At 71.1% G+C, this 52,796-nt stretch carries 60 protein-coding genes (2 of these 60 only partly in view); 27 read left to right on the top strand and 33 right to left on the bottom strand.

All coding sequences use genetic code 11. The features are described from left to right. Positions 1-713 carry the 3' portion of an AbrB family transcriptional regulator gene (locus ACFQS7_RS16370; protein ID WP_380068175.1) on the top strand. The gene continues 322 nt to the left of window position 1, outside the view, so the window shows 713 of its 1,035 coding nt (coding positions 323-1,035); its start codon lies off the left edge, out of view; the stop codon is at positions 711-713. Positions 714-775: 62 nt separating this feature from the next. Here ACFQS7_RS16370 and ACFQS7_RS16375 read toward each other — a convergent pair whose 3' ends face one another. Next, on the bottom strand, positions 776-1,447 hold the full coding sequence (locus ACFQS7_RS16375; RefSeq protein ID WP_380068176.1) for a tyrosine-protein phosphatase: 672 nt from the start codon (positions 1,445-1,447) through the stop codon (positions 776-778). Between the two features lie 111 nt (positions 1,448-1,558). On the opposite strand from ACFQS7_RS16375, the gene ACFQS7_RS16380 reads away from it, so the two are divergent. Together ACFQS7_RS16380 and ACFQS7_RS16385 are read left to right on the top strand one after the other, a co-directional pair. Next, positions 1,559-1,738 (top strand): hypothetical protein, encoded by a 180-nt coding sequence (locus ACFQS7_RS16380; RefSeq protein ID WP_380068177.1) that lies wholly within the window; start codon positions 1,559-1,561, stop codon positions 1,736-1,738. A gap of 270 nt (positions 1,739-2,008) precedes the next feature. Further along, on the top strand, positions 2,009-2,380 hold the full coding sequence (locus tag ACFQS7_RS16385) for a nuclear transport factor 2 family protein (protein ID WP_380068178.1): 372 nt from the start codon (positions 2,009-2,011) through the stop codon (positions 2,378-2,380). A 117-nt stretch (positions 2,381-2,497) separates the two neighbouring features. Here the strand turns inward: ACFQS7_RS16385 and ACFQS7_RS16390 are convergent, their stop codons facing one another. After that, the gene (locus ACFQS7_RS16390) at positions 2,498-3,292 is read right to left on the bottom strand and encodes an enoyl-CoA hydratase (RefSeq protein WP_380068179.1); all 795 of its coding nucleotides are present in this window, start codon (positions 3,290-3,292) and stop codon (positions 2,498-2,500) included. Between the two features lie 110 nt (positions 3,293-3,402). Between ACFQS7_RS16390 and ACFQS7_RS16395 the strand changes: the two genes are divergently transcribed. After that, positions 3,403-4,485 carry a Zn-dependent alcohol dehydrogenase gene (locus ACFQS7_RS16395; protein ID WP_380068180.1) on the top strand — a complete coding sequence of 361 codons (1,083 nt, stop codon included), beginning with the start codon at positions 3,403-3,405 and terminating at the stop codon, positions 4,483-4,485. A gap of 128 nt (positions 4,486-4,613) precedes the next feature. Here the strand turns inward: ACFQS7_RS16395 and ACFQS7_RS16400 are convergent, their stop codons facing one another. The 8 genes from ACFQS7_RS16400 to ACFQS7_RS16435 form a co-directional block, all read right to left on the bottom strand. Next, positions 4,614-5,171 carry a hypothetical protein gene (locus ACFQS7_RS16400; protein WP_380068181.1) on the bottom strand — a complete coding sequence of 186 codons (558 nt, stop codon included), beginning with the start codon at positions 5,169-5,171 and terminating at the stop codon, positions 4,614-4,616. A gap of 327 nt (positions 5,172-5,498) precedes the next feature. Then, a complete protein-coding gene (locus ACFQS7_RS16405) occupies positions 5,499-6,674 on the bottom strand; it encodes an OmpA family protein (protein WP_380068182.1) in 1,176 nt (391 codons plus the stop codon). Positions 6,675-7,175: 501 nt separating this feature from the next. Beyond that, a complete protein-coding gene (locus ACFQS7_RS16410; RefSeq protein ID WP_380068183.1) occupies positions 7,176-8,324 on the bottom strand; it encodes an OmpA family protein in 1,149 nt (382 codons plus the stop codon). Between the two features lie 229 nt (positions 8,325-8,553). Continuing rightward, a complete protein-coding gene (locus ACFQS7_RS16415; protein WP_380068184.1) occupies positions 8,554-9,645 on the bottom strand; it encodes an OmpA family protein in 1,092 nt (363 codons plus the stop codon). A gap of 330 nt (positions 9,646-9,975) precedes the next feature. Beyond that, positions 9,976-11,046: an OmpA family protein gene (locus tag ACFQS7_RS16420; RefSeq protein ID WP_380068185.1), complete on the bottom strand. Its 1,071-nt coding sequence runs from the start codon at positions 11,044-11,046 to the stop codon at positions 9,976-9,978. 175 nt (positions 11,047-11,221) lie between these two features. Continuing rightward, on the bottom strand, positions 11,222-12,361 hold the full coding sequence (locus tag ACFQS7_RS16425) for a 5-(carboxyamino)imidazole ribonucleotide synthase (protein ID WP_380068186.1): 1,140 nt from the start codon (positions 12,359-12,361) through the stop codon (positions 11,222-11,224). Further along, entirely contained in the window at positions 12,358-12,867 is a 510-nt protein-coding gene (gene purE / locus ACFQS7_RS16430; RefSeq protein ID WP_380068187.1) for a 5-(carboxyamino)imidazole ribonucleotide mutase, read from the bottom strand. The genes ACFQS7_RS16425 and purE overlap by 4 nt, the downstream gene beginning before the upstream one ends. 8 nt (positions 12,868-12,875) lie before the next feature. Continuing rightward, a complete protein-coding gene (locus tag ACFQS7_RS16435; RefSeq protein ID WP_380068188.1) occupies positions 12,876-13,076 on the bottom strand; it encodes a YdcH family protein in 201 nt (66 codons plus the stop codon). A 176-nt stretch (positions 13,077-13,252) separates the two neighbouring features. Here ACFQS7_RS16435 and ACFQS7_RS16440 point away from each other — a divergent pair, with 176 nt between their 5' ends. After that, positions 13,253-13,423, top strand: coding sequence for a YdcH family protein (locus ACFQS7_RS16440; protein WP_380068189.1), 171 nt, complete (start codon positions 13,253-13,255; stop codon positions 13,421-13,423). A 48-nt stretch (positions 13,424-13,471) separates the two neighbouring features. Here the strand turns inward: ACFQS7_RS16440 and ACFQS7_RS16445 are convergent, their stop codons facing one another. Then, the gene (locus ACFQS7_RS16445) at positions 13,472-14,041 is read right to left on the bottom strand and encodes a DUF1013 domain-containing protein (protein WP_380068190.1); all 570 of its coding nucleotides are present in this window, start codon (positions 14,039-14,041) and stop codon (positions 13,472-13,474) included. 117 nt (positions 14,042-14,158) lie between these two features. Between ACFQS7_RS16445 and ACFQS7_RS16450 the strand changes: the two genes are divergently transcribed. Continuing rightward, on the top strand, positions 14,159-14,350 hold the full coding sequence (locus ACFQS7_RS16450; protein WP_380068191.1) for a DUF1192 domain-containing protein: 192 nt from the start codon (positions 14,159-14,161) through the stop codon (positions 14,348-14,350). On the opposite strand, the gene ACFQS7_RS16455 is transcribed toward ACFQS7_RS16450, so the two are convergent. The 3 genes from ACFQS7_RS16455 to rpmE all read right to left on the bottom strand — a co-directional run bounded on the left by ACFQS7_RS16455 (position 14,351) and on the right by rpmE (position 16,182). Beyond that, positions 14,351-15,154 (bottom strand): helix-turn-helix domain-containing protein, encoded by an 804-nt coding sequence (locus ACFQS7_RS16455; protein ID WP_380068192.1) that lies wholly within the window; start codon positions 15,152-15,154, stop codon positions 14,351-14,353. It lies immediately after the preceding gene. Between the two features lie 113 nt (positions 15,155-15,267). Next, positions 15,268-15,750, bottom strand: a complete 483-nt coding sequence (locus tag ACFQS7_RS16460; RefSeq protein WP_380068193.1) for an Hsp20 family protein — start codon at positions 15,748-15,750, stop codon at positions 15,268-15,270. 204 nt (positions 15,751-15,954) lie between these two features. After that, the gene (rpmE, locus tag ACFQS7_RS16465; protein WP_380068194.1) at positions 15,955-16,182 is read right to left on the bottom strand and encodes a 50S ribosomal protein L31; all 228 of its coding nucleotides are present in this window, start codon (positions 16,180-16,182) and stop codon (positions 15,955-15,957) included. Between the two features lie 391 nt (positions 16,183-16,573). Here rpmE and ACFQS7_RS16470 point away from each other — a divergent pair, with 391 nt between their 5' ends. Continuing rightward, positions 16,574-18,166 carry a 2-isopropylmalate synthase gene (locus ACFQS7_RS16470; protein WP_380068195.1) on the top strand — a complete coding sequence of 531 codons (1,593 nt, stop codon included), beginning with the start codon at positions 16,574-16,576 and terminating at the stop codon, positions 18,164-18,166. Positions 18,167-18,209: 43 nt separating this feature from the next. On the opposite strand, the gene ACFQS7_RS16475 is transcribed toward ACFQS7_RS16470, so the two are convergent. The 3 genes from ACFQS7_RS16475 to ACFQS7_RS16485 all read right to left on the bottom strand — a co-directional run bounded on the left by ACFQS7_RS16475 (position 18,210) and on the right by ACFQS7_RS16485 (position 19,696). After that, entirely contained in the window at positions 18,210-18,407 is a 198-nt protein-coding gene (locus ACFQS7_RS16475) for a hypothetical protein (protein WP_380068386.1), read from the bottom strand. 72 nt (positions 18,408-18,479) lie between these two features. Then, positions 18,480-19,124, bottom strand: coding sequence for a sigma-70 family RNA polymerase sigma factor (locus ACFQS7_RS16480; protein WP_380068196.1), 645 nt, complete (start codon positions 19,122-19,124; stop codon positions 18,480-18,482). A gap of 68 nt (positions 19,125-19,192) precedes the next feature. Next, positions 19,193-19,696 (bottom strand): sigma-70 family RNA polymerase sigma factor, encoded by a 504-nt coding sequence (locus tag ACFQS7_RS16485; protein WP_380068197.1) that lies wholly within the window; start codon positions 19,694-19,696, stop codon positions 19,193-19,195. 93 nt (positions 19,697-19,789) lie between these two features. Here ACFQS7_RS16485 and ACFQS7_RS16490 point away from each other — a divergent pair, with 93 nt between their 5' ends. Both ACFQS7_RS16490 and ACFQS7_RS16495 read left to right on the top strand, forming a co-directional pair. Next, complete coding sequence (locus tag ACFQS7_RS16490) at positions 19,790-20,545, top strand: PhyR family response regulator anti-anti-sigma factor (RefSeq protein ID WP_380068198.1); 756 nt, start codon at positions 19,790-19,792, stop codon at positions 20,543-20,545. 105 nt (positions 20,546-20,650) lie between these two features. Continuing rightward, positions 20,651-20,815, top strand: a complete 165-nt coding sequence (locus tag ACFQS7_RS16495) for a DUF1328 domain-containing protein (RefSeq protein WP_380068199.1) — start codon at positions 20,651-20,653, stop codon at positions 20,813-20,815. 446 nt (positions 20,816-21,261) lie between these two features. Here the strand turns inward: ACFQS7_RS16495 and ACFQS7_RS16500 are convergent, their stop codons facing one another. Next, positions 21,262-21,504, bottom strand: a complete 243-nt coding sequence (locus ACFQS7_RS16500; RefSeq protein WP_380068200.1) for a YMGG-like glycine zipper-containing protein — start codon at positions 21,502-21,504, stop codon at positions 21,262-21,264. A 269-nt stretch (positions 21,505-21,773) separates the two neighbouring features. Between ACFQS7_RS16500 and ACFQS7_RS16505 the strand changes: the two genes are divergently transcribed. The 5 genes from ACFQS7_RS16505 to rodA are packed head-to-tail and all read left to right on the top strand — an operon-like array spanning position 21,774 to position 27,329. Beyond that, positions 21,774-22,817, top strand: coding sequence for a rod shape-determining protein (locus tag ACFQS7_RS16505; protein ID WP_380068201.1), 1,044 nt, complete (start codon positions 21,774-21,776; stop codon positions 22,815-22,817). Positions 22,818-22,861: 44 nt separating this feature from the next. Further along, positions 22,862-23,725 (top strand): rod shape-determining protein MreC, encoded by an 864-nt coding sequence (gene mreC / locus ACFQS7_RS16510; protein WP_380068202.1) that lies wholly within the window; start codon positions 22,862-22,864, stop codon positions 23,723-23,725. Positions 23,726-23,732: 7 nt separating this feature from the next. After that, on the top strand, positions 23,733-24,269 hold the full coding sequence (locus ACFQS7_RS16515) for a rod shape-determining protein MreD (protein WP_380068203.1): 537 nt from the start codon (positions 23,733-23,735) through the stop codon (positions 24,267-24,269). Between the two features lie 22 nt (positions 24,270-24,291). Further along, positions 24,292-26,178 carry a penicillin-binding protein 2 gene (gene mrdA / locus ACFQS7_RS16520; RefSeq protein ID WP_380068204.1) on the top strand — a complete coding sequence of 629 codons (1,887 nt, stop codon included), beginning with the start codon at positions 24,292-24,294 and terminating at the stop codon, positions 26,176-26,178. After that, positions 26,175-27,329 carry a rod shape-determining protein RodA gene (rodA, locus tag ACFQS7_RS16525; protein WP_380068205.1) on the top strand — a complete coding sequence of 385 codons (1,155 nt, stop codon included), beginning with the start codon at positions 26,175-26,177 and terminating at the stop codon, positions 27,327-27,329. The genes mrdA and rodA overlap by 4 nt, the downstream gene beginning before the upstream one ends. A 148-nt stretch (positions 27,330-27,477) precedes the next feature. On the opposite strand, the gene ACFQS7_RS16530 is transcribed toward rodA, so the two are convergent. From ACFQS7_RS16530 to ACFQS7_RS16545, 4 genes are read right to left on the bottom strand one after another with little or no spacing between them, the layout of a single operon-like run. After that, positions 27,478-28,578 (bottom strand): patatin-like phospholipase family protein, encoded by a 1,101-nt coding sequence (locus ACFQS7_RS16530; RefSeq protein ID WP_380068206.1) that lies wholly within the window; start codon positions 28,576-28,578, stop codon positions 27,478-27,480. Beyond that, positions 28,578-29,372, bottom strand: coding sequence for a 3-hydroxybutyrate dehydrogenase (locus ACFQS7_RS16535; protein WP_380068207.1), 795 nt, complete (start codon positions 29,370-29,372; stop codon positions 28,578-28,580). The genes ACFQS7_RS16530 and ACFQS7_RS16535 overlap by 1 nt, the downstream gene beginning before the upstream one ends. A 36-nt stretch (positions 29,373-29,408) precedes the next feature. Continuing rightward, positions 29,409-30,863 carry a dihydrolipoyl dehydrogenase family protein gene (locus ACFQS7_RS16540; protein ID WP_380068208.1) on the bottom strand — a complete coding sequence of 485 codons (1,455 nt, stop codon included), beginning with the start codon at positions 30,861-30,863 and terminating at the stop codon, positions 29,409-29,411. Continuing rightward, positions 30,856-31,593, bottom strand: a complete 738-nt coding sequence (locus ACFQS7_RS16545) for a TVP38/TMEM64 family protein (protein WP_380068209.1) — start codon at positions 31,591-31,593, stop codon at positions 30,856-30,858. The genes ACFQS7_RS16540 and ACFQS7_RS16545 overlap by 8 nt, the downstream gene beginning before the upstream one ends. Positions 31,594-31,826: 233 nt before the next feature. On the opposite strand from ACFQS7_RS16545, the gene rpmH reads away from it, so the two are divergent. From rpmH to argB, 7 genes are all read left to right on the top strand, one after another. Then, a complete protein-coding gene (gene rpmH, locus ACFQS7_RS16550; protein ID WP_380068210.1) occupies positions 31,827-31,961 on the top strand; it encodes a 50S ribosomal protein L34 in 135 nt (44 codons plus the stop codon). 22 nt (positions 31,962-31,983) lie between these two features. Continuing rightward, complete coding sequence (gene rnpA, locus ACFQS7_RS16555; RefSeq protein WP_380068211.1) at positions 31,984-32,355, top strand: ribonuclease P protein component; 372 nt, start codon at positions 31,984-31,986, stop codon at positions 32,353-32,355. Continuing rightward, positions 32,352-32,609, top strand: coding sequence for a membrane protein insertion efficiency factor YidD (gene yidD / locus ACFQS7_RS16560; RefSeq protein ID WP_380068212.1), 258 nt, complete (start codon positions 32,352-32,354; stop codon positions 32,607-32,609). Before rnpA ends, yidD begins: the two co-directional genes overlap by 4 nt. Positions 32,610-32,618: 9 nt before the next feature. Beyond that, positions 32,619-34,415 carry a membrane protein insertase YidC gene (gene yidC, locus ACFQS7_RS16565; protein ID WP_380068213.1) on the top strand — a complete coding sequence of 599 codons (1,797 nt, stop codon included), beginning with the start codon at positions 32,619-32,621 and terminating at the stop codon, positions 34,413-34,415. A gap of 41 nt (positions 34,416-34,456) precedes the next feature. Further along, positions 34,457-35,104 (top strand): ribosome biogenesis GTP-binding protein YihA/YsxC, encoded by a 648-nt coding sequence (gene yihA / locus ACFQS7_RS16570; RefSeq protein ID WP_380068387.1) that lies wholly within the window; start codon positions 34,457-34,459, stop codon positions 35,102-35,104. A 122-nt stretch (positions 35,105-35,226) separates the two neighbouring features. Beyond that, entirely contained in the window at positions 35,227-35,655 is a 429-nt protein-coding gene (locus tag ACFQS7_RS16575; RefSeq protein WP_380068214.1) for a hypothetical protein, read from the top strand. A 76-nt stretch (positions 35,656-35,731) separates the two neighbouring features. After that, the gene (gene argB, locus ACFQS7_RS16580; protein WP_380068215.1) at positions 35,732-36,616 is read left to right on the top strand and encodes an acetylglutamate kinase; all 885 of its coding nucleotides are present in this window, start codon (positions 35,732-35,734) and stop codon (positions 36,614-36,616) included. A gap of 393 nt (positions 36,617-37,009) precedes the next feature. Here the strand turns inward: argB and ACFQS7_RS16585 are convergent, their stop codons facing one another. Next, complete coding sequence (locus ACFQS7_RS16585; protein WP_380068216.1) at positions 37,010-38,188, bottom strand: DUF2336 domain-containing protein; 1,179 nt, start codon at positions 38,186-38,188, stop codon at positions 37,010-37,012. Continuing rightward, positions 38,185-39,621 carry a diguanylate cyclase domain-containing protein gene (locus ACFQS7_RS16590; protein ID WP_380068217.1) on the bottom strand — a complete coding sequence of 479 codons (1,437 nt, stop codon included), beginning with the start codon at positions 39,619-39,621 and terminating at the stop codon, positions 38,185-38,187. Before ACFQS7_RS16590 ends, ACFQS7_RS16585 begins: the two co-directional genes overlap by 4 nt. Positions 39,622-39,763: 142 nt before the next feature. Between ACFQS7_RS16590 and dapD the strand changes: the two genes are divergently transcribed. The 4 genes from dapD (at position 39,764) to ACFQS7_RS16610 (ending at position 43,734) form a co-directional block, all read left to right on the top strand. Continuing rightward, complete coding sequence (gene dapD / locus ACFQS7_RS16595; protein WP_380068218.1) at positions 39,764-40,603, top strand: 2,3,4,5-tetrahydropyridine-2,6-dicarboxylate N-succinyltransferase; 840 nt, start codon at positions 39,764-39,766, stop codon at positions 40,601-40,603. A 127-nt stretch (positions 40,604-40,730) separates the two neighbouring features. Further along, the gene (gene dapE, locus ACFQS7_RS16600; RefSeq protein WP_380068219.1) at positions 40,731-41,867 is read left to right on the top strand and encodes a succinyl-diaminopimelate desuccinylase; all 1,137 of its coding nucleotides are present in this window, start codon (positions 40,731-40,733) and stop codon (positions 41,865-41,867) included. A 221-nt stretch (positions 41,868-42,088) separates the two neighbouring features. Further along, a complete protein-coding gene (locus tag ACFQS7_RS16605) occupies positions 42,089-42,451 on the top strand; it encodes a hypothetical protein (RefSeq protein WP_380068220.1) in 363 nt (120 codons plus the stop codon). Beyond that, entirely contained in the window at positions 42,448-43,734 is a 1,287-nt protein-coding gene (locus ACFQS7_RS16610) for a leucine-rich repeat-containing protein kinase family protein (protein WP_380068221.1), read from the top strand. The genes ACFQS7_RS16605 and ACFQS7_RS16610 overlap by 4 nt, the downstream gene beginning before the upstream one ends. 209 nt (positions 43,735-43,943) lie before the next feature. Here ACFQS7_RS16610 and truA read toward each other — a convergent pair whose 3' ends face one another. The 3 genes from truA to def are packed head-to-tail and all read right to left on the bottom strand — an operon-like array spanning position 43,944 to position 46,214. Beyond that, on the bottom strand, positions 43,944-44,705 hold the full coding sequence (truA, locus tag ACFQS7_RS16615; protein WP_380068222.1) for a tRNA pseudouridine(38-40) synthase TruA: 762 nt from the start codon (positions 44,703-44,705) through the stop codon (positions 43,944-43,946). A gap of 58 nt (positions 44,706-44,763) precedes the next feature. Continuing rightward, on the bottom strand, positions 44,764-45,669 hold the full coding sequence (gene fmt, locus ACFQS7_RS16620; RefSeq protein WP_380068223.1) for a methionyl-tRNA formyltransferase: 906 nt from the start codon (positions 45,667-45,669) through the stop codon (positions 44,764-44,766). A 5-nt stretch (positions 45,670-45,674) separates the two neighbouring features. Continuing rightward, the gene (gene def / locus ACFQS7_RS16625; RefSeq protein ID WP_380068224.1) at positions 45,675-46,214 is read right to left on the bottom strand and encodes a peptide deformylase; all 540 of its coding nucleotides are present in this window, start codon (positions 46,212-46,214) and stop codon (positions 45,675-45,677) included. 122 nt (positions 46,215-46,336) lie between these two features. Here def and ACFQS7_RS16630 point away from each other — a divergent pair, with 122 nt between their 5' ends. After that, the gene (locus ACFQS7_RS16630; RefSeq protein ID WP_380068225.1) at positions 46,337-46,831 is read left to right on the top strand and encodes an Hsp20 family protein; all 495 of its coding nucleotides are present in this window, start codon (positions 46,337-46,339) and stop codon (positions 46,829-46,831) included. 104 nt (positions 46,832-46,935) lie between these two features. Continuing rightward, positions 46,936-47,190 carry a DUF1150 family protein gene (locus ACFQS7_RS16635; RefSeq protein WP_380068226.1) on the top strand — a complete coding sequence of 85 codons (255 nt, stop codon included), beginning with the start codon at positions 46,936-46,938 and terminating at the stop codon, positions 47,188-47,190. A gap of 92 nt (positions 47,191-47,282) precedes the next feature. On the opposite strand, the gene hpf is transcribed toward ACFQS7_RS16635, so the two are convergent. The 6 genes from hpf to ACFQS7_RS16665 all read right to left on the bottom strand — a co-directional run. Next, a complete protein-coding gene (gene hpf / locus ACFQS7_RS16640) occupies positions 47,283-47,915 on the bottom strand; it encodes a ribosome hibernation-promoting factor, HPF/YfiA family (protein ID WP_380068227.1) in 633 nt (210 codons plus the stop codon). Positions 47,916-48,037: 122 nt separating this feature from the next. Next, a complete protein-coding gene (gene rpoN / locus ACFQS7_RS16645) occupies positions 48,038-49,522 on the bottom strand; it encodes an RNA polymerase factor sigma-54 (RefSeq protein WP_380068228.1) in 1,485 nt (494 codons plus the stop codon). A 55-nt stretch (positions 49,523-49,577) separates the two neighbouring features. Then, positions 49,578-50,321 carry an LPS export ABC transporter ATP-binding protein gene (lptB, locus tag ACFQS7_RS16650; RefSeq protein WP_380068388.1) on the bottom strand — a complete coding sequence of 248 codons (744 nt, stop codon included), beginning with the start codon at positions 50,319-50,321 and terminating at the stop codon, positions 49,578-49,580. 20 nt (positions 50,322-50,341) lie between these two features. Beyond that, the gene (locus ACFQS7_RS16655; RefSeq protein WP_380068229.1) at positions 50,342-51,313 is read right to left on the bottom strand and encodes an LptA/OstA family protein; all 972 of its coding nucleotides are present in this window, start codon (positions 51,311-51,313) and stop codon (positions 50,342-50,344) included. Continuing rightward, entirely contained in the window at positions 51,313-52,002 is a 690-nt protein-coding gene (gene lptC, locus ACFQS7_RS16660; RefSeq protein WP_380068230.1) for an LPS export ABC transporter periplasmic protein LptC, read from the bottom strand. Before lptC ends, ACFQS7_RS16655 begins: the two co-directional genes overlap by 1 nt. 191 nt (positions 52,003-52,193) lie before the next feature. Next, a protein-coding gene (locus tag ACFQS7_RS16665) for a ribonuclease D (RefSeq protein ID WP_380068231.1) crosses the window boundary here: on the bottom strand, positions 52,194-52,796 show its 3' portion. 69 nt of this gene lie beyond the right edge of the window; 603 of the gene's 672 nt are visible here — the last part of the coding sequence; its start codon lies beyond the right edge, outside the window — the gene reads right to left on this strand; the stop codon is at positions 52,194-52,196.

Here is a 52,796-nt window from a genome sequence, read left to right on the forward strand (position 1 = left end):
CGGATTCGCAGACCGGCTTCTTCTGCGCCGTGCCCGGCGGGGTGATCGTCATGGCGATGCTGGCGCAGGACGCCAAGGCCTCCGTCGCCACGGTGACCCTGGCGCAGACCATGCGGGTGCTGGTCGTGGTGCTGACCTTTCCGCCGCTGCTCGGCTGGCTGGCGCCGCATGGCGCCTTCGGCGAATTCATGGCACCGCGGCAGCCCTTCTGGTGGCCGGGGCTGCTGGCTATGGCGGCCGGCGGGCTTGCCCTGGCCTGGCCGCTGCGCCGCGCGGGGCTGGCCAATCCCTGGATGCTGGGGCCATGCGGCATGGCGATCGGGCTGGCGGCGACCGGGCACCTGCCGTCGGGTGTGCCCATCGTCCTGCTCAACGCGGCGCAGGTGGCGATGGGCGCCTCCCTGGGGACGCGGCTGACCAAGAGCTTCCTGCTGTCCTCGCGCCGGCTGGCGGTGGCCGCGGTGATCTCCTCGGTGGTGCTGTCGCTGCTGCTGACGGTGATCGCCTGGGGCATGGCGGTTGCGGCCGGGCTGCCGGTGCCGGCGCTGATCCTCGGGATGGCGCCGGGTGGGATGCCGGAGATGGCGCTGACCGCCAAGGCGCTGGAACTGGCGGTGCCGCTGGTGCTCGGCTTCCATTTGACCCGCACGGTGCTGTGCAACCTGCTGGTTGGGCCGCTCCACCGCCTGGGGCTGAAATTCGGCCTGCTGTAGGGCAGGCCTGCCGCGGCCGAGGCAGCCTCCGGGCGCTGCTGCCCTGCGGCGATCCGCCGCCGCTATTCCCGCCGCAGGATCCCGTCCAGCAGCCGGTCGGCCCAAGGCTGCGAGGTGAAGTCGCGCTTCAGCGCCGCCTCGTCGTAATCCTCCCGCAGCCAGTCCAGGAAGGGCTTCGGCGCCTCCCGCGTCGCCGAAGCGTAGCGCGCGAAGAAGGCATCAAGGATGCCGGTCTTGCCCTGGCGGATATGGCCATGCCGCAAAGTGAGCTGCGCCATCGCCTGGTCGACCGGCCGGCCTTGCAGCAGCAGCCACAGGCCGGCCGCCAGGCCGGTGCGGTCGGCGCCGGATTTGCAATGGATCAGCACCGGCTCCGGGACAGTCGCGAAGATCTCGGCAAGGCGGAGGATGCGGTCCTTGTGCGGCGCGCCGCGGCTCTCGAAGGGCGCATCCACATGCACCAGGCCGGCGGCGGCGGCGGCGGCGCGGCCGAGCCGGTCGGAGCCGCAATCGACCCGCTCGCCGCGCAGGTTGATCACGGTCCGCAGCCCCAACCGGTGCTGCGCGTCGCGCAGTTGCCAGGGCAGCGGGTGATTGGACCGGTAGAGCCGGCCAGGCTCGACCACGCCCCAATTGCGCCAGGACACCCGCAGCAGGGCGTGATCGACGAACAGGCTGTTCAGCCAGGCGCGGCCGCCGGGCATCGGGGCGCCCATGGTGGGGGTGGCGGACATGCCGCCGGTATGGGGTGCGGGACGGTGGAAAGCCAGGGGACAAATACCTTGGGAACAGCCCGCGGTAGGGGGGCGTTCGGGCCAGGTCAGACGCCAGCACGGAGAACGTCCATGTCGAAGGCCCCATTGCCGCCGGTCTCGCCCGCCGGCATCAGCCCGAAAGGGCCCGGTCCGCACCAGGACCATGCGGGCGACCACCAGGCGGCCACGGCAGAGGCCGGCAAGGCGGCGCAGGACCGCATCCTCGCCGAGCAGGACGCCACCCGTCAGGGCCAAAAGCCGGACCGCTGAGACGAAGCAGCGGCGCGGTCGGAGCGAAGCGCGACGCGGGCGGACCCGGTACAGCCGCCAGGGCGGCGGGCACGGCCACGTCCTTCGTGCCCAGACGGCGCTGCACCACGCGGCCGGGCCCGATCGATGCCGGGTGCGGGGCGACGGCGGGACGCGCATCTGGGCGAACAGGTCTCGGCGCCGCCGGGGCGGCCAAGCCTCGTCGCGGAGCCTTGAACATGCCTCCGCAGGAGCCGGTGCAAGCTGCGCCGGCATGCAAGGGAGGCAGCCATGGCCCATGAGGCATTCCGCGACACCAACCGCATCTTCGAGGAGGATGCGATGGGCAAGGGTGACTTCGCCGCCCTGGCCCGGGTCTATACCGCGGGCGCGCGGCTGTTCTCGCCCGGCGTGCCCGCCATCACCGGCATCCCCGGGATCATCGACTACTGGAAGGGTGCCGCGGGCGCACTCGGCGTCACCGGCGCGAAACTCACCAGCCTGGAGCTGACCGTCGCCGGCGATCGCGCGACCGAGCTCGGCCGCGGCGAGATCTTCACCAAGCCCGGGGCACCGCCGGTCACGGTCAAGTACGTGGTGCTGTGGAAGCAGGAAGGCGGTGCGTGGAAGTGGGATGTCGATTGCTGGAACCTCGACGCCTAGCGAGGCGGGGGAGGCGCTGACTCCCCGTTGGACGCATGCGTCCAGCCTTCCTCTGCCTTCCCGCGTCGGCACGCGCCGCGCGGCGGTCGGGGAGGGAATGCTCTCCCTCCCCAGGCCTCAGCGCCCGCTGAACACCGGCGGGCGCTTCTCGGCGAAGGCCTTCAGTGCCTCGCGGTGGTCTTCGGTGTCGCGGCAGCGGGTCATGCCGAAGGCCTCGACATCCAGCGCGTCCGACAGCGTGCCCTGCTCGGCGACCTGCATGTTGCGCTTCATGTGGTGCCAGGCGACGCGCGGGCCGGCGGCGAGCTGCTTCGCCAGGGCCATGGTCGTCGTCGCCAGCTCGGCATCGGCGACCAGCCTGTTCAGCAGGCCGAGCCGATGCATCTCGGCGGCGTCGATCACCTCGGCGGTGAAGTAGAGCTCGCGCGCCTTGGCCGGCCCGACCAGGCGGTTGAGGAACCAGTGGCCGCCGAAGTCGCCGGAAAAGCCCATCTTGCCGAAGGCGGTGCCCATTCGCGCGCTGGCGCCGCCGATGCGCATGTCGCAGGCCAGCATCAGGGACATCCCGGCGCCGGCCGCCACGCCGTTCACCATGGCGATGGTGGGCTTCGGCATCTCGTGCAGGATGCGCGACGCCTCCATGCGGACGCGCAGGCGCATCTGCGCTTCCTCCCGCGTGCCGTCCAGGATCGGCACGGCGCCGGTCGCGCGCGACTTCATGTCGCCGCCGGCCGAGAAGCCGCGGCCGGCACCGGTCAGCACCACGCAGCCGACCGACATGTCGCCGGCGATCCGCGTCAGCGCCTCCAGCATCTCGGTCAGCATGTCGCCGCCGAGCGCGTTCAGGCTGTCCGGCCGGTTCATGGTGAGGGTGGCGACACCGGCTTCCTCGGTCACCAGAAGATCGGGCATTGGTTTCCTCCTGCATCTGCCTTCTGGCGCAGCCTATACCGCCGGCGCAGAATGGCGCGCTACCCGTCGCGCGAAGGCAATGACGCGGCCGGAGGAGGAGAGGGCATCCCATGAAGGCAGCGGTCCTGCACGCGGCGAACGAGCCGCTGACGATCGAGGAGGTCACCCTGCAGAAGCCCCGGGCACGGGAGGTGCTGGTGCGCACCGCCTTCGCCGGGCTCTGCCATTCCGACCTGCATTTCATCGAGGGCCTCTACCCCCACCCGATGCCGACCGTGCCGGGGCATGAGGTCGCCGGCGTGGTCGAGGCCGTGGGGTCCGACGTCACCTACCTCTCGCCCGGCGACCACGTGATCGGCTGCCTGTCGGTCTTCTGCGGCGCCTGCCAGCAATGCACCTCGGGCCGCACCGTGCTGTGCGAGGACACCACGGTGAAGATGGTCCCGGGCCAGTCGCGCCGGCTGTCCTGGAAGGGCGGGGAGGTGATGCACCAGTTCCTCAACCTCTCGGCCTTCGCCGAGCAGATGGTGGTGCACGAGAATGCCCTGGTGAAGATCGACCGCGACATCCCGCTCGACCGCGCGACGCTGGTCGGCTGCGGCGTCATCACCGGGGTCGGCGCGGTGATCAACACCGCCCGCGTCCCGGCCGGCTCGACGGTCGCCGTGATCGGCTGCGGCGGCGTCGGGCTCTCGGCGGTGAACGGCGCGGCGCTGGCAGGCGCCTCCCGCATCATCGCGCTCGACACCCTGCCGGAGAAGCTGGAACTGGCGAAGGTCATGGGCGCCACCGACACCGTGCTGGTGGGGAACGACGACCCGGTGCAGGCGGTGAAGGACCTGACAGGCGGCGGCGTCGAGTACAGCTTCGAGGCGCTGGGCCTGAAGAAGACCGCCGAGCAGGCCTTCGCCATGCTGCGGCCGGGCGGCACGGCCACCATCGTCGGCATGGTCCCCTTCGGCCAGAAGATCGAGCTGCATGGCTTCGACTTCCTGCGCGAGCGGAAGATTCAGGGCTCCTCCATGGGGTCCAACCACTTCCGCACCGACATGCCGCGGCTGCTGACCATGTGGCAGCAGGGTCGGCTGAAGCTGGACCACCTGATCAGCAGCACGCTGAAGCTCGACGAGATCAACGACGGCTTCGCGCGGTTGAAGGGCGGCCATGTGGTGCGGCAGCTGATCGCCTTCTGAGGCGAAGGGCGGGCTGCCGCCCGCGCCTAGGGCGCGATGGCTTTGGGCGGAATCGCCGCGGAGCCTCAATCGCGCGGCCTAGCAGGCGGTAAGGCATGCTGCGTGAGCGAAGCCGAACGCCTCATGCACTACCGCCGCCGGTCGAGCCGGTCGAAGTCCGAGGCCACCATCCCGGCCGCCGCCACCGTCTGCGGCAGCCGCGGCATGGCGCCCAGCTTCGCCAGCACCGCCTGCGGCCCGGCCGGGAAGGCCGGGCCGCTCAACGCCGCCTCCGCCCCGGCCTGGTTGCCGGCGCGCAGCGCGGCGCCGGCCCGGCGCATCGCCTCGATCACCGCCTGCGGGTCGGCGCTGGCCGGGATGCCCAGATAGTCGCGCATCTCGGCGCGACCCTGCTGCAGGGTCTGCAGCACCGCCGGGTTGAGCACCGGCGCGTAGCGCGGATCGGTTGCCAACTCGCTGGCAAGGAACTCCTGCTGCTCCACCGCCACCGTAGCGTTGGCCGGATTGTCGGCCCAGCGGCTTGGCTCGCCGAAATTGCGCGGCGCCCGCAGCGCCGCGCCGCGCACCGGGTCGCCGATGCCCCACAGGTAAGGCGCGTTCGGATCGGTCTCGCAGCCTGCCAGGGCCAGGGCCAAGGCGGGGCCAACCCCGCCGAAAAGGGCGAGGGCCCCACGTCTCGTCCGCATCCGCGCCTCCATCCTATGGGACAGGCATATTCACGAAGCATGGAGCCGGCAAGCCGGGAAGCGCCGGCCCGGGAGCGTCGGGGCGGGGACCGCGTTGGTGCCGCATCGGAACGCAACGGAAGGTCACCATGCGCGGCATTCTCCTCTGGCTCCTCGGCATCCCGATCCCGATCCTGATCCTGCTCTATCTGTTCAACGTGCTTTGAGGCGGGTTCGCATCCGGACATGAAAAAGGGGCGCCTCGCGGCGCCCCTTCCCAATTCCGCCCCCCGATGTCCCGTCCAAGCCAAGGGCGTCCCGGGTATCCCGACCCGGGACGCCTGCGGCTTAGCGCAGGACGATTTCGACGCGGCGGTTCTGCGGCTCGCGCACGCCGTCGGCGGTCGGCACCAGCGGCCGGCTCTCGCCATAGGCGCTGACGCTGATGTCGCTGCGCGAGATGCCCCTCGCCACCAGCTCGGCCGCGACCGCATCGGCGCGGCGCTGCGACAGGCGCTGGTTGTAGGCGGGCGAGCCCGAGCGGTCGGCGTGGCCGGCCACTTCGATCCGCGTCGCCTGCACCCGGCCGGCATTGGAGGCCGCCTCGGCGATGATCTCGCGGGCGCGGGCGGTCAGGTCGGCGCGATCCCAGTCGAAGAAGACCAGGTAGGTGCGCGCCGGGGCCGGCGCCACGGCCGGGGCCGCGACGGCAACCGGCGGCGGCGGCGGCGGCGGCTGGAACAGCGCGTAGCGCAGGCCGAGCATGACCGAGTGGTTGTAGTTGTCGGCTTCCACCTTGCCGGCCGCACCGATCTGGTTGTTGGTCGGGCTGCGGATGGTGGTGAACATCTCGGGCTGCAGGGTGCCCATGAAGCGGTATTCCGCCGTCAGGGTCAGGCCGGTGACGCCCAGCCAGGTCAGCGGGGTGCCGACGCCGACGATGCCCTGATAGGCGAACTGCGCATCGGTGTCGTTGGCGTAGAGCACGGCGCCGCCCTGGCCCGGAGCACCGCTCTGGCCGCGGATGTTGCGCCAATCGGTCCAGGCATAGCCGGCGCCGACACCGACATAGGGCTGGAAGATCGACTGGCCGAGGCCGAAGTTGGCGAAGTCGAAGTCATAGAGGACATTCGCCATCACGCCGTAGGTGCGCTGGAAGCCACCGGTCCGGGCGATCGGGGCCAGGTTGAAGCCGCGGATGCTGTCGACTTCGTTCTCGCGGAAGTTGCCTTCCACTTCGGCCCGGAAGCCGTTGCCGAAGCCCCAGCCGATGCTGGCGACGCCGCCATAGCCGGCCTTGAAGTTCGCCTTGCCCGCGTTGTTGATGGTGGTGTTGCTGGGCAGGCCGAAATTGCCCGGCGTGCTGTCGCCGCTCAGGTCGAACTTGGACGGGTTGTTGATCCAGTTGGCACCGGCGCCGAGGCCGATATACAGGCCGGTCACCGGCTGGGCGCTGGCCGCGAGCGGCGCGACCAGGGGAGCCGCCAGGATGGTCGCTGTCAGCAGCGCCCTTTTCAGAGTCATTGTCAGCATCTCCGTGTTCGTGGCGCCTGTCGCGGGGACCGGGGGGTCGGTTCGCGGGCGACATGCGCTCATTCGCCTAAAGAAATCCGGGACCAGAGGTTCATCGAGCCCGTTGCAAGCCCTGGCGCTGTTGCATCTGAGCCACAGGCCCGGTGGGGGCTGGGCCGGCGATGCGGGGCGCGTCAGTTCGCCGGGGAGGTAGAGCAGATTAGCCGAGGCAGGTGGCCCCACGGCTGCGCGAGCAGCCCTGTCCAAGCCGCAGCAGAATCGCGCTGTGTCCAAGAAGACACGCCTTATGTCCTGCCCGAAACGCCAAGTAACCGCGTCCCGCTCAAACTGTATCGGAATGTACGCCTGTGCCGATAGGCGGCTGCGATGGCCACATAGTTCCTGGTCTGATCGCCGTTGCGTGAGGCGGTGGACGAGCTGATGTCTCGATCAGCTCATTTTTTTCACCGGTGGCGAAGTTTGGGACATATGGGCCCCTGCCGAGGCCACAGGTCAGCGCAGGACGATCTCGACTCGGCGATTCTGCGGCTCGCGCACCCCGTCGGCGGTTGGCACCAGCGGCCGGCTCTCGCCATAGGCGCTGACCGCGATCTCGTCCCGGGCGATGCCGCGGGCGACCAGCTCGCCGGCCACCGCATCGGCGCGGCGCTGCGACAGGCGCTGGTTGTAGGCCGGGCTGCCGGAGCGGTCGGCATGGCCAGCCACCTCGATCCGCGTCACCGCGGCGCGGCGGGCATTCTGCGCGGCCTCGCCGATGATCTCGCGGGCGCGGCCGGTCAGGTCGGCGCGGTCCCAGTCGAAGAACACCAGGAAGGTCCGCGCCGGGGCCGGGGCCTGGATGGCCGGCGCCACCACCGGGGCGGGCGGCGGGGGCGGCTGGAACAGCGCATAGCGCAGCCCGACCAGGACGGCGTGGTTGTAGTTGTCCGGCTCCACCTTGCCGCGGTCGGCGACGCTGTTGTCCGGCCGGCGCAACTCGGTCTGGATCTTCGGCGTGAGGGTGCCGAGGAAGCGGTATTCCGCCGTCACTGACAAGCCCCGCAGGCCGTATTGCCCGAGCGGCAGGGCGACACCTGCGATGGCCTGGTAGGCAAACTGCCCGTCCGAATCATCGGCGGTCAGGCTCAGCCGGCTGAAGCTCGGCACGCTGGCGGCGCGGACGCCCTGCCATTCGGTCCAGACATAGCCGGCCCCCAAGCCCAGATAGGGGATCACCGGGCTGCCGGCGACGCCGAGCCGTGCCAAGTCGATGTCGTAGAGCACATTGCCCATGGCGCCGTAGCTGCGCTGCTTGCCCTTGGTGCCGATGAAGGGCGACAGGTCGAAGCCGCCGATCGCGTTGACGTCGTTCTCCCGGTAGTTGCCCTCGACCTCCGCCCGAAGGCCGTTGCCGAAGCCCCAGCCGAGCGAGGCGAGGCCGACGAAGCCGGCATCGAACCGCGCGGTCCCGGCATTGTCGATATCGGCAGGCAATTGGTAGCCGCCGCGGCGCAGCGCGATATCGGCGTCCTGCACCTGGTTCCAGCCGCCGCCGCCGGCGATGTAGAGACCGCTGACCGGCTGGGCCAGGGCTCCCCCCCATGGCGCCGCCGATGCCGCGAGGCTGGTCGCTGCCAGCAGGGCCTGTCGAAATCTGCTCATTCCCGCTCCGTCCCCTGAGATGCCACGGCGTCGCAACCGAAGAACGGTTCCCCTGCGGGCCGCGTGCGGTAGGTGAATGATCGGGCCTCGTCGCGGGTTCGCCGCGCCGGCGGCATGGCAGCCCGTTGTGGCCGCCGGGGCACAGCTGTGTCTGGCGCGCAGGCCACGAAACGCAGAAAGGGGCGCCTCGCGGCGCCCCTTCCCAGCAGCCCGGTGGAAATCGGCCGGATTACTTCAGGACGATCTCGACCCGACGGTTCTGCGGCTCGCGGACGCCGTCGGCGGTCGGCACCAGCGGCCGGCTCTCGCCGTAGGCGCTGACCGCGATCTCGTTGCGGGAGATGCCCTGGCGGACCAGCTCGGCCGCGACCGCATCGGCGCGGCGCTGCGACAGGCGCTGGTTGTAGGCCGGCGAGCCGGAGCGGTCGGCGTGGCCGGCCACCTCGATCCGCGTGGTCTGCACCTTGCGCGAGGCATCAGCCGCCTCGGTGATGATCTGCCGGGCGCGGTCGGTCAGGTTGTACTTGTCCCAGTCGAAGAAGACGAGGTAGGTGCGGGCCAGGGCCGGGGCGGCGACCGGCGCGACCACCGGCACCGGCGGCGGGGCCGGGGTATAGAGCGCGTAGCGCAGGCCGATCAGGGCGGAGACATTCTCGTTCGCAGGCTTCCAGTTGACCTGCTGGGACACGGTGGGCGAAACGCGGCTGGCATCCTTGAAGCTGGGGTCGAGCGTCGCGTAGTAGCGGCCCTCGAGGGTGATCGCCAAGCCCGGCACCATCGGACCGAGTTCATAGGCCAGGCCGACGATGCCCTGATAGGCGAACTCGCCCTTGGTCTGGGTCGAGGGGAAGCCGATGGTGGTGCCCTTCTCGATCTCGTTCCAGCCATAGCCGACGCCGGCGCCGATGTAGGGCACCACAGGCCAGCCCATGCGGAAGTCGTACAGCACGTTGACCATTGCGCCGTAGGTGTTCAGCCAGGGGCTGCTGCTGCTCGCGGGGCGGCCCGGGACGGTGGCACTGTCGACCTGGTTGGTGCGGTAGTTGCCTTCGAGTTCGGCGCGCAGGCCGTTGCCGAAGCCCCAGCCGACCGAGAGCACACCCATGATGTTGGGCTCGGTGCTCATCTTGGCCGTGCCGCTGGCGGTGTTGGTCGGCGCGCCGAGCGTCGAGATCAGCGAGCGGGAATAGTCGCCGTCCGGATCCAGCCGGAAATTGGCGCCGACACCGGCGCCGACATAAAGCCCGGTGACGGGCTGGGCCTGAGCAGCCAGGGGCAGCGACAGGATCGTCGCGGCCAGAAGGCCCTTCCTGAGGGTCATCCTCGTCTCTCCTCGATCTTGAATCGACCAACTGTCACGCCGTCGAACGTATAAGGTATGCGAACACGACGGTGTGGGGACGAGACCTATCATCGCCCGCCGGGCAATGGCAGACGGTATGGACCATTTCCGCATCGATGTGACGATAAAGCCACAGGCTGGCATGGCAAAATCGTCACAGCCCTGGAGGACGCGGTCCGGGAGGGCCGGGGCCGCTGCGGGTGGACCACAGGAAGGCTCCGGCCTACGGTTGGCGATCGCCGCCCCGAACACGAAAAAAGGGGCGCCTTGCGGCGCCCCTTTCCGTCAGCTTGGTGAAGGTCGGCCTGATTACTTCAGGACGATCTCGACGCGACGATTCTGCGGCTCACGCACGCCGTCGGCGGTCGGGACCAGCGGACGGCTCTCGCCGAAGTAGCTGACCGCGATCTCGTTCTTGGCGATACCCTGACGCACCAGCTCGGCAGCCACCGCGTCCGCGCGCCGACGGGAGAGCCCCATGTTGTAGGCCGGCGTGCCCGAACGGTCGGCATGACCGGCCACTTCGATGCGCGTCGTCTGGGTCTTGCGGGCGGCGCCGGCGGCCTCGGTGATGATCTGCTTGGCGCGCTCGGTCAGGTTGTACTTGTCCCAGTCGAAGAAGACGAGGTAGGTGCGGGCCAGGGCCGGGGCGGCCACCGGCGCAACCACCGGGGCGGCGGCAACCGGCGCGGCGTTGAAGGCGTAGCGCAGGCCGACTAGGACGGAGTGGTTGTAGTTGCTCGGCTTGACTTCGCCGGAGCGCAGCACCGTACCGGCCGGGCCGGCGCCGGAGCGGACCTCGCCGTCGATCTTCGGATCGACCGTGCCGTAGAAGCGATACTCGGTCGTCAGGGTCAGACCCGCGCCGAGGTTGTAGCCGAGGCCGGCGATGGCCTGGTAGGCGAAGGCACCGGCGGAGTCGTCGGAGGTCGCCGAGAGGCCCAGGGCGGGGGAGCTGGCGCGGTACTTGCTGGTCTCGAGCCAACCATAGCCGGCGCCGACGCCGACATACGGCGTGAACGGCGTCCCGGTCTGGATGTCATAGAGGACGTTCGCCATCACGCCGTAGTTGGCCAGCGAGCCACGGCCGCCGACGGTGCCGCCGCCGTTGACCTTGCTCTTCTCGACGTCGTTGGTGCGGTAGTTGCCCTCGACCTCGGCCCGGAGGCCGTTGCCGAAGCCCCAGCCGAGCGCGCCGACCGCGGCCCAGCCCGGCTTGGTCTCGATCTTCGCGCCGTAGCCGAGAGCGTTGAACTTGCTCTCCTGCATGAAGTTCACGCCGGCGCCGGCGCCGACATAGAGGCCCGACACGGGCTGCGCCTGCGCGGCCACCGGCAGCGCCAGAATCGTCGCGGCCAGAAGGGCCTTCTTGAGGGTCATCCTCGTCTCTCCTCGTTCAGATCAGGCAAAGATTTCGCGTCGCCAGCCGCGCCCAAGGGGCGAATCCGTCGATGCGTGAGAAGACCCTACCATCGCTTTACGCGCATTGGCAGGCGTTACGAACCAGAAAAGCGATAATGTGGCGCGACGGCCACAGGGTCGCATGGCAATTCGGTCACAGCCCCGACAGGGCTGCCGAATCATCCATCGCTGCCAGGCTGCCAAGCGGCAGCAGCCGGTTCGCGTGGCCCAGCTTGCGGCCCGGCCGTGCCTCCGACTTGCCGTAGAGATGCGGCACCACCCCGGCCTGCCGCAGCAGTGCGGGCCAGCGCGCCATGCCGTCCGGCCCGACCAGGTTGCGCATGACCACGTCGTGGTGGCGGTCGGGCGCGGCCAGCGGCAGGCCGGCCACCGCGCGGATATGCTGCTCGAACTGGCTGGCGGCGCAGCCGTCCATGGTCCAGTGGCCGGAATTGTGTGGCCGCGGCGCGATCTCGTTGCCCAGCAGTGCGCCGTCCGGCAGCAGGAACAGCTCGAGCGCCAGGACGCCGACCAGGTCCAGCGCCCGGGCCACGGCGGCTGCATGCGCCCGGGCCGCCGCCGCCACCGCGGCGGGCAGCCGGGCCGGGGCGAAGCTCAGGTCGAGGATGTGGTCGCGATGGCGGTTCTCCACCGCGTCGTAGACCGCCGCGGCGCCATCCGCGCCGCGCGCCGCGATCGCGGAAAGCTCGGCCACGAAGGGCACGAAGGCCTCCAGGATCAGTGGCTTCGGCGCCAGCCGGGCGTAGGCGGGCGCCGCGTCCCCGGGCGCCCGCAGCACCGCCTGGCCGCGGCCGTCATAGCCCATGCGGGTGGTCTTCAGCACCGCCGGGAGGCCGATCGCGGCGATCGCCGCGGCAAGGTCCGCTTCGCTGTGCACTGCCCGCCAGGGTGCCACCGGCACCCCGGCGCGGGTCAGGAATTCCTTTTCCCGCAGCCGGTCCTGGCAGATCCGCAGCACCTCGACCCCGGGCCGGCAGGGCACCAGCGGCTCGATCGCCGCCAGGGTCTCGGCCGGGACATTCTCGAATTCGAAGGTGACGACATCGACGGCGGCGGCGAACTCGGCCAGCGCCTCGGCGTCCTCGTAGGGCGCGACGGTCGCCGCGGCGGCCACCTGCATGCCCGGCCCGTCCTGTTCGGGGGAGAAGACATGGCAGCGATAGCCCAGCCGCGCCGCGGCCAGGGCGGACATCCGGCCGAGCTGGCCGCCGCCGAGGATGCCGATGGTGGCGCCGGGGGGCAGCGGGAAGCGGCCGGTGAAGGCATCGGTCATGGCAAGGGAGCGTCGAAGGCTGCCTCGGGCACGCCGGCGGTCTGCGCCGCCCGCCAGGCATCCAGCCGCCCGGCCAGCGCGGCATCCGACAGCGCCAGGATCGCGGCCGCCAGCAGCGCCGCGTTGATCGCGCCAGCGCGGCCGATGGCCAGCGTGCCGACCGGGATGCCGCCAGGCATCTGGACGATGGACAGCAGGCTGTCCATGCCCTTCAGCGCATGGCTTTCCACCGGCACGCCGAGCACCGGCAGCGGCGTCATCGCCGCCGCCATCCCCGGCAGATGCGCCGCCCCGCCGGCCCCGGCGATGATGACCTTAAGGCCCCGGCCGCGCGCGGCCTCGGCGTAGTCGACCAGCCGGCCGGGAGTGCGGTGGGCGGAGACCACCCGGGTCTCGTGCGGCACGCCGAGCATCTCCAGCATCTCGGCGGCGTGGCGCATCGTCTCCCAGTCGGAGCGGCTGCCCATGATGATGCCGACCAGCGGCAGCGGGGTCTTGGCGGTCATGGCGGCGCTCAGGCGCTGATGTCGGGCAGCAGCCGGCTTTCCAGCCAGGCGATCTCGTCCTTCAGCTTCAGCTTGCGCTTCTTCAGCCGCTGGACCTGGAGCTGATCGGTGATGCTGTCCGAGAGCCTGGCGATCACGGTGTCGAGGTCGCGATGCTCGCTCCGCATCTCATGCAGGCGGCGCAGCAGGGAATCGCGGTCATCCAGCATCGGGGCATGCGCTCGGCAAAGGGAGGGCGGCAAAGAGGGGGCGGCGGTGAACGGCGGGGCAGTGAAAGGGGATGCATTCGCTGCCCCGCCGCCCTTACCATGCCCCGGCGCGGGCGCAAAAGCACGGCGCTGTCCGGGCCCAGCCACCGCGCCTCACGGACGCAGGGAGATGCCGAATGAATACTTCGCCGAGGATCCGGTCCCTTGAGGAGCGGCACGCGGTGCTTGACCGGCAGATCGGCGAGGAGGACGGGCGGCCAAAGCCCAACGATACGGAGCTCAACCGGCTGAAGCGCGAGAAACTGCGGCTGAAGGAGGAGATCGAGAAGCTGCGGCGGCAGAACTGAGGCTGCGCCAGAAGGGCCGCCGCACCGCCTAAGGTGCGGCGGCGCCGATCAGGCCATGCTCTCTTCGGCATCCATCGACGGCAACGGCGTGCCCGGCGGCCGTTCCCCGGCAGCGGCCACCGCGGCGTTCAGGTCACCCTGGCTGCAAAGCCCGAGGATGACCGGGTCGCGCGGCTTGATGTTGGGGCTGTTCCAATGGGTCTTGTCGCGCACCTTGGCGATCGTCTCCTTGGTGGTGCCGAGCAGCTTGCCCACCGCCACGTCGGTCAGATGCGGGTAGTGCCGCAGCACCCAGGCGATGGCATCCGGCCGGTCGTTGCGCTTGGACACGGGGGTATACTTGGCGCCCTTGCCGCGCGGCTTCGGGATCGGCAGCGAGTTGGCCGAGATCTGCAGCCGGGCGCCGGAATCGCCTTCGCAGCGCGCGATCTCCTGCCGACTGAGCTGCCCGTTCAACACCGGGTCGTAGCCGATGATGCCCTGCGCCACCTCGCCATCGGCGATCGCCTGGACTTCCAACGGATGCATGCCGACGAAATCCGCGACCTGCTCGAAGGTCAGGGAGGTCTTCTCGATCAGCCACACGGCGGTGGCCTTCGGCATCAGGGGCTGGGTCATGGAAGCGGAACCTTCTGGGCGGCGCCGGGGAGGGCCGGGCATCCCCGACACGGCAATGGCTGGCATATAGAGGCGCCCCCCCGCAGGGTCAAAGCCCGGCAGGCAAAGGAGAATGCGATGATGGAAGAAGACCCGCCACGGCGCATCCAAGGCTTCGTGCCGCCCGTCCTCGATGGCTGGGACGTTGAGGAACTGAAGGATTACATCGGCCGTCTGCGGGCGGAGATCGACCGGGTGGAAGCGGCCATCGCCAGGAAGCAGGTGCATCGGGGCGCGGCGGATGCCTTCTTCCGACGTCCGAAGGAATAGTCAGGCCGGGTGGTAGGTCTCGATCCGCAACTCGCGCAGCGTCAGATCCTGGGCGGTGCCCAGGGTGGCGATCGTGGTCAGGAAGCGGGTCGGCCCCGGCATCTCGACCGGCACGATCAGGGGCGCCGCCGCGCCGGGCGGGCGCTGGCGCAGCAGCGCGGCGACGCCGGGCTGCGCCAGGGCTTCCTCGATCGGCGGTCGCCGTGCGGGGTCGGCGCTCGGCAGCCGGGCCTCCCGCTGGACCCGGTCGAGCAGGGCGCGCGCCACCTCCGGCCAGTTGCCGATGAAGCGGCGGGCGCCGGCCGGGTGGCAGAGCAGCCGCAGCAGGTTCGGCCGTGGCGCCGGCAGCAGCGCCAGGCGGGGCAGCGGGGCCGTGCCCACGGCCGGCTCCACCCCGGCGGCGAGGCAGGCATCCAGCGCGCCGCCATAGGCCTGGTTGAACATCACGATGTCCCAGGCCGCGTCGAAGGCCACCGCCGGCAGCGGGTCGTGCCGCGCCAGGATCAGCCGCAGCGCCGCCAGCACCTCGGCCATCGCCGGGGCCTCCAGCGGCGTCTCGCGATGCGCCGGGGCGTGGCCGGCGGCCAGCAACACGCCATCGGCCTCGCGCGGCGGCACCTCCAGCACCTCGCACAGGCGCAGCACAAGGCCGGGGCTCGGGCGCGACCGGCCAGTCTCGACGAAGCTGAGGTGGCGGGTGGAGATGCCGGTCTCCAGCGCCAGGTCCAACTGGCTCAGCCGCCGGGCGCGGCGGGCCTGGGCCAGCAGGGCGCCGGCGGATGGGCTGGTCTGGTATCCGTCCATGGATCGCAGCCTGCCGGAGCCGGCGCGCGGATTCCATGACCTGCCAAGTAAAGCCCGCACGAAAAGGGCCGGCGGGTTGCCCCGCCGGCCCGCAAGATCCCTGTCCCGATCGCCTACGCGGCGCGGGCCTGGGCGTCCTGCTCGTTCGCCGTGATCTGCGGCTGCGGCTGCGGCCGGCCGGCCTGGACCGGGATCTGCCGCGGCTTCAGCGCATCCGGCACCACCCGCTTCAGCGCGAGCTGCAGCAGGCCGTTCTCCAGCGTCGCGCCCTCGACCACGATGTGGTCGGCGAGAACGAAACGACGCTCGAAGGCGCGGCCGGCGATGCCACGATGCAGGAAGCGGCCGGTCTCCGGCGCCTGCGGTGCGCGGCCGGCGACGGTCAGCACGTTATCCTGGGCCACCACATCGATGTCGCCCGGGCCGAAGCCGGCGACGGCCATGGTCAGCACATAGCTGTCCTCGGCGGTCTTCTCGATGTTGTAGGGGGGATAACCCTGGGCCTCGCCGGCGCTGCGGGCGGTCTCCAGCTGGCGGGCCAGCCGATCGAAGCCGATGGCGGTACGGAACAGCGGAGAGAAATCGAGTGTGTTCATAGCCAGAACCCCCTGAAAGCAAGGTCTGTTGATGCCTGTGGCCACCCACCCCATGCAGCCCCTATCGGGCACCGCGAGGGAAGCAACCACGTCCGAGACCCCATCAGGGCGCCCCGTGACGAGCCTAGAATTGGCAAACGCCGCCCCCCGGTCAAGGGGGCGGCGCTGACGATTTTAAAAGTCCCGGCCGCGGCCGGGGGCAGCCTACTTGACGCGCGTGCCGATGCTGGCGAAGCGCTTGTTGAACTTGGCGACCTGGCCGCCGGTGTCCATCACGCGCTGGATGCCGGTCCAGGCCGGGTGCGACTTCGGGTCGATGTCGAGCCGCAGCGTGTCGCCTTCCTTGCCCATGCAGGACCGCGTCTTGTAGGCGGTCCCGTCGGTCATGATGACGTTGATCTCGTGGTACTCGGGATGGATGTCGGACTTCATGGCGCGCTCATGAACTGGGGCGCAGCCGATACCGACCGGCCGCGGGAAGCGGAGGGCTATAGGGGAAGGGAAGGGGGGGCGCAACCGTCGTCGCCGACGCGGGCCGTGGGCCGGCCTGCCCCCTTGTCCCGCCCGCCCATTTCCGCACTGGACGCCATCACCCCGCCCGCCTAGGTTGCACCAGCCATGCAGCACAGCGCCGCCCTTGCCGACCGGACTCGCGGCTTCCCCGCCGACGGTCCGGCGCGCGCGCTCCTCGCCCTCCTTCTCCTTCGACTTAGCCGCCCCTGGGCGTGACGGCCGGCTGACCGCCGGTTATCGCTCAGGGGGAACCTGGGGCGCTGCCATGCGCCCGCGCGGCTGAACGAAACGAAGACCAAGGAACGCCCCAATGGCCATCACCCATCCCAGCTTCGGCACGCTGGACGACGACCGCATCATCTTCTTCGACACCACGCTGCGTGACGGCGAACAGTCTCCCGGCTTCTCGATGAACCTCGAGGAGAAGCTGCGCATGGCCGAGGAACTGTCCGAGCTCGGCGTCGACGTGATCGAGGCCGGCTTCGCCATCGCCTCCCCCGGCGACTTCGAGAGCGTGCAGTCGATCGCGCAGAAATTCTCGAAGGACGGCCCGGTCATCGCCAGCCTCGGCCGCGCCAACCCGGCCGACATCCTGCGCAGCGCCGAGGCCTTGAAGCCCGCCGCCCGCAAGCGCATCCACATCGTCCTGGCGACCTCGGAACTCCACATGCGGGTCAAGCTGCGGCTGACGCCGGAGGAGGTGCTGGACCTGACGACCTCCAGCGTCACGCTGGGCCGGCAGCATTCCGACGACGTCGAGTGGTCGGCCGAGGACGGCAGCCGCTCCGACCCCGACTTCCTCTGCCGCTGCGTCGAGGCCGCCATCAAGGCGGGTGCGACCACCATCAACATCCCCGACACCGTCGGCTATTCGATGCCGGAGGACATGGCGCGGATCTTCCGCGACCTGCGCAACCGGGTCCCGGGCATCGAGAAGGTCGTGCTTTCTGCCCATAACCACAACGACCTGGGCATGGCGGTGGCGAACACCCTGGCCGCCATCCAGGCCGGCGTCCGGCAGATCGAGAGCACGATCAACGGCATCGGCGAGCGGGCCGGCAATGCCAGCCTCGAGGAAGTCGCCATGGCGCTGCGCACCCGGCGCGACGCTCTGCCCTTCAAGAACAACATCCAGACGCCGCGCATCCTGCGGACCTCGAAGCTGCTGGCGACCATCACCGGCTTCGACGTGCAGCCGAACAAGGCCGTCGTCGGCCGCAACGCCTTCGCGCACGAATCGGGGATCCACCAGGACGGCGTGCTGAAGGACGCCTCGACCTACGAGATCATGACGCCCGAGAGCGTCGGCTGGACCACCAATTCGCTGGTGCTCGGCAAGCATTCCGGCCGGGCCGCCTTCCGCGACAAGCTGAAGACCCTGGGCTATGGCGAGATGGGCGACAACGCCCTGAACGACGCCTTCCGCCGCTTCAAGGACATCGCCGACCGCAAGAAGGTGGTCTACGACGAGGACGTGGCGGCGCTGGTGGACGACGAGGTGGTCCGCGGCAACGACCGGGTGAAGCTGGTCGGCCTGACGGTGGCCACCGGCCTCGGCGTCCGGCCGATGGCGACGCTGGCTCTCGAAGTGGACGGCGAGCGGCGCGACGGCATGGCGACCGGCGACGGCGCGGTGGACGCGACCTTCATCGCCATCCGCCAAGCCTTCCCGCACGACGTTTCGCTGAAGCTGTTCGCGGTGCAAAGCGTCACCGGCGGCACCGACGCGCAGGCCCGCGTCACCGTGCGGCTGGAGGAAAACGGCAAGCTGGTGGACGGTCAGGGGTCGGATACCGACACCATCGTCGCATCGGCCCGGGCCTATGTGCATGCGCTGAACAAGCTGCTGGCGAAGCGCGAGCGGACCAAGCCGCCGGAATTCCAGGCCGCGCTGACCGCCTGAGGACGCAGGGGCGCGGCACCGGTCCTGCCCGGTGCCGCCCGCCTCATTCCTTTTTGGCTCGTTGGTCTTCCTCGATCATCCGGAGCAGCTCGTCCGGGATCGGCTCCTTCGCGACCGTGTCATAAAGCTGATGCAGCCCGCGACGGAGCCACAGGTCGAAGGCGTTGTCCACCTCCCCATCCTCCTGCTCCGCGCCGGCCTTGGCCGGATCGCCTGGTTTCTTTTGGTTCGTCTTGCCCATCGCCGCTGCCAGGAAGGACGGGCTGGCGGCGGCCCGGTCGAGGACCGCCACCCCACTCCGCATCATCGCAGCCTAGACTCCGGCGCGGTATTCGCCAATGCCGATGACATCGGAACGCTCCGTGCGCGGCAACTGCCGCTCGGACCGCTCCTCGCCTGCCAGCCAGGTCTGTAGCTGGCGCCGGGCGCGGAACACGCGGCTCTTGGCGGTGCCCACCGCGCAGCCCGTCGCCTGCGCCACTTCCTCGTAGGAAAGTCCTTGCAGAACAACCATGAACAGGGCTTCGCGCTGGTCGCTCGGCAGCCGCCCGAGCGCCCGGCTGAGCTCCTTCAGCACCATCCGGTCGTCATGCGCACCGCTGACCGCGAAGGCCGACATCGGCAGGTCGTCGATGTCCGTGGTCTCGCGCTGCTTGCGCAGAGTTGAAATAAAGCGGTTGCGCAGGATGCGGTGCATCCAGGCGGCGAAGTTGGTCCCGGGAGTGAAGCTCTCCTGCGCGGCGAGGGCATTCGCCACCGCATCCTGCACCAGATCCTCGGCCGCGGCGCGGTTTCGGGTCAAGGCCAGCGCCTGCACCCGCAGCTTGGGCAACAGGGTGACGAGCTGCTTGTGGAACTCCGCGCTGGCCGGGCCGCCGCGCCGTGGCTTCGCCTGTACCGTCTCCGTATCCTGGTTCGTGTTCAGGTCCTGCGGCTGGGTCTTGGTCATGCCGTCCATCGGTCGATCCCCTGCGAGCTTCTGATGACAGGTGATCGCCGATGGGGAAGGGTTGCATCGCGGTTCCGTTATGAATTCACACGGCCGAGAGCGACGGCGAGTTGGGTTCGCGCCCGCGACACCCGTGCCTTCATGGTGCCGACAGGCACGCCACAGATCGCCGCGGCCTCCACGTGGGAGAGTCCCTGCGGGCCGACCAGGATCACCGCCTCCCGCAGCAGTGGCGGCAGCGAGGCGATCGCCCGTGCCAGGTCGCGGATCTGGCCCGGCGATTCCTGCAGGGGTGGCGCCGCATCCTCGGGCGGCGCGTCGTGCAGCCGCGCCGCTTCGCGCTTCCGCGCGCGCAGCTGCTCATGGAAGATGTTGCGCACGGTGGCCAGGCACCAGGCGCGCAGATCCTCCACGGGCTCCTCGCGCGCGTCGAGGCTGCGCAGGCTGCGCGCCAACGCTTCCTGCACCAGGTCGTCCGCCTCGGCGCGCGAACCGCAGAGAAATCGGGCGAAGGCGCGTAGTTCGGGCAACAATCCCGCGAGCGCGGTCCGCAGTCCCGTATCCGTGGCTTGTTCGGTCACCGGACGCTCAATATCAACCAGACCATATTGCAGCGAGGACGTCGGGCTTGTGCCAAAGATGACAACCCGAAGAGCGGTCGAGGCCTGACCGCAATGAGTGCAATGGACCGTGGCGCGTTGATCCGGGCGCTGCCCTATGCGCGGCGCTATGCGCGCGCGCTCACCGGCAGCCAGTCGCGCGGCGACGAGGTGGTGGCGGAGGCGCTGAAGCAGGTGCTGGCGGCGCCGCCGGCGAGCCTCGCCGTCGACCCCGGAGCGCGCGCCGCACTCTATGGCGCGATCGGCGACCGGCTGCGTGACATGCACCTGCCGGCGACGCTCGACCTCTCCGACATGTCGCTGCTGCAGCGCATGCTGCTGCTGCTGACGGCGCTGGAGGAACAGCCGCTGACCGCCGCCGCGGCCGCCTGCCGGATCCTGCCGGCGACGGCCGAACTGGAACTGCGCCTGGCCCGCGATAGCCTGCGCACCGGCGTCGCCACCCGCGTGCTGATCATCGAGGACGAGCCGATCATCGCGCTCGACATCCAGGAGCTGGTGGAGCGCTGCGGCCACAGCGTCGTCGGCATCGCCGCGACCGAGGCTGAGGCGGTGGCGATCGCCGAGGCCGAGCGGCCCGGCCTGGTGCTGGCCGATATCAACCTCGGCGCAGGTGGTGACGGTGCCAGCGCGGTCGCCCGCATCCTGAAGCACCTGACCGCACCGGTGATCTTCGTCACTGCCTACCCCGAACGGCTGTTGACCGGGGAGGCGGTGGAGCCCGCCTTCGTCATCACCAAGCCCTTCGACCCCACCACCCTGGCGGTGGCGACCTTCCAGGCGGTGACGCGGGGTGTCCGGCCGGTTTGAGCGCGGATTTGACCGGCGGCGGCGCGACCTTCCCGGTTCGTTGAGCATCGGCAACCGCGGCGTTAGGGCAGCGTTCTCCGGCCGTACACGCAACGGAGGACGCGCATGCTCTACTGGACCCTCATCTTTCTCGTCGTCGCGCTGGTCGCCGGGTTGTTCGGCTTCGGCGGCATCGCCTCGGCCTCCGCCGGGATCGCCAAGATCCTGTTTGCGATCTTCATCGTGCTGTTCCTCCTGTCGCTGGTTTTCGGCGTGGTACGCGGAGCCTAAGGGCGAGGGGCGTCGCGGCTTTCTCTCCGCCGTCGCGGCGCCCATGCCGGCCGGGGGGGCGTTTCAATCCACCGCCGAACCGGTCCTTCGCCGGGCCGATGACCAGCTTTGACCCGGCATGCCCGCCACATCGTCGCCCAAAGCCAGCCGGTCGGCTAGCTTGAGTTCAGCGTGTGCAAGTTGGACAGCGGGACCTGGGCCACTTGGCGGGTGGCCAGCGATGGCTATGCCGCGCTCTCGATCTTCGGCCAGTTCTGTACGCCGTGGTGAGCCCTGCAGGTGGACGGCGACTGTATCGATGCCCATGCCGTCTCCGTCCGGGCTTTTTCGGCGGCGGCATGCTCCGCTGATCGCCAGCCAGGTGCCCGGCACTGTACCTTCGTACCCGGAGCTGTCCTGAAGCCGGGTGTCCATCTGTCGGCGAACCGGCCGACCGTACTCTCCGGTCAGCGCCAGGCGGGTCGGCCCAGGTTGACGTCCCGCCCGCTGGTCAACGCCCCGCCGGCCGCCCCGGCGGCACCGCCGATCAGCGCCCCGGTGCCGGCACTGCCGCCGGTCAGCGCGCCGATGCCGGCGCCGGCGCCGGCCCCGAGCAACCCGCCCGACACTGCCCGGTCGCCCGTCGAATAGCCGCAACCGCCTAGCCCGAGCGCACCAAGGGCCAGCAGGCCGAGTGCGAACTTGCGCATCCGTCGTCTCCTTGTCGTTGGGTCGGGAGAACGCTGCCCGTTACGCTGCGGTTGCGCCGGGTCCCGACCACGCCGGCGTGCGCGGCACCGGTTTCTGTGAAGAAGCGCACAGAAGGCTTGAGCGCCGGACAGCGGGCAGGTAAGCCAGCCCCGCAGCCCGACCCCCCGCAATCGTGAACGCGGGCCCCGGGGGCGTCCCGCCCGGGCCGCCCCGGGACCGACGATCCGGCACGGCGGGTCACGCCATCTGAGTGGAAGGTTTCCTTCGCATGTTCTCTCGCCTGTTCGGCTTCCTCTCGGCCGACATGGCCATCGACCTCGGGACCGCCAACACGCTGGTCTACGTGAAGGGTCGGGGCATCGTGCTGAACGAGCCGTCCGTGGTCGCCATCGCCGACCATCGCGGCCGCAAGCAGGTGCTGGCGGTGGGGGAGGAGGCCAAGCAGATGCTCGGCCGCACCCCGGGCAACATCGCCGCCATCCGGCCGCTGCGTGACGGCGTGATCGCCGATTTCGAGGTGGCGGAGGAGATGATCAAGCACTTCATCCGCAAGGTGCACAACCGCCGCCGCTTCGCCTCGCCGCTGATCATTGTCTGCGTGCCCAGCGGCTCCACCGCGGTCGAGCGCCGCGCCATCCAGGAATCGGCCGAGAGCGCCGGGGCGCGGAAGGTGCTGCTGATCGAGGAGCCGATGGCCGCCGCCATCGGCGCCGGCCTGCCGGTGACCGAGCCCAGCGGCTCGATGGTGGTCGACATCGGCGGCGGCACGACGGAGGTCGCCGTCATCTCGCTCGGCGGCATCGTCTATGCCCGCAGCGTCCGGGTCGGCGGCGACAAGATGGACGAGGCCATCATCTCCTACATCCGCCGGCAGTTCAATTTGCTGATCGGCGAGAGCAGCGCCGAGCGGATCAAGATGGCGGTCGGCGCCGCCGCCATTCCCGACGACGGCGAGGAAGGGCCGGTCATCGAGGTCAAGGGCCGCGACCTGATGCATGGCGTGCCGCGCGAGGTCATCGTCAGCCAGCGGCAGATCGCCGAGAGCCTGGCCGAGCCGGTCAGCGCCATCGTCGAGGCGGTGAAGGTCGCGCTCGAGAACACCCCGCCCGAACTCGCCGCCGACATCGTCGACAAGGGCATCGTGCTGACCGGCGGCGGTGCCTTGCTGCACCGGCTGGACGAGGTGCTGCGCGCCTCCACGGGTTTGCCTGTCGTGGTGGCGGAGGAGCCGCTGTCCTGCGTGGCGCTCGGCACCGGGCGGGCGCTGGAGGAGATGAAACGGCTTCGCCAGGTGCTCACCTCGATGTATTGATGGGATCGTGATGTGAGGCCTCCCATGCGGCCCGAGCCCACCCCGTGATCCGCCTGAGCGTCCCGCTGCGCCAGGCGCTCGCGCGCCTCTCGCTGCCGCTGCTGGTCGCCCTGGCGTTCGGCACGATGCTGCTCGGCAAGGCGGATGCGCTGCTGGCGGAGCGGGCCCGGATGGTGCTGGCCGATGCCCTGACGCCCATTTGGGCGGTGTTGCAGGAGCCGGTCGGCGCGGTCCGCGACGGCATCCGCGAAGCCGGCACGCTGCTGGCGATGCGCGGCGAGAACGCCCGGCTGCGCGAGGAGAACGCCCGCCTGCATCGCTGGCAGGCCGCGGCGCTGGCGCTGGAAGCCGAGAACGCCCTGCTGCGCCGTCAGCTCGCCTTCGTGCCGGAAGCCGCCCCGGCCTATACCACCGCCCGGGTCGTCGCCGATGGCGGCGGCACCTATGCCCGCGCCGTGCTGCTGGCCGCCGGGCCGAACCATGCGGTCCGCAAGGGCCAGGTGGCGCTGGACGAGCGCGGCCTGGCCGGGCGGGTCACCGAGGTCGGCACCCGCTCGGCCCGCGTCGTCCTGGCGACCGACATCAACAGCCGTATCCCGGTGGTGCTGGAAGGCAGCCGGGCGCGGGCCATGATGGTCGGCACCAACGGCGCCCGGCCGCGGCTGCAATACTGGCCCGCCGGCACCCAGCCGCAGGAGGGCGACCGCCTCGTCACCAGCGCCGAGGCCAATGCCTTCCCCGCCGGCCTGCCGGTCGGCGTGGTGCGCTGGACGGAATCCGGTGCGGCGGAGATCGAGCTTTTCGCCCAGCTCGACCGGCTCGACGTGCTGCGGCTGTTCGATTACGGCATGGGCGGCATCCTGCCGCCCGAGGCCGTGGCGCGGCCCGAGCCGCGGGCGAAGCGGTAGCCGGGCGATGAAGCGCGGTCGGCCCGCCCCGGCGTCCGGCCTGTTGTGGCAGATCGACGCGCTGGCCCGCGCCATCTTGCCCGGCGGGTTGACCGCCGTGCTGCTGGTGCTGGCCGCCGCGCCGGTCGGCGTCCCCGGCCTGGTCCCGGCGGCGGCACTGCCCTGCGTCTTCTTCTGGTCGGTCTTTCGTCCCGCCGCCCTGCCGCCGCCGGCGGTCTTCGGGCTTGGCCTGCTGCAGGACCTGCTGACCGCGGCGCCGCTCGGCATCGGGGTGCTGGTGCTGCTGGTGGTGCATGGGCTGGCGGCGCGCTGGCGGCGCTTCCTGGTGACGCAGTCCTTCCTGCTGGTCTGGCTGGCCTTCTGCGGCTTCACCGCCGGCGCCGCGGCCATGGGCGGGGCGCTGCAGGCCTTGCTTGCCTGGCATGTCCTGCCGGTGCAGCCGGGTTTCTGGCAGGCGCTGATCACCGCCGGCCTCTACCCCGCCTTGGCTTGGCTGCTGACGCAGGCGCACGAATCGATGATGCGAGCGGAGGCGGCGCCGTGAGCTGTCGCGCGGGGCGCGTGCCATGAGTCTGGGCAAGGGCGTGCGGAAGGAGGAGGAGCAGCGCCGCGGCGTCTTCACCCGCCGGGCGCTGGCACTCGGCATCGGCCAGCTGGCGCTGTTCGGCTTCCTCGGCAGCCGGCTGTACCGGTTGCAATCCGAGGAGGGCGAGCGCTACCGGACGCTGGCCGAGGAGAACCGGCTGTCCGCCCGTCTGCTGCCGCCGCCGCGCGGCCAGGTGCTGGACCGCCAGGGCCGCGTGGTCGCCGGCAACAAGCTGAACTGGCGCGCCCTGCTGGTCGCCGAGCAGACCCAGGATGTCGGCGCCAGCATCGAGACCTTCTCCCGCATCGTGCCGCTGCAGGACCACGAGAAGGCGCGGATCGAGCGCGAGGTGCGCCGCCGCCGCCGCTTCGTCCCCGTCATCGTCCGCGAATTCCTGACCTGGGAGGAGATGGCCAGGATCGAGGTCAATGCCCCCGACCTGCCCGGCATACTGATCGATGTCGGCACCACACGGCTGTACCCCGAGACCGAGCACCTCTCGCACATCGTCGGCTATGTCGCCCCGCCGGCCGAGCGCGACATGGACGGCGACCCGCTGCTGGAGCTGCCCGGCATCCGGGTCGGCCGGGCCGGGATCGAGCGCTTCCATGAGCTGCCGCTGCGCGGCCGCGCCGGCGCGGTGCAGCTGGAGGTCAATGTGGTCGGCCGGGTGATCCGTGAGCTCGACCGGCGCGAGGGCCAGCCCGGCCAGGACGTGCAGATCTCGGTCGATGCCGAGCTGCAGAAGACGCTGCGCGGCAAGATCGGGGAGGGCACCAGCATCGTCGTGCTGGACGCGCGCAACGGCGAGCTTCTGGCGATGGCCTCGCAGCCCTCCTTCGACCCCAACGTCTTCAATGCCGGGGTGTCGAATACGCAATGGCGCGAATGGACCCGCAACCGGGCGACGCCGCTGATCAACAAGGCGACCAACGGGCTCTATGCGCCGGGCTCGACCTTCAAGATGATCGTGGCACTGGCTGGCCTGGAGGCGAAGGTGGTGACGCCGGGCGACCGGGTCTTCTGCCCCGGCCATCTCGACCTCGGCGATACCCGCTTCCATTGCTGGCAGAAGCGCGGCCATGGCAGTCTCGACATGCGCACCGGGCTGAAGCTGTCCTGCGACGTCTACTTCTATGAGGTCGCCAAGCGTACCGGCATCGACCGCATCGCCGCCATGGCCAACCGCTTCGGCCTTGGCGTCGACCTCGAGATCGAGCTGCCGGGCACGAAGAAGGGCCTCGTGCCGACGCGGGCCTGGCGGCAGGCGCAGGGCAAGCCGTGGAACCTCGGCGACACCGTCGTGCACGGCATCGGCCAGGGCTTCTATCAGCTCACTCCACTGGCCTTGGCGACCATGGCGGCAAGGCTGGCGACCGGGCGGGCGGTGCAGCCGCATTTGACCCGCAGCCTCGGCGGGAAGCCGGTGCGCGGCGGCCGGGCGGAGGACTGGCCGAGCCTCGGCATTCCCGAGCGCGACCTGAAACTGGTGCGGGACGGCATGTGGGCGGTGGTGAACGAGCCGGGCGGCACCGCGCTTGCCAGCCGCCTGCCCGGCAATATCGGCGTCATGGCGGGCAAGACCGGCTCGGTCCAGGTGCGGCGGGTGAGCCGGGAGCAGCGCGAGCGCGGCTACAAGGCGGAGAACCAGCCGCGGGAATGGCGGCCGCATGCGCTCTTCGTCGCCTTCGCCCCTTACGACAACCCGCTCTACGCCCTCAGCGTGGTGGTGGAGCACGGGGTCAGCGGCTCCGGCGCCGCGGCGCCGCTGGCCCGCGACGCGCTGGTCGAGGTGTTCAACCGCTTCCGCACCCCGCCGGCGCCGCCCGTCGCCCCCGGCCAGAAGGTCGCCGAGGCGCTACGATGAGCGGCACCGCCCCCTTCGAGCGCCGGCTGCTGACGCGGGACCGCGGCGACGGGCTGCTGCAGAAATTCTGGCGCATCCCCTGGCTCTTCGTGCTGCTGCTGAGCGCGGTGGCGGCCGTCGGCTATGTCGCGCTCTATTCCGCCGGCAACGGGCCGGATGCCTATGCCGCCAAGCATGCGCTGCGCTTCGGCTTCGGCCTGGTGCTGATGCTGTCGATCGCGGTGGTCGACATCCGCCTGATCGCCCGCTTCGCCTGGGTCGGCTACGCGCTGGGTGTCCTGCTGCTGGTGCTGGTGCTGCTGCACGGCAATGTCGGCAAGGGGGCGCAGCGCTGGATCGATATCGGCCCGCTGCAATTGCAGCCATCGGAGCTGATGAAGATCATGCTGGCACTGGGCCTGGCCGCCTGGTTCCAGCGGGCGAGCTGGGAGCGGGTCGGCAACCTGCTGTTCCTGATCCCGCCGGCGATCATGGTGCTGGTCCCCGTCGGCCTGATCCTGAAGCAGCCGAACCTCGGCACCGGGCTGATCACCGCGATGATCGGCGGCGCGATCTTCTTCGCCGCCGGCGTCCGGTTGTGGAAATTCGCGCTGATCCTGGCGGCCGTCGGCACCGCGGCGCCGATCGCCTACGACCACCTGCGGGACTACCAGAAGGCGCGGATCACCACCTTCCTCGACCCCGAGAGCGACCCGCTCGGCGCCGGCTACAACATCATCCAGTCGAAGATCGCCCTCGGGTCGGGCGGGATGTGGGGCAAGGGCTTCCTGCAGGGCACGCAGGGCCACCTGAATTTCCTGCCGGAGAAGCAGACCGACTTCATCTTCACCATGATCGCCGAGGAATTCGGCCTGGTCGGCGCGCTGGGGACGCTCGGGCTGCTGAGCCTGGTGGTGCTGTTCTGCTACCTGGTCGCCTTCCGCTGCCGGCACCAGTTCGGCCGGCTGCTGGCGGTCGGGCTGGGGACCAACATCTTCCTCTATGTCTTCGTCAACATCGCCATGGTGACGGGGGCCATCCCGGTGGGCGGGGTGCCGCTGCCGCTGATCTCGCATGGCGGGTCGGCGATGCTGACGACGATGCTGGGGTTCGGGTTGCTGATCTCGGTGCATGTGCACCGGGATGCGGAATTCGGGCCGGCCAGGGAGTGAAGGCTGGGGGGAGAAGGTATTCTCCCCCAGACCCCCTCATCTATTTCTGTGAGTCTGGCATTCGCCGCGCGGCGAATGCCAGACTCACAGAAAGGAAGGGTGGGGCTTGGGGAGGGAATACTTTTCCCTCCCCAACCTTACCTGCCTCTCAAAGGTACCGCTGGATATCCAGCGTGCTCTCCCGCCCGATGGTGTCGAAATGCTCGGCCAGGAACTTGTCCGCGGCTTCCCAGCCATAGCGGCGGATGGTCTGCAGGAATTCCCAATCGCCGTTCAGCTTGGTCGACAGCTTGAACTTCCGCATCCGCTCCTCGTCCTCGACGCAATGCAGGAAGATGCGGCGGTAGCGCGGCTGTTCCAGCCGGCCGCCATCCAGCAGCCGCTGGACGAAGTCGATCGCCCGCATCTCCGCCATCAGGGACGCATTGAAGCTGATCTCGTTCAGCCGGTTCATGATGTCGGACGGCGTCTGCGGCACCTCGTTCCGCATGATGGCGTTGATCTGCACCAGCAGGATGTCGGGCGCGCCGCGCTCGTAGTACAGCGGCCAGATCGCCGGGTTGCCCAGGTAGCCGCCGTCCCAATAGGCCTCCCCGTCGATCTCCACCGCCTTGAACACGTTGGGCAGGCAGGCGGAGGCGAGGATGACGTCGGTCGTCACCTCGGTCCGGCTGAACACCCGCGGCTTGCCGGTGCGCACGTTGGTGGCGCTGATGAACAGCCGGATCGCCTTCGGGTCGCGCTTCAGCCGCGCCTCGTCGAGGTTGTCGGCGATCACCTGCCGCAGCGGGTTGAACTCCGCCATGAAGGGGTTGAGCTGGTAGGGCGACATGACGCGGGTCAGCGTCTCGAAGGTCTGGTAGGCGAAGGAATGGGTCAGGTCGTAGCCCCAGAGCGCCTTCTCCAGCGGGGTGTTCTGCAAGGGGCTCATCGCCAGCCGCCCGGCCACGTCGCGCCACATCCGGTCGAGCGCCGATCTGGCGCCCTCGCGGCCGCCCTCGGCCAGGCCCTGGACGAAGATCGCCGCGTTGATGCCGCCGGCGGAGGTCCCGGAGACGCCGTCGAAGACGATCCGCTCGTCCTCCAGCAGCCGGTCGAGCGCACCCCAGGTGAAGGCGCCATGCGTCCCGCCGCCCTGCAAGGCGAGGTTCAGCCGCTTGGTGGCGATGGGCTTCGCCACCGCCGGCTGGGCCAGGCCCTGGTCATGCGCGGCGGCGGCCACCGGGCCGCCGCCCTGCTTGTCGGTCATCAATTCGCCAGCCAGCCACCGTCGATGGACAGCGCCGCGCCGGTCACGCCGCCGCTGCCGGGGCCGCACAGGTACAGCGCCATCTGCGCCACCTCATCGACCTCGATCCAGCGCTTGGACGGCTGGTGCTCCAGCAGATGCTGCTTCAGCGCCACCTCTTCCGAGACGCCGTACTGTTTGGCCAGGGCCGGCAGCTGCGCCTCGGCCAGCGGGGTGCGGACGAAGCCGGGGCAGATGGCGTTGCAGGTGATCGGCGTCTGCGCGACCTCGATCGCCACCGTCTTGGTCAGGCCCACGACCGCATGCTTGGCCGAGACATAGGCCGACTTGTTGGGCGAGGCGACCAGCCCGTGCGCCGAGGCGACGTTGATGATGCGGCCCCAGTTGCGCGCCTTCATGCCCGGCAGCGCCGCCTTGATGGCATACCAGTTGGAGGCGAAGTTGATCGCCATGATCGCCTCGAACCTGGCGTCGGGGAATTCGTCGATCGGCGCGACGAACTGGATCCCGGCATTGTTCACCAGGATGTCGACCGACCCGAGCGCCGCCTCGGCCTCGGCGATCATCTGCTTCACCGCGTCGGCCTTCGACAGGTCGGCGGCGGAATAGGGGGCCTCCGCCACGCCCATCGCGGCACCCACCTCGGCGCGGGCGCGGGCGATCTCCTCCGGCTTGCCGAAGCCGTTCAGCATGACCTTCGCCCCGGCCTCGGCGAACAACTGGGCGATGCCGAGGCCGATGCCGCTGGTGCTGCCGGTGACCAGGGCGGTCCGGCCGGTGAGGGTCTTGTCCATGGGTGGGCGGCTCCTTCGCAGGTGCGGCATGAAGGCTCAGGGCAGGCGTTTGAGCAAGCCGATAAGCCGCTTCGTGAAGGGCGACAATAATTTCGGTGTGTAGAATTCGCCCGCGGCGCGCTTGCCGCCCTCGGACAGCGTCGGATAGGGCAGCGCCATCCCGGCCAACGCCGATAGCGGCAGCTTGCGGCCGATCATCAGCCCGTACAGCCCGGCCATCTCGCCCGCCCGCGGCGCCAGGATGCCGGCACCGAGCAACCGGCCCTTGGATGTGACCACCAGCTTGACCAGGCCTTCCGGCCGGCCCTCGGCGATGGCGCGGTCGTTCTCCGCCAGCGGCCAGCGGTGGAGCCGCAGGTCGTCATGCCCCGCCGCGCGCGCCTCGGCCTCGGTCATCCCGACCTGGGCGATCTCCGGGTCGGTATAGGTGACGCGGGGCAGGGCCGCGTAGTCCAGCTTCGTCCCCGGCAGGCGGAACAGCATCGACCGCACCAGGATGCCGGCATGCTGGCCGGCGACATGGGTGAAGGCGCGCGGGCCGATCCCGTCAGGGTCGGCGATGTCGCCCACCGCCCAGACCCGCTTGTTGGAAACGGACCGCAGGTTCGCCCCGGTCTTCACGCCGCGCGGTCCGGCAGCGACATTGCCGGCGGTGAGGTCCAGCCCGGCCAGCCGCGGCGCCCGGCCGACCGCCAGCAGCAGGTGGGTGCCCTCGATCCGCGTGCCGTCGGCCAGCACGGCGACGACGCCGGCGGTGGCGACGGGGCTGTCGGGCGCCAATTGCTCCAGCCGGGACACCGGCTGCCCCTCCGCCAGGGCTACGCCATCGGCCAGCAGGGCAGCGCGGACGCCCTCGGCCAGCTCCTCGTCCTCCCGCGCGAGGATGCGCGGCGCCGATTCGATCACTGTCACCAGGCAGCCGAGCCGGGCATGCGCCTGCGCCATCTCCACCCCGATCGGCCCGCCGCCAAGGATCAGCAGGTGGCCGGGCGGCTCCTCCAGGTCGAACAGCATCTCGTTGGTCAGCCAGGGCACGCCGTCCAACCCCGGCAGGTCGGGGATCACCGCGCTGCTGCCGGCGGCGATCACCGCGCGGCGGAAGGTCAGCCGCCGGCCGCCGGCCTCGATCTCGTCCGGCGCGGTGAAATGAGCCGAGGCCTCGATCACCTCGACCCCCATGCCGCGGTAGCGCGCCGCGCTGTCGTTCGGCGCGATCCGGGCGATGGCGCCCTGGACATGGGCGCGGACCCCGGCCCAGTCGATCTCGGGCGGTGGCAGCCGGATGCCGAAGCGGCCGGCGGCGCGGGCCTCGGCAGCCGCGTGCCCCGCCGCCAGCATCGCCTTCGACGGCACGCAGCCGTAGTTCAGGCAGTCGCCGCCCATCTTCCCGCGCTCGATCAGCGCGACCTTCAGGCCGAGGCCGGCGCCGATGGCGGCCACCGAAAGCCCGGCGGCGCCGGCACCGATCACCACCACGTCGAAGTCAGGCATCCCGCGATTCCCCCTTGCTGCGCCGCGATCTTCCGCGCCACCAGGCACCGGCCAGCGACAGGGCGGCGAGGCCGAGCAGCGGCAGCAGGATGCCCGGCGAGAAGATGATGGAAAGGTCCGGCCGCCCGCCGGCATCGAAGACCTGGCCCAGCCCGGCGCCGATCCCGGCGAAGACCGCGGTGCCCGGGATGATCCCAAGGAAGGTCGCCGCCGCATAGGGCGCCAGCCGCATCCCGGCCAGCGCCGGGGCCAGGTTGAGCAGCCAGAAGGGCACCACCGGCAGCAGCCGCAGCGAGAGCAGGTACCAGAACCCGTCGCGCTCCAGCCCCGCCCGCAGCTTGCCCAGCAGCGGCCCGGCGCGCCGCGCCAGCGTCTCGGCCAGCGCATGGCGGGCGGCGAGGAACAGCGCGCAGGCCCCCAGCGTCGCGCCGACCACTGCCGCCGCGGTGCCGAGCCAGGGCCCGAACAGGAAGCCGCCCGCCAGGGTCATCACCGCCCCGCCGGGCAGCGAGAAGGCGACGACCGCGACATAGGCGAGCATGTAGAGCAGGGGGGCCGCGACCGGATGTGCGGCGACGAACCCAGCCAGCGCTGCCCGGTGCGCCGCCAAAGCCTCGAAGGACAGGCTGCGCTGCAGGCCGAGCGCATAGGCCAGGACCAGCGCGCCGAGGATCAGCGCCAGGGGCCAGAGCCTGGTCCAGCCGGGCCTCGTGGGGGTATGCTCGGTCATGTGGTGTTGCGGTCTCGTCGCGGTCTCCGCCCGCCCTACGCCAGCGGCGGGTTTCGCGCCAGCGGGCCATGGCGACGATTGATGAGCACGATTGACGAAGCCCCCCCCGCCTCCCTATAGGTGCGCCCCTTCGCCGGGGCCCACACGGAAGGGCCGCCGGCCGTCGTTGCAGCGCGTCCCGGGACCATCCCACGGGCGCCGCGCCGGCGCCTATCCTGACGGAGACCACACCCGTGAAGCGTACCTACCAGCCCTCCAAGCTCGTCCGGAAGCGCCGGCACGGGTTCCGGCACCGGATGTCGACGGTGGGCGGCCGCAAGATCCTGGCCAACCGCCGCACCAAGGGCCGCGCCAAGCTCAGCGCCTGAACCGGGCGGGGCGGGGCTTGCCATGCCGGGACGCCTGACTCGGCTGACCCGGCGCGGCGAATTCCTCAAGGTCGCCAGTCGGGGCCGGAAGGCCGCGCGGCCGGGCCTGGTGCTCCAGGCCATGCCGCAACCGGCAGGTGGGCTGCGGCTCGGTTTTACCGCGACCAAGAAGATCGGCAACGCCGTCGCCCGCAACCGTGCCAAGCGCCGGCTGCGGGAAGCGGCGCGGCTCATGCTGGGCGCGGCCCCGCCGGAAGGCTGGGACCTGGTCCTGGTCGCCCGCGACGCCACCGGCGCGCGGGACTGGCAGAAGCTGCTCGGCGACCTGCGCGGCGCGCTGCGCCAGGCAGGCGTGCCCGAGCCTGGCGCACCTCATGTGGACCCGCCGGCATGAGCGCACCGGCCCAGGCCCTGCGCGGCGCCGTCATCGCCTATCAATGGACGCTCCGCCCTTTCATCGGGGCGCATTGCCGCTTTCATCCCAGCTGCAGCCACTATGCGCTGGAGGCGCTGGAGACCCACGGTGCCCTGCGCGGCACCTGGCTCGCCGGCCGCCGTATCCTGCGCTGCAACCCCTGGCACCCCGGCGGCGTGGACCCCGTCCCCGCGCGGGATGCCGGACATTTCCAGCCCGTCCCGAAAGGCTGACCCCGTTCCATGGACCAGAAGCGCCTCCTCGCGGCGATCGCCATCTCGATCGGCATCCTGCTCACCTTCGACCTGCTGAACCGTCCTGCGCGCGAGGCGCAGCGGGCCCAGCAGGCGGCCGAGCAGCAGGCCCAGGTGCAACAGCCGGCCCCGGCGCCGGGGCCGGTCGGCCCGCTCGGCGCGCCGACCGATGCCTCGCCCGCCGCCGGCGCGCCGCGCGTCCCCGGCGCCCGGATCCCGGTCGACGGCCCGCGCATGCAGGGCACGCTCAGCCTGCGCGGCGCGCGGCTCGATGACGTGGTGCTGAAGGACTACCATGAGACGGTGGACCGGAGCTCTCCGCTGGTGCGCCTGCTGGCGCCGCGCGAGGGCGCCGCGCCCTATTACGGGCAATGGGGCTGGACCGCGGCCGATGGCCGCACCCCGGTGCCCGGCAACGACACAGACTGGACCGCCGATGGCGAGGCGCTGGCCCCCGGCAAGCCGGTGACGCTGCGCTGGGACAACGGCCAGGGCCAGGTCTTCGAGATCGGGCTCTCGCTCGACGAGAACTACATGCTCACCGCCGACCAGCGGGTGAAGAACACCGGCGCGGATGCGGCGCAGCTGCTGCCCTGGGCCCGTATCCGCCGCGAATACACCCCGCCGACCCAGGGCTTCTACATCCTGCACGAGGGCTTCGTCGGCGTGCTCGACGGCCGGCTGCGCGAGGAGACCTATGCCAACGCCAAGTCGGAAGGCGCCAAGCGCGGCGGCGTGGCGTTCGAGCAGGAGGCTGCCGGCGGCTGGGCCGGCTTCACCGACAAGTACTGGCTGACGGCGCTGGCCCCGGTCGACCAGGCGGCGCGCTTCCGGGCAACCTACCGGGCGATCCCGGAAGCTGGGCAGGACCGCTGGCAGGTCGATTTCGCCCAGCCGGCGCCATCCACCGTCGCGCCCGGCACGACCGGCGCCGGCCAGGCCCTGCGGCTGTTCACCGGCGCCAAGGAGGTGCGGCTGCTGGACAGCTACCGCGACCGACTGGGCATCCCGGATTTCGACAAGGCGATCGACTTCGGCTGGTTCTACTTCCTGACCAAGCCGTTCTTCTACGCTATCGACTGGATCTTCACGCTGGTCGGCAACTTCGGCGTCGCCATCCTGATCTTCACCCTGGCGCTTAAGGCCGCCTTCTTCCCGCTGGCCAGCAAGGCCTACAAGTCGATGGGGAAGATGAAGGTGCTCGGGCCGAAGATGTCCGAGATCAAGGAACGCTATAAGGACGACCCGGCCAAGGCGCAGGCCGAGATGATGGCGCTGTACCGGACCGAGAAGATCAACCCGGCCTCCGGCTGCCTGCCGATCCTGATCCAGATCCCGGTCTTCTTCGCGCTCTACAAGGTGCTGTTCGTCACCATCGAGATGCGGCACGCGCCCTTCTTCGGCTGGATCCGCGACCTGTCGGCACCCGACCCGACCAATCTTTTCAACCTCTTTGGCCTGCTGCCCTTCGACCCGACGGAGCTGTCGCACTACCTGCACATGCCGGTCTGGGCGCTCATCATGGGCGTGACCATGTTCCTGCAGCAGAAGCTGAACCCGGCGCCGCCCGACCCGATCCAGGCCAAGCTGTTCCAGTACATGCCGATCATCTTCACCTTCATGCTGGCCAGCTTCCCGGCCGGGCTGGTGATCTACTGGTCCTGGAACAACCTGCTGTCGATCGCCCAGCAGTGGTACATCCAGCGCAGCGCCACGGTGTCGAAGTCGAACAGTGCTGCGGTCGCTGCTGCCCTGCCGGCTGCGGCGAAGCCGAAGAAGGGGTGATCACCCTCCCGTACCTGCCGCCGCACCTCCCCGCAGGCGGCCTGTCCGAGGCGAAGACGCCCGAGGACCGCGCGGCGCTGATCGAGGCCGGGCGGGTGCTGTTCGCGCAGCCCTGCACCTTCTTCTACGCCTCGCAGAAGATCGACCAGCTGCCGCCGGTGGGCGGGCCGGAGATCGCCTTCTGCGGCCGCTCCAACGTCGGCAAGTCCAGCCTGGTCAATGCCCTCACCGGGCAGAAGGCGCTGGCCCGGGTGTCCAACACGCCGGGCCGGACCAAGCAGCTGAACTTCTTCAACCTCGGTGACCGGCTGACCCTGGTGGACATGCCGGGCTATGGCTACGCCCAGGCGTCGAAGAGCGTGAAGGAGGACTGGCAGGGGCTGATGTTCGACTTCCTGCGCGGCCGCCCGACCCTGCGCCGGGTGATCCTGCTGCTGGATGCGCGGATCGAGACCAAGGCCTCCGACCGCATGGCGATGAAGCTGCTGAGCGACGCCGCGGTGTCGTTCCAGATCGTCCTGACCAAGGCCGACGACGCCAAACCCTGGTGGCTCGAGCAGCGGACGCGGGAGGCCGAGACGCTGGCCCGCAGCTATACCGCCGGCCACCCGCTGGTGATCGTGACGAGCGCCGAGACCGGGTCCGGGATCCCGGAATTGCGGGCGGAGCTGACGGCCCTCGCGCTCTGAGCCGTGGGGTGCGAAGGGGACCGGGCGACGCGTGCCGGTGCCACGGGTCCAGCGTCCCCTGGGGCTCGCATCGCCCTGACATCAGCCGGCCGCCCGACGGCCGGAGCAACCGGAGGTCTTCCGTGAGCCGACATCGCCTTGGCCTGGTCGGACTTCTCCTCGCCGGCCTCGCCTTGGCCGGGCCGGCCGCGGCCGAGCCCGCCGTCACCCCGATCCGCTTCGCCCCCGGCACCTCGTCCGGCGAGGTCTCGGGCGGCATCGAGCGGGGCGGGAGGGCGATCTACGCGCTTGGCGCCCGGGCCGGGCAGACCCTGCGGCTCCGGGTGACGGCGGTCGAGCAGAATGCCGCGGTGCAGATCTGGCTGCCCGGCGCCGTCCTGCCGGCGGAGGATCCGATGGGCGACATCACCGGCGAGACCCTGCCCGGCGCGGGCGAGGGCCAGGATGCGAGCGCCTGGTCCGGCCGGCTGCCGCGCAGCGGCCGCTACCTGGTCGTGGTCGGCTCGACACGCGGCGGGGCGGCCTACACGCTGCGGGTGGAGATCCACTGACGCAGCCGCGTCGGGAGGTTTGCCCCCGCGGCAAACTGCTTTACAGCGGGGCGCCAGCATTCCGGAACACCGGCCGATGACCGACGCCACGCCCGACCCGATGAAGATCCTCGCCGGCGCGCTGCCCTTCCTGAAGCGCTACGACGACCAGATCGTCGTGGTGAAGTATGGCGGCCACGCCATGGGCGAGGAGGAGACCGCGCTGCGGTTCGGCCGCGACATCGCGCTGCTGGAACAGGTCGGCGTCAATCCGGTGGTGGTCCATGGCGGTGGGCCGCAGATCAACGCCATGCTCAAGCGGCTGAACGTGCAGTCCACCTTCGTCCAGGGCCTGCGCGTGACGGACGAGGCGATGCTCGACGTGGTTGAGATGGTTCTCGCCGGCCCGGTGAACAAGCAGGTGGCCGAGGCGATCACCCGCGCTGGCGCCATGGCGGTCGGCATTTCCGGCAAGGATGGCGGCCTGGTGCGCGCCCGCCGCGTGACGCGCACCGTGCGCGACCCGGGCTCGAACCTCGAGCAGGTTCTCGACCTCGGCTTCGTCGGCGAGCCGGAGGCGATCAACACCAAGGTGCTGCAGCTGATGATCGGCGCCGACATCGTGCCGGTGATCGCGCCTGTCGGCGTCGGCGGCGACGGCCAGACCTACAACATCAATGCCGATACGGTGGCCGGCGCGATCGCCGGCGCGCTGGGGGCGGAACGCCTGCTGGTGCTGACCGACGTCGCCGGCGTGAAGGGCCCGGACGGCGTCTTCATCCCGGAGATGACGGTGGCGCAGGTCAAGGCCGGCATCGCCGAGGGCTGGATCAATGCCGGCATGATCCCGAAGGTCGAGACCTGCATCTACGCCATCGAGCGCGGGGTGAAGGGCGCGGTCATCCTCGACGGCCGGGTACCGCATGCGGTGCTGCGCGAGCTGTTCACCGATGGCGGGGCGGGGACTCTGATCAAACCGTAACACGGCTGGGGCGGAAGCTTCCTCCCCAGGCCCCCACTTTGTTCCCAGGCCGGACCCGGTCGCGGATGATGCCGACCGGCCTGGCCGGCAGGTACCGGCGCCCATCGGGGTGTGGGCCTTCCCCGCGCGCTGGAGCCGGCCGACGACCACTGCCCTGCAGGCCGGGCGGCGATGGCCTCGCGCAGCGTGTGGTGGAACGGCATCGCCCTGTGCCGATGGCAGCCGTCCGGTTCGGCTGCGCCTCGGGCCATACCGCCGCCTGCAAAACAATCCAGCAGGAGCCGCCGGCTACGTGCCGGCAAGCGGCCGTGACGACGAGGCGGAGCCATACGATCAATCAGCCCTATTTCGGCTCATCTGGGCCGGTCTCTACGCTCCCCCCCTCTTTGCGCGCTACCGCGCCTCCACCGGCTCGGCCAGCAACTCGATCTGCCAGCGCATCTCGGCCTCGGTCAGCGGCCAGCCCTCGCCGGGCGATAGCGGCATCACGGCGGCGGGCGCGATCCGGCCCAGCACGCCCTGCGCCGGCAGCGCACAGCGCGCCGGGAAGCCGGCCTTCCAGCAGAGGCTGACCAGCGCCTTGCCGCTGCGCAACTGCGCCGCATGTTCGACTGCCCGGGCCGGCACGCCGGTATGCTCCGCCAGCAGCCGCAACATGGCCAGCGTGTCACCGCGCAGTCCCGCATCCTCGAAGGCCAGCTCAGGCGGCAGCGCAGCCCCGGCGCGGCGGTCCAGCCGCAGATCGACCCGCGCCCGCAACACCCGGGCCAAGGTCGGGTCGAGGTCGGTGCGTGCCGCCAGCGGTTCCAGCAGATGGTCGGCGACCACCGCGGCCAGGGCGAGCGTCGCCTGCGGCGGCAGGCCGGCGCGGCGTACCAGGGTTTCCTGCCAGTGCTGGTGCGTCGCCGCCACGGCGATCAGGGTGTCGAGTGTCTTCTCCCGGATCGAGGCGCTGTCGTTCGCCAGCAGCGCCGCGACCGCGCCGTTGTCGGCCCGGGCCACCACCGCATCCGACAGCCGTTCGCTGAGCAGCGGCCGGCGGGCGACCGCGGTCACCGTCTCCGGCACCGGCGGCGCCGCGATCAGGGCGAGCAGGTCGTCCTCGGTCAGCAAAGGCGAGAAGCGGATGACCGGGGCAGCGACCTCCATCGCCGCGTCCCGCGCCAGGCGCAGGATCAGGTCGCGCGGCGCGTCGGGCATCGCCTGCAATTCCTCGGCGATCACCGCGCGCACCATGACCGCGGCATCCGCCGCGAGCTCGCACAGCGTGCTCCAGGCCAGGGTCTGCAGCCGGTCCTTCGCCCCGGCCAGGACCGGCGCGCGTGGCGCCAGCTTGCGGCCGACGACGGCGCGCACCCGCGGGTCGCCGTCGCCGGCCAGCATGCTGTCCGCCTGGGCCGGCGTCGCCGCATTGGCGGCGACCGCCGCACGCACCGTCAGCTTGCCGTCGGCGGCGAGGAAATAGAGGATCTCCGGCGCCGCATCGGGGCGGGAGGCGAGCGCGATACGCTCCGCCTCGGTGCCCTCGGCGACGATGCGCTTCGCCGCGTCGTAGGAGGGGGCGGGCCTCACGAGGCGAGACGCCGCGGCACGTCATCGGGCGCCGCCAGGATCCAGCGGTTCCGCCCCCCACGCTTGGCTTCGTACATCGCGGCGTCGGCGCGGGCGAGCAGGGCTTCCGGGGATTCCGCGGGGCTTGGCTGGCGGATGGCACAGCCCATGCTGAAGGTGATCGGCGGCGTGCCGTCGCGCAGCCCGCCGTCGATCCGCGCGGCGCCGGCGCAGAGCGCGGTGGCCCGCACCGCCGCGGCCTCGGCATCCGCCGCCTCGAGCCACAGGGCGAATTCGTCGCCGCCGAGCCTTGCCGCCATGTCGGTCGGGCGAACCGAGTCCCGCAGCAGCTGGGCGACCGCGATCAGCGCGGCATCGCCGGCCTCGTGCCCCAGGCGGTCGTTGATCGGCTTCAGGTTGTCGAGGTCGAGGAAGACCAGCGCGCCTTCCGCCAGCCCGGCCCGTGCCGGGTCCATGGCCTGGCGGCGCAGCCGGCGGGCGAGGTCCTCGAGGAAGGCGCGGCGGTTCAGCAGGCCGGTCAGCGCATCGGTCCGCGCCTGGCGTTCCAGCCGGTGCTGCAGCGCCTGGTTGCCGAGCACGACGAAGAGCAGGTCGGACAGCGCCACCAGCATGTGGCGGTCATCTGCGTCGAAGGCGCGCTGCCCGGCCTCGCGCCAGGCCAGCAGCGCCTGCTGCGGCCCGCCCGGCGCGGCCTGCGTGACCAGGGCCAGGGCCTCACCGCCCGGCCCGTCGAGGAAGGCGGGGCCGCGGCTGCCGAGGTGGGGCGCCAGCCCCGCCAGCAGCGCGGCCGGGTCCGCCCCGCGCCGGTGGGTGACCTCGGGCACGCCGCCCTCCGGCCATTCCAGCACCGCGGCGCCGCCGCAGCCGAGCGCGGACTGCAGGGCTTCGAGCGTCGCGGTCAGCATGCGCGGCGCCAGCACTTCCCGCCGCACCCGGCTGACCAGGCCCTGCAGCGCCTCCGCCCGGCGCAGCGCCGCGGCCTGGGTGGCGGCCTCGGCCATCTCGGCGGTGATGTCGCGGCCGCAGCCGCGCAACCCGACGAACCGGCCGGCGGAATCGTGCAGCGGGGCGAGGTCGAGGCTGAGGCAGGCGCTGCCGCCATCCGGCCGTCGCAGCCAGGCGCGCAGGCCGCGCGCCGGGCCGTGCAGGAGGAAGGGGTCGGGTTCCGGCACCGCCAGCAGTTCCTGGCCCGGACGGCCGAGCAGGGCGTCCGCCGCCCAGCCGAGCGGGGCGTCGGGCGCGACGAAGCTGAAGCGGCCGGCGGCGTCGGTTTCGAAGACCAGGTCGGCGGCCAGGGTGGCGAAGTCCCGCCAGCGCTGCCGCGAATCGAGCAGCGCCCCGCAAAGCCCGGGATCGGGCGATGCGTTCGGCACGCCGCCGATGGGGGCGCCGCCGGCGCAGGCCTGTTCTGCCATGGGGTCCGTGGGGAGCATGGGCGAAGGATCGTCGGATCGGATGAAGGACGCGTTATCGGCAGGGCCGCGGCGCGTTGACAGGCGCGTGTCGGCGTCGGCATGGTCCGCCGCTTCCGCGCCGGGCCTCCGGCGCGCCGGATCTCGCCGCGGGACAACGACCATGGACGCCAGCAGCCTGCAATCGCGCATCGAAGCCCTGTGGGAGCGGCGCGACACGCTCTCCTCCGCCACCGGCGGTGACGACCGCGCGGTGGTCGAGGCGGCGCTGGAGGCGCTCGATTCCGGCAAGGCGCGGGTCGCCGAGCCGCTCGGCGCGCCCGGCGAGTGGCGGGTGAACCAGTGGCTGAAGCAGGCGGTGCTGCTGTCCTTCCGGTTGACCGATTCGGCGCCGATGGAGGTCGGCACCGGCGCCTACGACAAGGTGCCGCTGAAATTCGCCGATTGGGGTCCGAACCGCTTCAAGGAGGCCGGTTTCCGCGCCGTGCCGGGCGCCGTGGTGCGGCGCTCGGCCTATATCGCGCCCGGCGTGGTGCTGATGCCGTCCTTCGTGAACCTCGGCGCCCATGTGGACCGCAACACCATGGTGGATACTTGGGCGACGGTCGGGTCCTGCGCGCAGATCGGCAAGAACGTGCATATCTCCGGCGGCGTCGGCATCGGCGGGGTGCTGGAGCCGCTGCAGGCCAATCCGGTGATCATCGAGGACGACTGCTTCGTCGGTGCCCGGTCCGAGGTAGCCGAGGGCGTCGTGGTCGAGCGTGGCGCGGTGCTGTCGATGGGCGTCTTCCTCGGCGCCTCCACCAAGATCATCGATCGCGCGACCGGCCAGGTCTACATGGGCCGGGTGCCGTCCTATTCGGTGGTGGTGCCGGGCAGCCTGCCGGGCAAGCCGCTGCCGGACGGCACGCCGGGGCCGAGCCTCTATTGCGCGGTGATCGTCAAGCGGGTGGACGCGCAGACCCGGGCCAAGACCAGCATCAACGAGCTGCTGCGCGATTGATGCGGTGCGCTCGCGGAACTCCGGAACGAAGTGAGGAGCGGAGCGTGAAGCGCACCGCCCAACGACGGTGCGCTCGCGGAGCCCCGGAACGAAGTGAGGAGCGGAGCGTGAAGCGCACCGTCCAGCAATGAAGAACACCCCGACCGACCCGGTGCCGCTGGCCCAGGCGCTGATCCGCTGCCCGAGCGTGACCCCGGCCGATGCCGGGGCACTCGGCGTGCTGGAAGCGGCGCTGGCGGCGCTGGGCTTCACCTGCCACCGGCTGACCTTCGGCGAGACGCCCAACCTCTATGCCCGCCGCGGCACCGAAGGCCCGCATTTCTGCTATGCCGGCCATACCGACGTGGTGCCGACCGGCCCGGCCGAGGCCTGGACCGATGGCCCCTTCGACGCGGTGGTCAAGGACGGCGTGCTCTATGGCCGCGGCGCCTGCGACATGAAGGGCGGCATCAGCGCCTTCGTCGCCGGGCTGACCGACTACCTGGCCGCCAATCCGCATGCGCCCGGCAGCATCAGCCTGCTGATCACCGGCGACGAGGAGGGGCCGGCCAAGGACGGCACCACCAAGGTGCTCGACTGGCTGGCCGCGCGGGGCGAGATCCCCGACATGGCGCTGGTCGGCGAGCCGACCTCCCGCGCAGCGCTCGGCGACCTGATCAAGGTCGGCCGCCGCGGCAGCATGACGGCCTACATCACCCTGTTCGGCACCCAGGGTCACAGCGCCTATCCGCAGCGGGCCGACAACCCGATCCACCGGCTGGTCCGCGTGCTGCACCGGCTGACCGCCCAGCCGATCGACCAGGGCAGCCAGTTCTTCGAGGCGACAACCCTGCAGGTCACCGGCTTCGACGTCGGCAACGCCGCCAACAACGTCATCCCCGGCGAGGCCCGGGCGATGCTGAACATCCGCTTCAACGACCTGCACACCAGCGCGTCCTTGACGGAACACCTGCATGCCGCGCTGCGGGCCGAGGAGGCGCGCTACGAGATGCGGGTCGATTGCTCCGGCGAGAGCTTCCTGACCCAGCCAGGCCCCTTCGTCGACGCGCTGCGCCGCGCCGTGGTGCGGGCGACCGGCGCCGAGCCGGCGCTGGATACCGGCGGCGGGACCTCGGACGCCCGCTTCATCGCGCGGTTCTGCCCGGTGGCGGAGCTCGGCGCGGTGGGCTCCACCATGCACAAGGTGGATGAGGCGGCCCCGGTGGCGGAACTGAGGGAGCTGGCCGCGCTGTACCGGATGGTGCTCGAGGAGGCCTTCGCCTGAGCGGATCCCCGCCGACCCCCCGCGGCAGCATCGCCGCCGGGCTGCGCGGCGCCTTCCGCCTGGCCCAGGGCAAGCCGGACGGGCTGCTGCTGGTCGAGGCCTCGCCGGAGGGCGTCGCCCGCAGCTTCTGGGCGGCGGCGCTCTGCCTGCCGGGCTTCCTCGCGCTCAAGCTGCTGGCCTGGGCCGGCGTCGGGATGCCGGAGGCGGGCTTCGCGCGCGGCATGACGGCCGAGCTCATCGGCTATGCGGCGGCCTGGGCGGGCTTCGCCCTGGCCTCCCTGCCGCTGGCGGAGATGCAGGGACGCAAGGCCGAGTGGCCGCGCTTCATTGCCGCATGGAACTGGGCCAATGTGGTGCAGTACCTGGTGCTGATCGCCCTCACCGTGCCGGCCGCCCTCGGCCTGCCGGATTCGGTCGCCCAGGGGTTGGGGCTGGCGGCGCTGGGTTATGCGCTGTGGCTGGAGTGGTTCGTGGCCAAGTCGGCGCTCCGGCTGGCCGGGGGGGCGGCAGTGATGTTCGTGGTGCTGGACCTGCTGCTGGGCATCTTCATCGGCGGGCTGGTGGGGCGGCTTTCGGCCGGGTGACCGCGGCCGAAGCCACCCTGGCCGCGCTGCGCCGCGGCGACCTCGCCGGCACCCGGGTGCTGCGCCTGGCCGGCCTCGGCCTGCGGGAAGTCCCGGCCGAGATTCTCGGCCTCGCCGAGAGCCTCGAATTGCTCGACCTCAGCGGCAATGCGCTGGAGGCGCTGCCGCCCGGCCTGGCCCGCTGCCGCCGGCTGCGGGTTTTCTTCGGCTCCGGCAACCGCTTCGGGCGGCTGCCGCCGGTGCTGGGGGATTGCCCGGCGCTCGGCCAGGTCGGCTGCCGCGGAAGTGCGCTCGTGGAGGTCCCGGCCGAGGCCCTGGCGCCGGGGCTGCGCTGGCTGACCCTGACCGACAACCACCTGACCGCGCTGCCGCCGGCAGTGGGAGAGCGCCCGGCGCTGCAGAAGCTGATGCTCTCCGGCAACCGGCTGGAGCGGCTGCCGCCGGGGCTGGCCGGCGCCGGCAGGCTCGAACTGCTGCGCATCGCCGCCAACCGATTCGAGTCCCTGCCGCCCTGGCTCGCCGATCTGCCCCGGCTCGCCTGGCTGGCCATGGCGGGCAACCCCTGCGAGGACGCCGGGCCGGCCCCGGCCGGCCCGCTGGTGGACTGGTCCGCCCTGACCCCGGGCGCGCTGCTGGGGGAGGGGGCCTCGGGCCGCATCCATGCCGCGTCCTGGGCGGGCCGCCCGGTCGCGCTCAAGCTTTTCAAAGGCAGCATGACCAGCGATGGCCTGCCGGAGCGCGAGATGGCCGCCTGCCTCGCCGCCGGCGCGCATCCGCATCTGGTCGGCGCGCTAGGCCGGCTGGCGGGGCACCCGGAGGCGCTGCAGGGGCTGGTGATGCCGCTGCTGCCGCCGGATTGGCGGCCCCTCGCCGGCCCGCCCAGCCTGGAGAGCTGCAGCCGCGATATCTACGACCCGGCGCTGCGGCTGGCGCCGGCCGTCGCGCTGCGCATCGCCCGGGGCATCGGCGCGGCGGCGGCGCATCTGCATGCCCAGGCACTGCTGCATGGCGACCTCTATGCCCATAACGTGCTCTGGGACGGCGCGGCGGGGGCGGCGGTGCTCAGCGACCTCGGCGCCGCAGCCTGCCTGCCGTCCGGGGCCATGGGCATGACGCTGCAAAGGCTGGAGGTGCGCGCCTGGGGCCTGCTGCTGGGCGAGCTGCTGGACCGCTGCGACGAACCCTTGCCGGCGGCAGCCCGGGCGGTGGAGCGGGCCTGCGTGCAGCCGGCGGTGGCGGCCCGGCCGCTCCTTGCGGAGGCCCTCGCAATGCTGCCCGCATAGCGCGGATCGCATGATCCCGGTCCGGTGCATGCCGCCTGCTTTCCGACCGGGACGCTTGTTCGGTCAGCCAGGCTGACAGGCAAGATTGGGAAGGAGGAAGCATCGCCACCGCCAACCCCACCTTGGGCACCTTCTGCGTTGGCACCCGTCGCGCGGCGAGTGCCAGGCTCCCGCGATGAATGAGAAACAAAGACGTCTCGGACCTCGACCTAGACCCAGTCCGGCTCCTGCGCATAGCGCACGAAGCTGAAGCAAAGCCCCTCCGCCGGCGCCGTCTGCCCCGCCCGGGTCCGGTCCGCCCCGTCCAGCACCCGCCGCGGCCAGTCCACGCCACGCTTGCCCTGGCCAACCTCCAGCAGGGTGCCCGCCAGGTTGCGGATCTGGTGGTGCAGAAAGCTGCGCGCCTCCGCCACGATCACCACCTCGTCGCCCTGCCGGCTGACATCCAGCCGGTCCAGGGTCCGCAGCGCGCTCTTTGCCTGGCACGCGGCGGCGCGGAAGGCGGAGAAATCATGCCGTCCCAGCAGCCCCTGTGCCGCCGCATGCATCGCCGCCGTATCCAGCCGCTGCGGCACGTGCCAGACCCGGCCCTCCGCCAGCGCCGGCCGGGCCCGCCGGTTGAGGATGCGGTAGCGGTAGCCCCGGTGGATCGCCGAGAAGCGGGCATTCCAGCCTTCCGGTGCCCGCGCGGCGGTCACCACCGCCACCGGGTATGGCTTGGTGTGGAAATTCAACGCCTCCCGCAGCCGGTCGGGCGGCAGGTCGCGGTCGATCTCGACCTGCGCCACCTGGCCCTCGGCATGGACCCCGGCATCGGTCCGTCCGGCGGCGACGGAGGTCGGCACCACCCCGCCGTTCAGCCTGGCCGCGGCGTCCTCCAGCACCTGCTGGACCGAAATCCCGTTCTCCTGCCGCTGCCAGCCGACGAAGGGGCCGCCGTCGTATTCCAGGGTCAGGGCATAGAGCGGCATCTGACCTCCGAGCGCCGCTGCGCCCGCAGGCGCGGAGGCGTGAACCGGCGGGCCTGCATCAGCCCAGGACGGTGCCGGGGAGCAGCGGGAACCCCCGCAGGAAATCCGCCGCCGGCAGCGGGCCACGGCTAGGACGCTGCAGACGCAGCAGGCGCAACGCGCCCGACCCGCAGGCGATGGTCGCCGCCTCGTCCAGCACGGTGCCGGGTGGCCCGGCCCCGGGCGCCGGCTCGGCCGCCAGGACGCGGACCTGTTCCCCGGCATGGCCGAAGAAGGTACCCGGCCAGGGGTTCAGCGCCCGCACCCGGCGATCGAGCGCCGCGGCATCCTGCGCCCAGTCCAGCACGCCGTCCGCCTTGGTGAGCTTGGCGGCATAGGTCACGCCGGCCTCGGGCTGCGGCAGCGGCGCGGACGGCGCGGCCAGCACCCGCAGGATGAGGTCGGCGCCGATTGCGGCCAGCGCGTCGTGCAACTCGGGCGTGGTGGTGCGCGGGCCGATCGGCACCGTGCCCTTCAGCAGCATCGGGCCGGTGTCGAGGCCTGCCTCCATCTGCATGATGGTGACGCCGCTTGTCGCATCGCCGGCCAGGATCGCCGCCTGGATCGGCGCCGCGCCGCGCCAGCGCGGCAGCAGCGAGGCATGGATGTTCAGGCACCCCAGCCGCGGCGCATCCAGCATGGCCTGCGGCAGGATCAGCCCATAGGCGGCGACGATGGCGGCATCGAGCCCGAACGCGGCGAAGGCGGCATGCTCTGCCGCGTCCTTCCGCACCCGCGCCGGAGCGCGCACCTCCAGGCCCAGCGCGAGTGCGGCCTTGTGAACGGGGCAGGGCGTTTCCTTCTGCCCGCGCCCGGCCGGCCGCGGCGGCTGGCAATAGACCGCGGCGATCTCGTGCCCCGCCGCGTGCAGCGCCTTGAGGGCCGGGACCGCGAAGTCCGGGCTGCCCATGAAGGCGAGCCGCATCCCGGCTACTCCCGCGCCTTGTGCTTCAGGTCCTTGGCCAGCTTGCGCAGCAGCATGTTGCGCTTCAGCGTGCTGATGTGGTCGACGAACAGCACGCCATCCAGGTGGTCGTATTCATGCTGCAGGCAGGTCGCCAGCAGCCCGTCCGCCTCGATCTCCCGCTTCGCGCCGGTGAGGTCGTGGTAGCGCAGCTTGACGCGCGCGGGCCGGGTCACGTCGGCATATTGCCCGGGCAGGGAAAGGCAGCCTTCCTCGCGCTCGGCCAGTTCCTCGCTGACCGCGACGATCTCGGGATTCACCAGGACCATCGGGTCGGGCTTGTCGCCCTTCTGGATGTCGACCACGAAGAGCCGCAGCAGAGAGCCCACCTGCGGCGCCGCCAGGCCGATGCCGGGCGCCTTGTACATGGCGTCCAGCATCCGCGGCGCGAGCGCCCGGACGGTATCGGCATCGGCGGGGCCGACCGGCTTCGCCTTGGCGCGCAGCCGCGGGTCGGGCACCAGGAGGATGGCCAGGGGATCGTTGTGAAGATCGTCGTCGGGCATGATCGCCCGGGAGTAGCCCCCGCCGGACCCCCTTGCAACGGCCTGCCAGGCTGACGACATTCCCATCCGAGACCGGGTGCTTCGGGCCCGGCCCACCGCTTCGCTCCCGTGAGGAGGCTACAATGTCCCGCCCATCGGTCTTCGGATCGCCCCTGTTCCTCGGCTTCGACCATCTCGAGCAGATGCTCGACCGGGTCGCCAAGAATGCCGACGGCTATCCGCCCTACAATATCGAGCAGACCGGCGACAACCGGCTGCGCATCACCCTGGCCGTCGCCGGTTTCGCGATGGAGGACCTGCAGATCACGCAGGAGGATAACCAGCTGGTCATCCGCGGCCGGCAGAAGGATGACTCGGACGGCCGGATCTTCCTGCATCGCGGCATCGCCGCCCGGCAGTTCCAGCGCGCCTTCGTCCTTGCCGAGGGCATCGACGTGGAAGGTGCCTGGCTCGACAACGGCCTGCTGCATGTCGACCTGCGCCGGCCGCAGCCGGAGGTCCGGGTGAAGACCATCCCGATCGGCGGCGCGACCGCCAACGGGTCCGGGATCAGCCCCGGCCCGAAGGTTAACGGGTCCGCCCGCCCCATCGTCGAAGGGCGCGTGACCCGGGGCTGAAACACCATCGGGGCATCCGGGTGAACCCGGCGCGCGCCAAGGCGCTAGGGTCCTGGAAGCTCCAGGCCGCATGGGCTTCGGCCATGCCGGAAGGAGAATGCAAGATGAACAGCAGCAATCATGACAATGGCCCGCAGCAGGCCTCCACCGTCGCCCTGTCGCTGCGCCAGCTTTCGGGCGCCGACTGGCAGCGCTTCGGCGCGCAGGAGATCGCCTATATCCGGCCGGTGCTGGTGAACGGCGTGCAGGGCATGGCGATCCACGCCGCGGACGGCACCCCGATTGGCGCCGCGCCGAACGCCGAGATGGCGATCGCCGCCATCCTGCAGCACGAGATGGCGCCGGCGCTGGTGCACTGAGAAGGTAGGGCCAGGGAGGAGGTTTCCTCCCTGGCCCCCTCAATTTTGGGGGTTGGCACTGCCGCGTGGCGGGCGCCGACCGAGCACCTGACCTAGGCCGCCGGTGCGTCGATCCAGCCGACGCAGCCATCGGCGCGGCGATAGACCACGTTCAGCGCGCCCGACCCGCTGTTGCGGAACATCATCGCCGTCTGGTGCGTGAGGTCGAGCCGCATCACCGCCTCGCCCACCGTCAGCCGGGCGATCTCGGTCACCTGCTCGGCGACGATCAGGCTGTGGTCGATCCGCTTGCCGTCGGCCATGGCCTCTGCAGGCGCCTCATCGGCCTCCGGTGCCTCGTCGTCGTGCTGCAGGACATATTGCGTCGCGGTCTCGACTTCCGCCGTGCCGTCGGGCACCCGCGCCTCGGCCATGCTGCGGGCATGCTCGTTCACCCGTCGCCGGTAGCGTCGCAACCGCTTGGCCACGTGCTGCGCCGCCACCTCGAAGGCGCGGTGCGCATCCACCCCTTCGCCCTCGGCCCGCATGAACAGGTTGCGCCCGGCCTTGAGGTTGATGTCGCAGGCGAAGACGCCGCCTTTCCCCTTCACGTCGCGCCGGAAGGTGACATTCGCCTCCAGCGCATGGTCGAAGTATTTCTGCGTGATGGAGGCCAGGCCTTCCCGGACATGGGTCTGCAGCGCTTCCCCGGTCTCGACCTGCTTGCCGGCAACGGTGACATGCATGGGGGCAATCCCTCCTGTCCCAGGTTGGGGGGAGGGCCGCCCGGCAGGGCCCAGGGTGGCGCGGTGGCCTGCGCCCCGTGTGCGTGCCGCCCGGCCAGGGAGACCCGGGCCGGACGGCAGGATCAGGCCGGGACGGCCTTCTCCCGTTTGCGTTGCACCGACGATGGAATGCGCAACGCCTCGCGGTATTTGGCCACCGTTCGGCGGGCGATGTCCACGCCTTCCTGACGCAATTTCTCAACTATCGCGTCGTCGGACAGTACGGCTTCGACGTCTTCCGCGGCGATCATGCCGCGGATGCGCCAGCGCACGGCCTCGGCGCTGTGCTGTTCGCCGCCATGGGTGCCGGCGATCGCCGTGGTGAAGAAATACTTCAGTTCGAAGGTACCGCGCGGCGTTGCGATGTACTTGTTGGCGGTGACCCGGCTGACCGTGCTCTCGTGCATCTGCACTTCCTCGGCGATGTCGCGGAGGATGAGCGGCCGCAGGTATTCGACACCGTGGCGGAAGAAGCCGTCCTGCCGGCGGACGATCTCCTGCGCCACCTTGATGATGGTGCTGGCGCGCTGTTCCAGGCTTTTGAGCAGCCAATTGGCGCTCTGCAGCTTTTCCGCCAGGAAGACCTTGTCGTCGCGGGTCCGGCTGCCGACCTGGCAGCGGGCGTAGAAGCCGCGGTTGACCAGCACGCGGGGCAGGGTCTCGGGGTTCAGCTCCAGCAGCCAGCCGCCATCCTCGGCCCGGCGCATCAGGACGTCGGGCACCACGGCAGGGGCCGGTAGCTGGTCGAAGCTGGCACCGGGCTTGGGGTCTAGCCGGCGAAGCTCGGCGATCATGTCGGTCAGGTCCTCGGCATCGACGCCGCAGGCCGCCATCAGCCCGGCACGGTCGCGCCGCGCCAGCAGCTCCAGGTTGTCGAGCAGCGCTTGCATCGCCGGGTCCAGCCGGTTGAGCTCGGCCAGCTGGATGGCGAGGCATTCGCTCAGGTTGCGGGCGAACATGCCGGGCGGATCGAACCGCTGCATGCGGGCGCGCACCGCCTGCACCTTCTCCGGTGCGCAGCCCATCGCCTCCGCGATTGCCGCATCCTCGACCGGCAGCCGGCCGGCGGCGTCCACCATGGCGAGGATCTGCGCCGCGATCAGCCGGTCCCGCGCGTCGTGGAAGGTCAGCCGGACCTGCTCGCCCAGGTGTTCCCGCAGCGTGTTGCCGGCCGCGGCCAGGTCCTCGACGCCCGAGAGGTCGTCGGCGAAGTCGGCGCGGCCGCCGCGGCCATAGGGCGATTCATAGCCGCCGCCGGCGTCGTAGACATTGCTCCAATCGGCATCGAGCGGCCCGGCGGCATCGAGCGGCAGCGAATCCGACACCGCCGCGCTGTGGCTGTCGGGCGAGGCCGCGGCGGCGGGCAGCGGATCGACCCGGTGGCCGTCATCCGGCCCGGCCAGGTTGCGCTCGTCGCGCTCGAGCAGCGGATTGCGCTCCAGCTCCTCCTCGACGAAGGCGGCGACTTCCAGGTTGCTCGACTGCAGCAGCTTGATCGCCTGCCGCAGCTGCGGCGTCATCACCAGCGACTGCGACTGCCGCATGTCGAGGCGCGGCGCCATGCTCATGTGTTCGACGCCCGCTCCGCCGTTGCCACGCCAACCGCTCCGCGCGCCGGCAGGGTCACAGACTGAATCTCTCGCCCAGATAGACCCGGCGCACGCCCTCATGCGCGACGATGTCGCGCGGCGCTCCTTCCATCAGCACCTGCCCGTCATGCAGGATATAGGCGCGGTCGATGATCTCCAGGGTCTCGCGGACGTTGTGGTCGGTGATCAGCACGCCGATGCCGCGGTCCTTCAGGTGCTTGACGAGATCACGGATCTCGCCGACCGCGATCGGGTCGATGCCGGCCAGCGGCTCGTCCAGCAGGATGTAGGACGGGTGCGTCGCCAGGGCGCGTGCGATCTCGCAGCGCCGCCGCTCGCCGCCCGACAGCGCCAGCGCGGGGGCACGGCGCAGATGGGCGATGCCGAATTCGGCCAGCAGGCTGTCGAGCATCTGCTCGCGCCGGTCGCGCACCGGCTCGACCACCTCGAGCGCCGCGCGGATATTGTCCTCGACCGACAGGCCGCGGAAGATAGAGGCCTCCTGCGGCAGATACCCCAGGCCGAGCCGGGCGCGGCGGTACATCGGCAGGTTGGTGACGTCGTGGCCGTCCATCACCACGCGGCCCTCGTCCGGCTGCACCAGGCCGGTGATCATGTAGAAGGTCGTGGTCTTGCCGGCGCCGTTGGGGCCGAGCAGGCCGACCGCCTCGCCGCGCTTCAGGTTGATCGAGACGTTCCGCACCACCGGCCGCTTGCGGTAGCGCTTGCCGAGGCCGAAGGCGGCCAGGCCGCCCTCTCCGGGCAGGGATTTCAGCATCGGCGCGTGCAGGGTCTCGCTCACCGGCCGATCCTCACCGAGCCCGCGCCGGGCGCCGGCTGCGGCGCCGGCTTTTCCGCCGCGCCTTCCTGCTGGTTCGGCACGATCAGCCCCTGCACCCGGGCGCCGGGCGAGGAGACCAGCCGGGCTACCCCGGTCCGCATGTTCACGATGGCTTCCCGCCCGTTGATCTGGTTGTCGCCGCGGGTGATGCGGACATCGCCGAGCAGCCGCGCCATGCCGGTCTGCGCGTTGTAGACGCCACGGTCGCCGCGCACGACCTCGGTCGCGGTGCGGATCTCGACATTGCCGTAGGCCTCGACCCGGTCCATCCGGCCGGCGCCGGGCGGCTCCCGCTCCCCGGGCGCCAGGGCCGGGCGGGGCGCGGGCGGCGGGGCGCCGGGGCCGCCGGCGCCTTCCAGGAAATAGGCCACCAGCGTGTCGCCGGCGACGCGGCGGTTCTCCGCCGGCTCCGTCACCACGGCGCCGCCGCGGGCCACCGCCATGCGCTTCTGCGACCAGTATTCCAGGCTGTCCTTGGCGGTGATGACCTGCTGCGCCGTGGTCAGCGACAGATCGCGCCCGGTCAGCACCAGCACCGCCTGGTCGATGTCGTACACCGCGCGGTCGCCGCGGGCGACATCGGTCGCGGTCGATATCTTCACCCGGCCCTCGGCCTCCAGCCGCCAGATCTCGTTGTTGCCGCCCGGCGCCGCATCCATCGGCGCGGCGGCCGGCTGGGTGGTGGGACGCGCACCGGCCGGCTGGCCGGCGGGGCGGTAGCGCGCCAGCAGCCGGTCGGCATCGACCGTCACCCCGGCGCGGACGGCGCGGGCATTGCCGCGGGCGATCACCACCTGCTCGGCCTGTCGCCACTCGATGCCATCGTTGGCGGTGACGTCGACCGGGCCGCCCTGCGACATGTCGATGTTCTGCGCGGCCGCCAGCAGCGGGAAACCGGCCAGGGCGGCGAGGAGCAAGGCGCGGCGCATCAGCGGCCGCCCTCCAGCACCGCATGCGACTTGCCGGTGAAGACCACCACGGCGCCGCGGTCGAGGATGCGGAAGCCCTCGGCGGTCAGGGTGCCGAAGCCACCCTGGGCGGCGACCGGCGCATCACCCTCGGCGGTGCCGCCCTCCATCGCCACCTTGGCCTGGTCGGTCAGCAGCATGGTGCCGTTGTCGTGGTAGATGGTGACCTCCCCCGCCAGGTCGAGCTTGCCCGCCGGCTTGTCGTAGCGCCCGGTGCGGGACTGCACGTAGATCCAGGCCCCGTCGCTCATGGTGATGTCGCCACGCGGTTCCTCAAGGTTGAGGATCTCGGCGGCGCCCTCCTGTTGGCCGACCCGGGCGGTGATGGTGAAGGGACGGTTCAGCTCGTCCACCCCCTGATAGCGCGGGTTGACCACCCGCAGCGCCTCGGCCCGCGGCTGGATGGTGCGGCGGAAGGAGACGCGGGAGCGGTCCTCGTTGCCCTCGATCTCAGGCCAGAACACCACGGCGCCGAGCAGCACGAGGGCCAGGGCCGGCAGCAGCCGCTTGGTCCAGGCGACCGTGAAGCGGCGGCGGGCCATCTGGCCCGGGGTCGGCGCGGCCCGGGCGCGGGATGGTGACAGCATGTGCCGCGGCACCACCACGGCGCGGGGCGGCATCGGGCGCGGGGGTGGGGTCTGGTCCGGCATCACCGGCGGTACACCGCCCGATGCCGGGCAGGATGCCCGGCGCGGTGGTCACGGGTTGGCAATAGGGCGCGAAAGGTCAGGTCCACGGCCCGATGTATGGGCCGCGGCGGGGCAGGGGTCAATGAGCCGTCCCCGCATCGGACAAGAATCGTGCCAAGGTGTTGCCGTCGGGTTAAGCATGGCGCCTGCGGTCAATGCGCGAAGATGTCCGGATCGGCATAGCCCAGCAGGTCCAGCGCCCCGCGCACGGGCAGGAAGCGGAAGCAGTCCTTGGCCAGGTCCAGCCTGCCCTCGCGCCGCAGCAGGCCTTCCAGCCTGGACCAGAGCGCGTGCAGGTGCAGCACGTCGGAGGCCGCATAGGCCATCTGCTCCGCGGTCAGCTCCGGCGCGCCCCAGTCGGAGCTCTGCTGTTGCTTCGACAGGTCGACGCCGAGCAATTCCTTGCAGAGGTCCTTCAGCCCGTGCCGGTCGGTGAAGGTCCGCACCAGCTTCGAGGCGACCTTGGTGCAGACCACCGGGGCCACCGTGACGCCGAGGTTGTGCTGCAGGGCGGCGCAGTCGAAGCGGGCGAAATGGAACAGCTTGGTGGTCGCCGGGTCGGTCAGCAGGCGCTTCAGGTTGGGGCAATCGGGGCCGCGGCCGCCGAGGCCGGGCGGGACGATCTGCACCAGATGCGCGTCGCCGTCGCCCGCCGACAGCTGCACGAGACACAGCCGGTCGCGGTGCGGCTGCAGGCCCATCGTCTCGGTGTCGATCGCCACCATGGGCCCGAGCGCGAGGCCGTCTGGCAGGTC

Origin of the sequence: Dankookia sp. GCM10030260 (assembly GCF_042666655.1) — a bacterium.
GTDB lineage: Bacteria > Pseudomonadota > Alphaproteobacteria > Acetobacterales > Acetobacteraceae > Paracraurococcus.

Excerpts from the sequence above, each read along its gene's own strand:
- ACFQS7_RS16635 (WP_380068226.1), top strand. The coding sequence starts at position 46,936 with ATGAACAGCAGCAATCATGACAATGGCCCGCAGCAGGCCTCCACCGTC.
- ACFQS7_RS16415 (WP_380068184.1), bottom strand. The coding sequence starts at position 9,645 with ATGACCCTCAGGAAGGGCCTTCTGGCCGCGACGATCCTGTCGCTGCCC.
- hpf (WP_380068227.1), bottom strand. The coding sequence starts at position 47,915 with ATGCATGTCACCGTTGCCGGCAAGCAGGTCGAGACCGGGGAAGCGCTG.
- rodA (WP_380068205.1), top strand. The coding sequence starts at position 26,175 with ATGAGCGGCACCGCCCCCTTCGAGCGCCGGCTGCTGACGCGGGACCGC.
- yidD (WP_380068212.1), top strand. The coding sequence starts at position 32,352 with ATGAGCGCACCGGCCCAGGCCCTGCGCGGCGCCGTCATCGCCTATCAA.
- def (WP_380068224.1), bottom strand. The coding sequence starts at position 46,214 with ATGCCCGACGACGATCTTCACAACGATCCCCTGGCCATCCTCCTGGTG.
- truA (WP_380068222.1), bottom strand. The coding sequence starts at position 44,705 with ATGCCGCTCTATGCCCTGACCCTGGAATACGACGGCGGCCCCTTCGTC.
- ACFQS7_RS16470 (WP_380068195.1), top strand. The coding sequence starts at position 16,574 with ATGGCCATCACCCATCCCAGCTTCGGCACGCTGGACGACGACCGCATC.
- ACFQS7_RS16480 (WP_380068196.1), bottom strand. The coding sequence starts at position 19,124 with ATGGACGGCATGACCAAGACCCAGCCGCAGGACCTGAACACGAACCAG.
- ACFQS7_RS16400 (WP_380068181.1), bottom strand. The coding sequence starts at position 5,171 with ATGCGGACGAGACGTGGGGCCCTCGCCCTTTTCGGCGGGGTTGGCCCC.
- ACFQS7_RS16500 (WP_380068200.1), bottom strand. The coding sequence starts at position 21,504 with ATGCGCAAGTTCGCACTCGGCCTGCTGGCCCTTGGTGCGCTCGGGCTA.
- ACFQS7_RS16395 (WP_380068180.1), top strand. The coding sequence starts at position 3,403 with ATGAAGGCAGCGGTCCTGCACGCGGCGAACGAGCCGCTGACGATCGAG.
- lptB (WP_380068388.1), bottom strand. The coding sequence starts at position 50,321 with ATGCTGAAATCCCTGCCCGGAGAGGGCGGCCTGGCCGCCTTCGGCCTC.
- ACFQS7_RS16385 (WP_380068178.1), top strand. The coding sequence starts at position 2,009 with ATGGCCCATGAGGCATTCCGCGACACCAACCGCATCTTCGAGGAGGAT.
- purE (WP_380068187.1), bottom strand. The coding sequence starts at position 12,867 with ATGACCGCCAAGACCCCGCTGCCGCTGGTCGGCATCATCATGGGCAGC.
- argB (WP_380068215.1), top strand. The coding sequence starts at position 35,732 with ATGACCGACGCCACGCCCGACCCGATGAAGATCCTCGCCGGCGCGCTG.
- ACFQS7_RS16530 (WP_380068206.1), bottom strand. The coding sequence starts at position 28,578 with ATGACCGACAAGCAGGGCGGCGGCCCGGTGGCCGCCGCCGCGCATGAC.
- ACFQS7_RS16375 (WP_380068176.1), bottom strand. The coding sequence starts at position 1,447 with ATGTCCGCCACCCCCACCATGGGCGCCCCGATGCCCGGCGGCCGCGCC.
- ACFQS7_RS16630 (WP_380068225.1), top strand. The coding sequence starts at position 46,337 with ATGTCCCGCCCATCGGTCTTCGGATCGCCCCTGTTCCTCGGCTTCGAC.
- ACFQS7_RS16420 (WP_380068185.1), bottom strand. The coding sequence starts at position 11,046 with ATGACCCTCAAGAAGGCCCTTCTGGCCGCGACGATTCTGGCGCTGCCG.
- ACFQS7_RS16515 (WP_380068203.1), top strand. The coding sequence starts at position 23,733 with ATGAAGCGCGGTCGGCCCGCCCCGGCGTCCGGCCTGTTGTGGCAGATC.
- ACFQS7_RS16535 (WP_380068207.1), bottom strand. The coding sequence starts at position 29,372 with ATGGACAAGACCCTCACCGGCCGGACCGCCCTGGTCACCGGCAGCACC.
- ACFQS7_RS16450 (WP_380068191.1), top strand. The coding sequence starts at position 14,159 with ATGATGGAAGAAGACCCGCCACGGCGCATCCAAGGCTTCGTGCCGCCC.
- rnpA (WP_380068211.1), top strand. The coding sequence starts at position 31,984 with ATGCCGGGACGCCTGACTCGGCTGACCCGGCGCGGCGAATTCCTCAAG.
- dapE (WP_380068219.1), top strand. The coding sequence starts at position 40,731 with ATGAAGAACACCCCGACCGACCCGGTGCCGCTGGCCCAGGCGCTGATC.
- ACFQS7_RS16545 (WP_380068209.1), bottom strand. The coding sequence starts at position 31,593 with ATGACCGAGCATACCCCCACGAGGCCCGGCTGGACCAGGCTCTGGCCC.
- ACFQS7_RS16445 (WP_380068190.1), bottom strand. The coding sequence starts at position 14,041 with ATGACCCAGCCCCTGATGCCGAAGGCCACCGCCGTGTGGCTGATCGAG.
- lptC (WP_380068230.1), bottom strand. The coding sequence starts at position 52,002 with ATGCCGGACCAGACCCCACCCCCGCGCCCGATGCCGCCCCGCGCCGTG.
- ACFQS7_RS16605 (WP_380068220.1), top strand. The coding sequence starts at position 42,089 with ATGACGGCCGAGCTCATCGGCTATGCGGCGGCCTGGGCGGGCTTCGCC.
- ACFQS7_RS16440 (WP_380068189.1), top strand. The coding sequence starts at position 13,253 with ATGAATACTTCGCCGAGGATCCGGTCCCTTGAGGAGCGGCACGCGGTG.
- ACFQS7_RS16390 (WP_380068179.1), bottom strand. The coding sequence starts at position 3,292 with ATGCCCGATCTTCTGGTGACCGAGGAAGCCGGTGTCGCCACCCTCACC.
- ACFQS7_RS16405 (WP_380068182.1), bottom strand. The coding sequence starts at position 6,674 with ATGACTCTGAAAAGGGCGCTGCTGACAGCGACCATCCTGGCGGCTCCC.
- yidC (WP_380068213.1), top strand. The coding sequence starts at position 32,619 with ATGGACCAGAAGCGCCTCCTCGCGGCGATCGCCATCTCGATCGGCATC.
- ACFQS7_RS16380 (WP_380068177.1), top strand. The coding sequence starts at position 1,559 with ATGTCGAAGGCCCCATTGCCGCCGGTCTCGCCCGCCGGCATCAGCCCG.
- ACFQS7_RS16410 (WP_380068183.1), bottom strand. The coding sequence starts at position 8,324 with ATGAGCAGATTTCGACAGGCCCTGCTGGCAGCGACCAGCCTCGCGGCA.
- fmt (WP_380068223.1), bottom strand. The coding sequence starts at position 45,669 with ATGCGGCTCGCCTTCATGGGCAGCCCGGACTTCGCGGTCCCGGCCCTC.
- ACFQS7_RS16460 (WP_380068193.1), bottom strand. The coding sequence starts at position 15,750 with ATGAACACACTCGATTTCTCTCCGCTGTTCCGTACCGCCATCGGCTTC.
- ACFQS7_RS16505 (WP_380068201.1), top strand. The coding sequence starts at position 21,774 with ATGTTCTCTCGCCTGTTCGGCTTCCTCTCGGCCGACATGGCCATCGAC.
- ACFQS7_RS16435 (WP_380068188.1), bottom strand. The coding sequence starts at position 13,076 with ATGCTGGATGACCGCGATTCCCTGCTGCGCCGCCTGCATGAGATGCGG.
- mrdA (WP_380068204.1), top strand. The coding sequence starts at position 24,292 with ATGAGTCTGGGCAAGGGCGTGCGGAAGGAGGAGGAGCAGCGCCGCGGC.
- rpoN (WP_380068228.1), bottom strand. The coding sequence starts at position 49,522 with ATGAGCATGGCGCCGCGCCTCGACATGCGGCAGTCGCAGTCGCTGGTG.
- ACFQS7_RS16590 (WP_380068217.1), bottom strand. The coding sequence starts at position 39,621 with ATGCTCCCCACGGACCCCATGGCAGAACAGGCCTGCGCCGGCGGCGCC.
- ACFQS7_RS16495 (WP_380068199.1), top strand. The coding sequence starts at position 20,651 with ATGCTCTACTGGACCCTCATCTTTCTCGTCGTCGCGCTGGTCGCCGGG.
- ACFQS7_RS16540 (WP_380068208.1), bottom strand. The coding sequence starts at position 30,863 with ATGCCTGACTTCGACGTGGTGGTGATCGGTGCCGGCGCCGCCGGGCTT.
- ACFQS7_RS16490 (WP_380068198.1), top strand. The coding sequence starts at position 19,790 with ATGAGTGCAATGGACCGTGGCGCGTTGATCCGGGCGCTGCCCTATGCG.
- rpmE (WP_380068194.1), bottom strand. The coding sequence starts at position 16,182 with ATGAAGTCCGACATCCATCCCGAGTACCACGAGATCAACGTCATCATG.
- ACFQS7_RS16475 (WP_380068386.1), bottom strand. The coding sequence starts at position 18,407 with ATGGGCAAGACGAACCAAAAGAAACCAGGCGATCCGGCCAAGGCCGGC.
- ACFQS7_RS16655 (WP_380068229.1), bottom strand. The coding sequence starts at position 51,313 with ATGCGCCGCGCCTTGCTCCTCGCCGCCCTGGCCGGTTTCCCGCTGCTG.
- dapD (WP_380068218.1), top strand. The coding sequence starts at position 39,764 with ATGGACGCCAGCAGCCTGCAATCGCGCATCGAAGCCCTGTGGGAGCGG.
- ACFQS7_RS16425 (WP_380068186.1), bottom strand. The coding sequence starts at position 12,361 with ATGACCGATGCCTTCACCGGCCGCTTCCCGCTGCCCCCCGGCGCCACC.
- ACFQS7_RS16455 (WP_380068192.1), bottom strand. The coding sequence starts at position 15,154 with ATGGACGGATACCAGACCAGCCCATCCGCCGGCGCCCTGCTGGCCCAG.